This window comes from Amycolatopsis decaplanina DSM 44594, assembly GCF_000342005.1.
Classification (GTDB): Bacteria; Actinomycetota; Actinomycetes; order Mycobacteriales; family Pseudonocardiaceae; genus Amycolatopsis; species Amycolatopsis decaplanina.
The window spans coordinates 1-53,042 of sequence record NZ_AOHO01000082.1 but is presented as its reverse complement, the minus strand read 5'-3'; the positions used below and the strand labels follow the sequence as shown (position 1 = coordinate 53,042).

33 protein-coding genes and 1 pseudogene are annotated in these 53,042 nt (G+C 66.9%); 14 read left to right on the top strand and 20 right to left on the bottom strand.

All coding sequences use genetic code 11. The features are described from left to right. Window positions 1–353: 353 nt before the first annotated feature. The 3 genes from H074_RS37440 to H074_RS37430 form a co-directional block, all read right to left on the bottom strand. Entirely contained in the window at window positions 354–1,916 is a 1,563-nt protein-coding gene (locus tag H074_RS37440; protein ID WP_007035312.1) for an amidase, read from the bottom strand. Between the two features lie 14 nt (window positions 1,917–1,930). After that, window positions 1,931–3,274 (bottom strand): type I glutamate--ammonia ligase, encoded by a 1,344-nt coding sequence (gene glnA / locus H074_RS37435; RefSeq protein ID WP_007035311.1) that lies wholly within the window; start codon window positions 3,272–3,274, stop codon window positions 1,931–1,933. A gap of 68 nt (window positions 3,275–3,342) precedes the next feature. Further along, window positions 3,343–4,608: an MFS transporter gene (locus tag H074_RS37430; protein ID WP_039924487.1), complete on the bottom strand. Its 1,266-nt coding sequence runs from the start codon at window positions 4,606–4,608 to the stop codon at window positions 3,343–3,345. A gap of 89 nt (window positions 4,609–4,697) precedes the next feature. On the opposite strand from H074_RS37430, the gene H074_RS37425 reads away from it, so the two are divergent. Beyond that, the gene (locus H074_RS37425) at window positions 4,698–5,366 is read left to right on the top strand and encodes an LppX_LprAFG lipoprotein (RefSeq protein ID WP_007035309.1); all 669 of its coding nucleotides are present in this window, start codon (window positions 4,698–4,700) and stop codon (window positions 5,364–5,366) included. A 79-nt stretch (window positions 5,367–5,445) separates the two neighbouring features. On the opposite strand, the gene H074_RS37420 is transcribed toward H074_RS37425, so the two are convergent. Together H074_RS37420 and H074_RS37415 are read right to left on the bottom strand one after the other, a co-directional pair. Then, window positions 5,446–7,002, bottom strand: a complete 1,557-nt coding sequence (locus tag H074_RS37420) for an alpha/beta hydrolase (RefSeq protein ID WP_007035308.1) — start codon at window positions 7,000–7,002, stop codon at window positions 5,446–5,448. 52 nt (window positions 7,003–7,054) lie between these two features. Continuing rightward, window positions 7,055–8,626 (bottom strand): alpha/beta hydrolase, encoded by a 1,572-nt coding sequence (locus H074_RS37415; protein ID WP_200865858.1) that lies wholly within the window; start codon window positions 8,624–8,626, stop codon window positions 7,055–7,057. Between the two features lie 149 nt (window positions 8,627–8,775). On the opposite strand from H074_RS37415, the gene secA2 reads away from it, so the two are divergent. Then, window positions 8,776–11,103 (top strand): accessory Sec system translocase SecA2, encoded by a 2,328-nt coding sequence (gene secA2 / locus H074_RS37410; protein WP_007035306.1) that lies wholly within the window; start codon window positions 8,776–8,778, stop codon window positions 11,101–11,103. Between the two features lie 157 nt (window positions 11,104–11,260). Further along, window positions 11,261–13,018: an NAD+ synthase gene (locus tag H074_RS37405; protein WP_007035305.1), complete on the top strand. Its 1,758-nt coding sequence runs from the start codon at window positions 11,261–11,263 to the stop codon at window positions 13,016–13,018. Here the strand turns inward: H074_RS37405 and H074_RS37400 are convergent. Then, the gene (locus H074_RS37400) at window positions 12,989–13,615 is read right to left on the bottom strand and encodes a VOC family protein (RefSeq protein WP_007035304.1); all 627 of its coding nucleotides are present in this window, start codon (window positions 13,613–13,615) and stop codon (window positions 12,989–12,991) included. The genes H074_RS37405 and H074_RS37400 overlap by 30 nt on opposite strands. A gap of 90 nt (window positions 13,616–13,705) precedes the next feature. On the opposite strand from H074_RS37400, the gene H074_RS37395 reads away from it, so the two are divergent. Then, window positions 13,706–14,242, top strand: a complete 537-nt coding sequence (locus H074_RS37395) for a methylated-DNA--[protein]-cysteine S-methyltransferase (RefSeq protein ID WP_007035303.1) — start codon at window positions 13,706–13,708, stop codon at window positions 14,240–14,242. Here H074_RS37395 and H074_RS37390 read toward each other — a convergent pair. Then, complete coding sequence (locus H074_RS37390; protein ID WP_039924495.1) at window positions 14,239–14,826, bottom strand: DinB family protein; 588 nt, start codon at window positions 14,824–14,826, stop codon at window positions 14,239–14,241. The two genes, H074_RS37395 and H074_RS37390, sit on opposite strands and share 4 nt — an antisense overlap. A gap of 143 nt (window positions 14,827–14,969) precedes the next feature. Beyond that, complete coding sequence (gene lysX / locus H074_RS37385; RefSeq protein ID WP_039924485.1) at window positions 14,970–18,287, bottom strand: bifunctional lysylphosphatidylglycerol synthetase/lysine--tRNA ligase LysX; 3,318 nt, start codon at window positions 18,285–18,287, stop codon at window positions 14,970–14,972. Between the two features lie 245 nt (window positions 18,288–18,532). Between lysX and panB the strand changes: the two genes are divergently transcribed. From panB to pip, 3 genes are all read left to right on the top strand, one after another. Beyond that, window positions 18,533–19,408, top strand: a complete 876-nt coding sequence (gene panB, locus H074_RS37380) for a 3-methyl-2-oxobutanoate hydroxymethyltransferase (RefSeq protein ID WP_007035300.1) — start codon at window positions 18,533–18,535, stop codon at window positions 19,406–19,408. A gap of 372 nt (window positions 19,409–19,780) precedes the next feature. Then, entirely contained in the window at window positions 19,781–20,755 is a 975-nt protein-coding gene (locus tag H074_RS37375; RefSeq protein WP_007035299.1) for a right-handed parallel beta-helix repeat-containing protein, read from the top strand. An 89-nt stretch (window positions 20,756–20,844) separates the two neighbouring features. After that, the gene (pip, locus tag H074_RS37370) at window positions 20,845–21,825 is read left to right on the top strand and encodes a prolyl aminopeptidase (protein ID WP_007035298.1); all 981 of its coding nucleotides are present in this window, start codon (window positions 20,845–20,847) and stop codon (window positions 21,823–21,825) included. Window positions 21,826–22,345: 520 nt separating this feature from the next. Here the strand turns inward: pip and H074_RS37365 are convergent. Together H074_RS37365 and H074_RS42455 are read right to left on the bottom strand one after the other, a co-directional pair. Continuing rightward, window positions 22,346–22,813 (bottom strand): SUKH-3 domain-containing protein, encoded by a 468-nt coding sequence (locus tag H074_RS37365; RefSeq protein ID WP_039924484.1) that lies wholly within the window; start codon window positions 22,811–22,813, stop codon window positions 22,346–22,348. A gap of 5 nt (window positions 22,814–22,818) precedes the next feature. Then, window positions 22,819–23,529 (bottom strand): annotated as a pseudogene (locus H074_RS42455) (polymorphic toxin-type HINT domain-containing protein); the annotation flags it as partial. Between the two features lie 92 nt (window positions 23,530–23,621). Here H074_RS42455 and H074_RS39850 point away from each other — a divergent pair. Then, window positions 23,622–23,978: a helix-turn-helix domain-containing protein gene (locus H074_RS39850; protein ID WP_152521584.1), complete on the top strand. Its 357-nt coding sequence runs from the start codon at window positions 23,622–23,624 to the stop codon at window positions 23,976–23,978. Window positions 23,979–24,036: 58 nt separating this feature from the next. Here H074_RS39850 and H074_RS42450 read toward each other — a convergent pair whose 3' ends face one another. Both H074_RS42450 and H074_RS37360 read right to left on the bottom strand, forming a co-directional pair. After that, window positions 24,037–24,525: a hypothetical protein gene (locus tag H074_RS42450; RefSeq protein ID WP_161630731.1), complete on the bottom strand. Its 489-nt coding sequence runs from the start codon at window positions 24,523–24,525 to the stop codon at window positions 24,037–24,039. 530 nt (window positions 24,526–25,055) lie between these two features. Then, the gene (locus tag H074_RS37360; protein WP_083920570.1) at window positions 25,056–34,562 is read right to left on the bottom strand and encodes an RHS repeat-associated core domain-containing protein; all 9,507 of its coding nucleotides are present in this window, start codon (window positions 34,560–34,562) and stop codon (window positions 25,056–25,058) included. A gap of 440 nt (window positions 34,563–35,002) precedes the next feature. Between H074_RS37360 and H074_RS37355 the strand changes: the two genes are divergently transcribed. Beyond that, entirely contained in the window at window positions 35,003–37,990 is a 2,988-nt protein-coding gene (locus H074_RS37355; protein WP_007035294.1) for a PQQ-dependent sugar dehydrogenase, read from the top strand. A 54-nt stretch (window positions 37,991–38,044) separates the two neighbouring features. Here the strand turns inward: H074_RS37355 and H074_RS37350 are convergent, their stop codons facing one another. The 5 genes from H074_RS37350 to H074_RS37330 all read right to left on the bottom strand — a co-directional run bounded on the left by H074_RS37350 (window position 38,045) and on the right by H074_RS37330 (window position 43,647). Beyond that, entirely contained in the window at window positions 38,045–38,851 is an 807-nt protein-coding gene (locus H074_RS37350) for an ABC transporter permease (protein WP_007035293.1), read from the bottom strand. Window positions 38,852–38,860: 9 nt separating this feature from the next. Beyond that, on the bottom strand, window positions 38,861–39,745 hold the full coding sequence (locus H074_RS37345) for an ABC transporter permease (protein WP_007035292.1): 885 nt from the start codon (window positions 39,743–39,745) through the stop codon (window positions 38,861–38,863). Between the two features lie 130 nt (window positions 39,746–39,875). Beyond that, window positions 39,876–41,081: an ABC transporter substrate-binding protein gene (locus H074_RS37340; RefSeq protein WP_007035291.1), complete on the bottom strand. Its 1,206-nt coding sequence runs from the start codon at window positions 41,079–41,081 to the stop codon at window positions 39,876–39,878. Between the two features lie 26 nt (window positions 41,082–41,107). After that, a complete protein-coding gene (locus H074_RS37335; RefSeq protein ID WP_039924490.1) occupies window positions 41,108–42,205 on the bottom strand; it encodes an ABC transporter ATP-binding protein in 1,098 nt (365 codons plus the stop codon). 20 nt (window positions 42,206–42,225) lie between these two features. After that, complete coding sequence (locus H074_RS37330) at window positions 42,226–43,647, bottom strand: gamma-aminobutyraldehyde dehydrogenase (protein WP_007035289.1); 1,422 nt, start codon at window positions 43,645–43,647, stop codon at window positions 42,226–42,228. A gap of 157 nt (window positions 43,648–43,804) precedes the next feature. On the opposite strand from H074_RS37330, the gene H074_RS37325 reads away from it, so the two are divergent. Together H074_RS37325 and H074_RS37320 are read left to right on the top strand one after the other, a co-directional pair. Next, a complete protein-coding gene (locus H074_RS37325) occupies window positions 43,805–44,548 on the top strand; it encodes a FadR/GntR family transcriptional regulator (RefSeq protein WP_039924483.1) in 744 nt (247 codons plus the stop codon). Between the two features lie 32 nt (window positions 44,549–44,580). After that, a complete protein-coding gene (locus tag H074_RS37320; protein ID WP_007035287.1) occupies window positions 44,581–45,315 on the top strand; it encodes a cache domain-containing protein in 735 nt (244 codons plus the stop codon). Here H074_RS37320 and H074_RS37315 read toward each other — a convergent pair. Next, window positions 45,299–46,771 (bottom strand): PucR family transcriptional regulator, encoded by a 1,473-nt coding sequence (locus H074_RS37315; RefSeq protein ID WP_039924480.1) that lies wholly within the window; start codon window positions 46,769–46,771, stop codon window positions 45,299–45,301. The genes H074_RS37320 and H074_RS37315 overlap by 17 nt on opposite strands. 109 nt (window positions 46,772–46,880) lie before the next feature. Here H074_RS37315 and gabT point away from each other — a divergent pair, with 109 nt between their 5' ends. Together gabT and H074_RS37305 are read left to right on the top strand one after the other, a co-directional pair. Further along, entirely contained in the window at window positions 46,881–48,212 is a 1,332-nt protein-coding gene (gene gabT, locus H074_RS37310; protein WP_007035285.1) for a 4-aminobutyrate--2-oxoglutarate transaminase, read from the top strand. After that, complete coding sequence (locus H074_RS37305) at window positions 48,209–49,639, top strand: aldehyde dehydrogenase family protein (protein WP_007035284.1); 1,431 nt, start codon at window positions 48,209–48,211, stop codon at window positions 49,637–49,639. Before gabT ends, H074_RS37305 begins: the two co-directional genes overlap by 4 nt. Window positions 49,640–49,695: 56 nt before the next feature. On the opposite strand, the gene H074_RS37300 is transcribed toward H074_RS37305, so the two are convergent. Beyond that, a complete protein-coding gene (locus H074_RS37300; RefSeq protein ID WP_007035283.1) occupies window positions 49,696–50,457 on the bottom strand; it encodes a helical backbone metal receptor in 762 nt (253 codons plus the stop codon). Then, window positions 50,454–51,863, bottom strand: a complete 1,410-nt coding sequence (locus H074_RS37295; protein ID WP_039924478.1) for an RNB domain-containing ribonuclease — start codon at window positions 51,861–51,863, stop codon at window positions 50,454–50,456. The genes H074_RS37300 and H074_RS37295 overlap by 4 nt, the downstream gene beginning before the upstream one ends. Before the next feature lie 134 nt (window positions 51,864–51,997). On the opposite strand from H074_RS37295, the gene H074_RS37290 reads away from it, so the two are divergent. Next, window positions 51,998–52,969, top strand: coding sequence for an ATP-binding protein (locus H074_RS37290; protein WP_007035281.1), 972 nt, complete (start codon window positions 51,998–52,000; stop codon window positions 52,967–52,969). Window positions 52,970–53,042: the final 73 nt, after the last annotated feature.

The following is a 53,042-nucleotide window of genomic DNA, read 5'->3' as shown; positions in this document are numbered from 1 at the left end:
TCAATACGAGGTTTCAATACATAAGCTCTACTGGCTTAGTTCACTAGCACACTGTTGAGTTCTCAAGCAACACGCTTTGTTTCAAGCGATATTCACAAGCTTTTTGGTCGAGCATGCCGAATCCTACGTTGTTAGTCGTAGGGGGTCGGCGGCCGCTCGTGGGCCGACGCTGAACGTTACCTGGTCCGGTTCGCGGTGTCAACCCGCTCGGCCCTGGTTCCTGACCTCGGGGCTTTCGGCCCCGGCGGCCCGGTGTTCCTGGCGACGAAGAGAAGATTACATGCCCCGGAACCCCCCGAAAACAGGGGGGTCACTTAACGACATCGCCGCAGGTCAGCCGGTGTGAACCCCGGTCATCCGACGGTCTTCAGGTAGCGAGGCGGTTTACGGGCCGGGACGACGCGTTCGAAGTCGGCCGCGTAGGCGAGCACTCGGGCGTCCGTCCACTGCCCCGCCATGAACGAAACCCCAACCGGGAGCTCGCCGACGAAACCGGCCGGCACGGTCACCGCGGGGTAGCCCGAGACCGCGGCCGGGGTCGACGACGGGATCACGTCGTTGTCGCCGGACTTGCAGTCGGTCTTCCAGGCGGGCGGGTTCGTGGGCGCGGCGATCGCGTCGAGGCGGTACTCGGCGAGGGTCTCGTCGATCGAGCGTTTCGCCAGATCGGTCAGCTCACGGCGGTTGGCCAGGTAGCCGGGGTCGGTCGGGCCGGGCGCGGCGAGCGCCTGTTCGAAGAGTTCCTGCCCGGCGAAGCAGGTCTGCTCCAGTGGGTCGGACCGGTTGTAGGCGATCAGCGCGGCGAGGTCGCGCGGGCCTTCGGGACGCGTGGCCAGGTAGCGATCGATGTCCCGGTGGAACTCGGTGAGCAGGGCCGGGAACTCCAGTTCACCGAGCCTGGCCTGGTACGGCGGCGTCACCTCGACGACCTCGGCGCCCGCCTTGACCAGCGAGTTCTTGGTCCGCGTCATCACAGCGTCGACGTCCGGGCCGAGTACCGGCAGCCGCCAGAGCCCGATCCGGGATCCCTTCAGCACGCCGGGCCGCAGGTGCGCGGCGTAGTCGGTCGGCTGGTTCGGCGGGTACGTGCCGGTGGCCGGGTCGCTCGAGTCACGGCCCTGAAGCGCGGACAGGGTCAGCGCGACGTCGACGACGTGCCTGGCCATCGGGCCGGTGGTGTCCTGTTCGGCCGAGATCGGCACCACGCCGGTGCGGCTGACCAGGCCGAGACTCGGTTTGTGCCCCACTGTCGAGGTCATTCCGGCGGGGCAGACGATCGAGCCGTCGGTCTCGCTGCCGATCGCGACCTGGGCGAGCGACGCGGCGACCCCCGCGGCGGATCCGGCGGATGACCCACAGGGGTTGCGATCGAGCACGTACGGGTTGTTCGTCTGCCCACCGATGCCCGACCACCCGGAAGTGGGTTTGGCGGCGCGGAAGTTCGCCCACTCGGACAAGTTCGCCTTGCCGAGGACGACCGCGCCCGCGTCACGAAGACGGCGGATCAAGGTCGCGTCCTTCGCTGGCTTGCTGCGCAGTGCGCGCGAACCCGCCGTCGTCTGCATCGAGCGGGTGTCGACGTTGTCCTTCACCAGGACTGGGATGCCGTCCAGCGGTCCGCGCGTCTTGCCGGCGCGACGCCGGATGTCGCTCTCTGCGGCTTGCACGATCGCGGCCGGATTGACCGCGATGACCGCGTTCACCTGCCGGTCGACCTTGTGGATGCGATCGAGATAAGCCGAGGTCAGACCGACCGCGGTCAGTCGTCCGGAGGACATCCGAGCCTGGAGCGAAGGGATGTCGGCGGCGTCGAGATCGAGAGGTTTTCCGACGGCGGATGCCGCTGGAGCGGCACTCGCCGCGATGGTCGCGGCGACCAACGTCGTCAGAACTCCGAACACCGGCCGCCGCACCATCAGGTCTCCTTCGTCTAGAGAACCGGAAGCAGGGTCCGCAGCTCGTACGGGGTCACCGCGCTGCGGTAGTTATCCCATTCAACACGTTTGTTGCGCAGGAAGAAGTCGTAAACGTGCTCTCCGAGCGCTTCGGGCAGAAGCTCCGATTTTTCCATTTCGGCCAGGGCCTCGCCGAGGTTCTGCGGGAGCTGGGCATACCCGGCCGCGCGGCGCTCGGCATCCGAGAGCTGCCAGATGTTGTCCTCGGCGGGAGGCGGGAGTTCGTAGCCCTTCTCGATGCCCTTGAGTCCGGCGGCCAGGATGACCGAGTACGCCAGATAGGGGTTGCACGCGGAGTCGAGTGTTCGAATCTCCACGCGGCGTGACGACGCCTTGCCCGGCGAGTACATCGGCACCCTGACCAGTGCGGAACGGTTGGCGCGGCCCCACGAAACGGTCGTCGGGGCCTCGCTGCCACTGATCAGCCGTTTGTAGGAGTTCACCCACTGGTTGGTGACCGCCGAGATCTCCTTCGCGTGGTGCAGCAGCCCCGCCACGAAGGCCTTGCCCGTCGCGGACAACTCGTACGGGTCTTCCGCGTCGTAGAAGGCGTTGCGATCGCCCTCGAACAGGCTCACGTGGGTGTGCATCCCGGAGCCCGGCTGGTTGGTGAACGGCTTCGGCATGAAGGTCGCGCGGACACCCTGGGTGAGCGCGACCTCCTTGACGACGTAGCGGAAGGTCATCACGTTGTCGGCCATGGTCAGCGCGTCGGCGTACCGGAGATCGATCTCCTGCTGACCGGGCGCGCCCTCGTGGTGGCTGAACTCGACCGAGATCCCCATCGCCTCGAGCGTCTCGATGGCGTGGCGTCGGAAGTGCGTCGCTGTCGCGTGGCTGGCCTGGTCGAAGTAGCCGCCGTTGTCCGCGGGCTCGGGCTCGCTGCCGTCGTCCGGCAGGCTGGCGAGCAGGAAGAACTCGATCTCAGGGTGGACGTAGCAGGTGAAACCCGCTTCACCCGCTTTCGAGAGCTGCCTGCGCAGGACGTGCCGGGGATCCGCCCAGGACGGGGAGCCGTCGGGCATCGCGATGTCGCAGAACATGCGCGCCGAGTACGGGCCGCCGTCGGGGGTCTCCCAGGGCAGGACCTGGAACGTGGCCGGGTCGGGCTTCGCGACCATGTCGGATTCGTAGACGCGCGCGAACCCTTCGATGGCCGATCCGTCGAAGCCGATTCCCTCGCTGAAGGCGCCCTCGAGTTCGGCGGGCGCCACCGCGACGGACTTGAGGAACCCCAGCACATCCGTGAACCAGAGCCTGACGAAACGGATGTCGCGCTCTTCCAAGGTACGGAGCACGAACTCCTGCTGGCGATCCATGGCCGCACCCTAACGAGAACGTGTTAACGACATGTTTCGCGACGCGCCGATCGACCGGAAGTGGTGGGTCACCCCACGAGAACCGGATCGGGTTTGGCCGCCTTGATGATCGACAGCGAAGCGACCGAAGCGATCAGGGCGAGGCTCGCCGCGATGTACCAAGCGAGGGAGTAGCTACCCGACGAATCGCGGATCGCGCCGGCGCCGAAGGCCGCTAGACCGGCGCCGAGCTGGTGGCTGGCGAAGACCCAGCCGAAGACGATCGGCCCGGCGGCGCCGAATTGCCGGACACAGAGCGCGACGGTGGGTGGAACCGTCGCCACCCAGTCGAGGCCGTAGAAGATGATGAACGCCCACATGCTCGGTTCCACCGTTCCGCTCAACAGTTGCGGTAACAGAGCGAGCGAAACGCCGCGAAGGGCGTAGTAGACGCCGAGCAGGATCCGCGGATCGACGCGGTCGGTGAGCCAGCCGGAGGCGATGGTGCCGACGACGTCGAAGATGCCGACGAGGGCGAGCAGTCCGGCGGCGGTCGTCTGCGGCATGCCGTGGTCGTGCGCCGCGGGCACGAAATGAGTACTGACCAGGCCGTTCGTCGTGGCGCCGCAGATCGCGAAGCCGACAGCGAGCAGCCAGAACGTCCTCGTGCGCGCTGCCGAGCCGAGCACCGAGAGCGCGCGGCGGGCAGAACCACCCGTGCGAGCGACGGGAGCGACTTCGCCGGGCTCCGCGCCATAAGCGGTCGTTCCGACGTCGGACGGGTGATCGCGGACCACCAGGAGGACGACGGGGACGACGGCCAGCGCGGCGATGGCGATGACGAGCGACGCCGTCCGCCAGCCTTCGTCGACGGCGAGGTTCGCCACGATCGGGAGGAAGATCAGCTGGCCGGTGGCGCCCGCCGCGGTGAGGACCCCGGTGACGACGCCGCGGCTGCGGACGAACCAGCGGGCGGCGACCGTGGCGGCGAAACTCATCGCCATCGAGCCGGTGCCGACGCCGACCAGGACGCCCCAGCAGAGGATGAGCTGCCAGCTCGCGTTCATGAACACCGTGCCGCCCGCGCCGATCGCGACGACGAACAACGCCGTCGAGGCGACGCGTCGCATGCCGAAGCGCTCCATGAGAGCTGCCGCGAAGGGCGAGAAGAGGCCGTAGAGAACGAGGTTCACGGAGACGGCCGACGCGATCGTCGCGCGCGACCAGCCGAACTCGTTGTGGAGCGGGTCGATGAGCACGCCGGGAGCCGCGCGGAAACCGGCGGCGGCGAGCAGGGCGATGAATGCGGCGGCGGCGACGAACCACGCGCGGTGGAGCCGGGTCTCTGGTTGCACGAGTACAGCGTCATCGGCGGCGGCTCCCGGCGGAAGCGGCTGGAAGGACACTGTGCGAAAGATTCGGGCCAAGGCCATAGGCTCAGGCCATGCGCTGCCGTCACCTCGTGCCGGCGCTGCTGCTCACGATCGGGCTCATCGGCGGCTGCGCGGGCTCACCCCCGTTGCCGCCTGCCCAGGACTACGTGAGCGCGGCGGCCGACTCCCTCGTCTCGTTGCGCAGCGTGCGGTTCACGCTCGCGGTGAACGGCGTCGTCGCCGGGCTGCCGGTGCGCGGACTCGACGGCGAAGTCAGTCTTGAGGGTGGCGCGATCGGTAATGCCGACCTGCAGGACGACTTCGAACGGATGAAGGTCAAGTACCGGCTGTCCAGCTCGGAGATCACGCTCAGTGAGCCTGGCGGCGAGCGGGTGATCCCGGCTTCCGCGCCCTATACGCCGAAGGCGATGCTCGGGGCCGATGGCGGACTGCGGCGGTTGTTGACCGGGGCGACCGAGCTGCGGGGTGAGCGGTGGGAGCGGGTGCAGGACACCGACTCCTTCCGGATCGCCGCGAAGGTGCCGGCCGCGGTGATCGGCGGGATCGTGCCGGAGATCAAGTCGGACGTGTTCGTGAAACTGTGGATTTCGCGGGACGAGCCGCGGCGGCTGGTGCGGGTGTGGCTGCAGGTGCCGCCGACGAGGCCGGAGGAGTTCGCGGTGATGCTGGAACTGGCGCTGACCAGGCATAACGCGGTGGTCGTCGGGGCGGGGCGGTAGCAAAGGTCCCCCGCTCCCCTTCTGGCGGGAAATGCCTGGTCAGCGGGGTCGGCGGTAGCAAAGGTCCCTTGCTTCCCCGCTAGGAGCAGCGGGCGTCGGGGGCGGGCAGTTCGCCATTGAGCAGGTAAGCGAAGCCGGCGCTGTCGACGCATTCGTTGCCGTCGAGGAACACGGTGTGCTGCGCGCCTTCGAACGTGAGCAAAGCTCCCTTGAGGTCCCGCGCAAGGTTCACGCCGGACGCGTACGGAGTCGCCGGGTCATCGGTGGTCGAGATGATCAGGGGCCGCGGCAGGCCGTCGACGTCCGGCTTGTGGACCTCGGAAGTGGCGGGCACCGGCCACACCGAGCAGATGTCGAGTTCACTCATGTCGGGAGTGCCGCCGGTGAGGAACGGCGCGCCCTGGAGCATCCGCGCGTGGGCGCTGCCGATGACGCGCCTGTCGGTGATCCGCGCGCTGTCGACGCAACGGACCGCGAAGTACACGTCGAGGATGCCGGTGTACCGGCCGTCCGGCTCGCGGCCGTAGTAGTTGTCGGCGAGCGCGACCAGTGCCTTGCCGCTCCCCCGTTTGAGCTCGGTCAACCCGTCGTTGAGGAACTTCCAGGCATCCTGCGAGTACAGTGCGGCGCTGGTCCCGGTGATGGCGTCTTCGAACGAGAGTTCACGAGTCCCCGCGGGCACCGGTTCGGTGATCAGCGGCTGGACCAGGTCCTGGAACGCCTTCGTCACCGCGCCCGCGTCACGGCCGAGCGCGCAATCCGCGCGAGCGGCACACCACTTGCCGAATTCAGCGAACGTGTTCTGGAAGCCCGCCATCTGCGTGACCAGCGACTCGGCGGTGTCGAGTTCGGGATCGACCGCACCGTCGAGGAGCAGCGCCCGCACTTTGTCCGGGTAGGCCTCGGCATAAGCGGTCCCGATCTGCGTGCCGTACGAAAAGCCCAGGTAGGTGAGCTTCTCGTCACCGAGCGCCGAGCGCAGGACGTCGAGATCGCGGACGACATCCCTGGTCCCGATGTTGGCGAGCAGCTCTTTGCCGTGATTCGTACGCTCGGCGCATTTCGCGGCGTACGCCCTGGCGTCAGCGAGCTGCTTCGCGATGCCGCCGGGCGTCGAGTCGCTTTCCGAATCCTCCGCGCGGTCCGCATCGCGTTCGGCGTCGGTGAGGCAGACGAGCTTCGGCTCGCTGGTCCCGACCCCGCGGGGATCGAATCCGACGATGTCGAATCGCTCGGCCAGTGCCGCCGCGGGCCGTGACTTCGCGATCCGCGCCGCGGCCGAGACGCCTGAGCCACCGGGGCCGCCCGGATTGAGGACGAGAGAGCCGATCCGCCGGTCGTTGTTCTTCGCCTTGTGCCGGAGGACGCCGATCGAGATCGTCTCGCCGTCCGGCTTCAAGTAGTCGAGCGGCACGGTGAGCTTCGCGCAGTCGAACGACTTGTCCGTGAAGGATGCGCACGTGCCCCACGCCAGCCCCTGTCGAGTGAACTTCTCGAGTGCCTTCGGGTCCGGCGTCGGTGACGCCGTCGTGGTCGGTGACGCCGACGGCGCGGGCTGCGGTTGCGGTTGATGCGTCGTGCATGAGGCGACCAGCAGGGCGACAACGAGCACGGCCGGGACGCGGCGAAGGCTCATCTCGTGATCTTCGCAGCGTCCCGGCCGGTCATGGCCCTTCGCGCCGAACTCGTTACTTGGCGGTGCAGCGAGTGCCCTCGTCCGGCAGGGTGCCGTTCACCAGGTAGTCGATGCCGATCCGGTCGACGCACGAGACGCCCTGGAGGAACACCGTGTGCTGGTTGCCCTCGAACGTGAGCAAAGCTCCCTTGATCGCTTTCGCGAGGTTGACGCCCGCCTGATAGGGGGTCGCCGGGTCGTTCGTCGTCGAGATGACCAGTGTCTTCGGCAACCCTTCGACGTTCGGCTGGTGCGGCTCCGAGGTGTTCGGCACCGGCCAGAAGGCGCAGGCGTCACGCGCGGAACCGTCCGGCTTGCCGTCGTCGAGGAACGGAGCCGCCTCCGCGTACCGCTTCTGCGCGTCGAGTATCTTCACCGGATCGGTGACTCGCGGGTCGTCGACGCAGCGGATCGCGACGAACGCGTCCTGCGTCGTCCCGTAGCGGCCGTCGGCGCCGCGTTCGTTGTACAGGTCGGCCAGTTTTTCCAGGCCGTCGCCGCGCTGGCGCTTCAGGTCATTGAGCGCGGTGTTCAACGGTTCCCAGAGATCTTCCTGGTAGAGGGCCTGTATCACGCCCGTCGTCGCGTCCTCGTACGACAGTTTCCGGCCGTCATTCACCGGCACCGGGAAGTCGATCAGTGGCCGCACCAGATCCTGGAACGCCTTCGTCGCGCCGGCGGCGTCGCGCCCCACGGCGCAGTCCTCACGCGCGGCGCACCAGTTCGAGAACTCCCCGAACGCCTTGCCGAAGCCCTGCCCCTGCGCGACCAGCGACTCGACCGCGTCCTGCTCCGGGTCGACGGCACCGTCGAGCACCAGCGCACGGACGTTCGCCGGGAACGCCTCGGCATAGGCGGACCCGATCCGTGTTCCGTAGGAGTAGCCGAGGTAGTTCAGCTTCGGCTCGCCGAGGACCGAACGCAGGATGTCCATGTCCTTGACGACGTCACGCGTGCCCAAGTTCGCGAGCATCGCGGAGCCGTGTTCGGTCCGCTCGGCACACTTCGCCGCGAAGTCCTGGGACTCGGCCTCCTGCTTTTTCACCCCCTCGGGTGAACCGTCGGTCTCGCTGTCGTCCGCGCGGTCCGCGTCGCGTTCGGCGTCGGTCAGGCAGCGGACCTGCGGCTGGCTCGCGCCGATGCCGCGCGGGTCGAAACCGACCATGTCGAAGCGTTTACCCAGCTCGTTCGTCGCCGTCCGGGAGGCGAGACCGGCCGCGGCCTGCATCCCGGAGGCGCCGGGGCCGCCGGGGTTGACCACGAGTGCCCCAATCCTTTCGTCGGTTTCGAGCGCCTTCCGGCGCAACAGGCCGAGCGTGATCGAGTCGCCTTCGGGCTTCGCGTAGTCGAGCGGGACGGTCAGGCGGGCACACTGTGCGTCCTTCACTCGAAACGCCGCTTTCGCGTCATCGGATGTCGCGTAGGGTGCACAGTCGGCCCAGGTCAGGCTCTGTCCGTAGAACTTCTCGAGTCCGGCGGGCACCGGTCCGGTCGGAGCATGCGACTCGGTGGCCGGAGGCGGCGGCTGGGTTCTACCCTCTCCCGACGAGCACGCGGCGGCAGTGACGGCGAGCAGGCCGGACAGCGTGATCGCGGCGAATCGACGGGCACGGGACCTGGCGCTGACATGAGTGGACACGGTTGGATCGTGCCATCGGCCGTGGAACTCGGCCGCACCACCACTGCGTTGGTGATACGGGTGCGGACGGCAGAAGAACAGACGGGAGCACAGGGGTGGCAGCACTGATCAGCCGGGTGGGCAAGAAGCTGCGCCGGATCATGCAGCGGCCGGGCAGCGTCGAGCTGACCCGCTACGAAGCGCTGCTGCCGGCCATCGAGAAGCTCGAGCCCGAGTTGGAGAAGCTCTCCGACGAGGAGCTGACAGAGCGGGCAGGCAAGCTTCGGGACGCCGCTGCCTTCGGCAACGACCAGCTGATCGAGGTCTGCGCGCTCGGTCGCGAGGCCGCGCGGCGGGCGCTCGGCGAGCGTGCCTTCGACGTCCAGTTGCTCGGCACGATGGGCCTGCTCAGCGGGCACATCGTGCAGATGGAGACCGGTGAGGGCAAGACGCTGGCCGGTGCGCTGGCCGGCGCCGGGTACGCCTTGCGCGGGAAGCACGTCCACGTCGTCACAGTGAACGACTACCTCGCCCGACGCGACGCGGAGTGGATGGGCCCGATCTACGACCTGCTCGGCGTCTCCGTCGGCTGGGTCGAGCCCGCTCACTCCCGCGACGAGCGCCGCGAGGCGTACGCGAAGGAGGTCACGTACGGCGCCGTCAGCGAGATCGGCTTCGACGTGCTGCGCGACCGCCTGGTGACCCGCGAAGAGGACCTGGTCCAGCGCGAGCCCGAGGTGGCGATCGTCGACGAGGCGGACTCCGTGCTGGTCGACGAGGCCCGCGTGCCGCTGGTGATGGCGGGATCGATCGACCACACCGACGCCGACGAAGAGGTCGCGAACATCGTCCGGCGACTGCGGCTCGGGCTGCACTACGAGACCGACGCCGACGGCCGCAACGCCTGGCTGACCAAGGCGGGCGCTTCGGTGGTCGAGAAGGCCCTCGGCGACGACATCAACCTTTACGACGAGACCGGCTCGGACAGGCTGCCCGCGGTGAACGTGGCGCTGCACGCGCATGCGCTGCTCACCCGTGACGTCGACTACCTCGTGCGCGACGGCAAAGTGCAGCTGATCAACGCCGCGCGCGGCCGCGTCGCCGAACTGCAGCGCTGGCCGGACGGCCTCCAGGCCGCCGTCGAAGCGAAGGAGCAGGTCAAGGCGACCGACCGGGGCGAGATCCTCGACTCGATCACCGTGCAGGCGCTGCTCGCGCGGTACCCAGAGGTCGCGGGGATGACCGGTACCGCGGTCGCGGTCGCCGAGCAGCTGCGCGAGTTCTACAAGCTCGAGGTGGCGGTCATCCCGCCGAACACGCCGAACATCCGTGAGGACCAGGAGGACCGGATCTTCGGATCGCCGTCGCAGAAGCTGCGCGCGATCGAGGAGGAGATCCGGCGGGTGCACGAGACCGGGCGGCCGATCCTCGTCGGCACCCAGGACGTCGCCGAATCCGAAGAGCTGGCCGAGAAGCTGGCGAAGGTCGACCTCGAATGCGTCGTGCTCAACGCGCGCAACGATGCCGAGGAAGCCGCCATCATCGCCGACGCCGGCAAGAAGGGCGCGGTCACCGTCTCGACCCAGATGGCGGGCCGAGGCACCGACATCCGGCTGGGCGGCAAGGACGGCGACGGCCGCGATGAGGTCGTCGAGCTGGGCGGCCTGCACGTGATCGGCACCGCCCGCTATCCGTCGAGCAGGCTGGACGGCCAGCTGCGCGGCCGGTCCGGACGACAGGGCGACCCGGGCAGCGCGGTGTTCTTCGCCAGCCTGAACGACGAACTCGTGCTGTCGAACGCGCCGGACATCCCCGAAGGCATCAGCTCCGACGTGGGCAGCGGCGAGATCGTCGACCCGGCGGCGCTGCGGCAGATCAACCACGCGCAGCGCGTCGCCGAGGGTGTCGACCTGGAGATCCACCGGAACACCTGGCGCTACACGCGGCTGATCGAGCGGCAGCGCGGCGAACTGCTCGAGCACCGGGACAAGGTGCTGCGGACCGCGCACGCGGCGGAGGTGCTGGAGAAGGCGCACCCGGAGAAGTTCAAGGAGCTTTCGGATAAGGTCGACGACGAGGCTCGCGTCGAACAGCTGTGCCGGGAGATTCTGCTGTTCCACATCGATCAGCTGTGGTCGGACCACCTGGCGTTCCTGACCGACGTGCGGGAGAGCATCCACCTGCGGGCGCTGGCGCGGGAGACGCCGATCGACGAATTCCACCGCGCGGCGATCCCCGAGTTCCACAAGATCATCCCGGAGGCGGCCGAGCGGGCGGCGAAGACGCTCGAGGAGGCCGAGATCACCGATAACGGGATCGACCTCGGTGACGCGGGCGTGCGGCGGGCGAACACGACGTGGACCTACCTGGTGCACGACAACCCGTTCGACTCCGACTTCGAGCAGACCATCAAGAAGGTGCGGAGCATGATCAAGCGGAAGTAGCGCGGGTCCTGAGGGGGAGCGGGGGACCTTTGCTGTCACTCTCTTTTGGAGAGCGACAGCAAAGGTCCCCCGCTCTCTTTTCGCACCGGTCAAACCCAGGTGGGCGATTCGGCACATCCGGTCGTCCCCGCGGACGCCGGTGGGTGAGAATGACGGCATGCCGCAACTGCGCATCGCACTGGCCCAGGTCAACACCACCGTCGGGGACCTCGAAGGCAACGCCGAGCTCACCGTCGAGTGGACTCGCAAGGCCGCCGAAGCAGGCGCCCACATCGTCGTCTTCCCGGAGATGTCCCTCACCGGTTACCCCGTCGAGGACCTCTCCCTCCGCCCGACCTTCGCCTCCGCCTCGAAGCAGATGGTCGAAGCGCTCGCCCGGCGGCTCGAAGAAGCCGGTTGTGGCGAGGTGCTCACCTACATCGGGTACCTCGATCTGGACGAGACCGGCCCGCGCGACGCGGCGGCCGCGCTGTACCGCGGCGAAGTGGTCGCCCGCCAGTTCAAGCATCACCTGCCCAACTACGGCGTCTTCGACGAGCACCGCTGGTTCAAGCCGGGCCATGATCTCGAGGTCGTCCGCTTCCACGGCGTCGACGTCGGCATGGTGATCTGCGAGGACGTCTGGCAGGACGGCGGCCCGATCTCCGCGCTGGGCAAGGCCGGGGTGGACCTCGTGGTCGCACCCAACGCTTCGCCTTACGAGCGTGCGAAGGACGACATCCGCCTGCCGCTCATCGCCCGCCGCGCGGCCGAGGCCGGGGCGCCGCTGGTGTACACGAACCAGATCGGCGGTCAGGACGACCTCGTCTTCGACGGCGACTCGATCGTGGTCGGCGCGGACGGCCGGTTGCTGGCGCGCGCGCCGCAGTTCGTCGAGCACCTGCTCGTCGTCGACACGGACCTGGTCGCCGGCGGGCACACCGCCGAAGGCGAGTTCGAAGGCCTCCGGGTCAAGCGCCGCGTTCTCAGCGAAGATCCGGTTCCTGCGTACAGCCCGAGCACCGAGTCCGCGATCAGCGAGCCGCTGTCGGACGAAGCCGAGGTGTGGCACGCGCTCGTCGTCGGTCTGCGCGACTACGTGCACAAGAACGGCTTCTCGTCGGTGACGTTCGGGTTCTCCGGCGGTATCGACTCCGCGGTGGTGGCGGCGCTGGCAGCCGACGCGCTGGGCGGCGACAACGTCTACGGCGTTTCAATGCCTTCGGAGTACTCCTCGGAGCACTCGAAAGACGATGCCGAAGACCTCGCCCGCCGGATCGGCGCGCACTATCGCGTCGAGCCGATCGCGGACATGGTCAAGGTCTACGTCGAGCAGCTTCAGCTGACCGGCCTCGCCGAGGAGAACATCCAGGCCCGTGTCCGCGGCATGCTGCTGATGGCACTGTCCAACCAGGATGGTCACCTGGTGCTCGCCACCGGCAACAAGACCGAACTCGCCGTCGGCTACTCGACGATCTACGGCGACGCCGTCGGGGCCTTCGCGCCGATCAAGGACCTGTTCAAGACGCACGTCTGGCACCTGGCCAAGTGGCGCAACGCGGAAGCCGAGAAGAACGGCGAAACCCCGCCGATCCCGGAGAACTCGATCACCAAACCGCCGTCGGCGGAGCTGCGGCCGGGTCAGCTGGACAGCGACTCGCTGCCCGACTACCTGATGCTCGACGACATCCTCGACGACTACATCGAGGGCGACCGCGGTTACGTCGACCTGGTCGACGCGGGCTTCGAGCCGGAGACCATCGACCGCGTGGTGCGGATGGTCGACAAGGCCGAATACAAGCGCCGCCAGTACCCGCCGGGCACCAAGATCACGTTCAAGGCGTTCGGGCGGGACCGGCGGCTGCCGATGACCAACGGCTGGCGAGAGGGGACTGTCGTGACCCGCTCAGCTCAGCGCGACCTGCTTCCCCGCTGAGTTCGTCAGCACGGCCACCAGGCCGGGCTCCGTGTCACGCCGGACGAGCATGTCCATCCCGAGCGCGCGGACCGCGGATTCGACCGCGGCTGGCTCGGGATGGACACCGGTGACCATGAGCAGCGGGATCGACGGGAGCCCTCGTGTCGTCGGATGCGGGGTGCTCCCCCAGTCGATGAGGAAGGGCGCGAGCCCGCCTAGATCACCCGCACCGGTGAGACGCCAGGTCAGCAGTTCACCGTCGTCGGTGGTCCGCGACATCTCGGACGCTTCGCCCGGGTCGTAACCACGTTCGCGCGCTTCGGCGATCGCCTCGTCGATGCCTTCGACGCGCGCGGCCCAGGTGATCAGGGCGGGAGCGGTCAGCTCGTCGATGCCGAACGGGCGCGGTCCGACGTGCTCGGGTTGATCCGGGTCGGGGCCGACCACCTCGAGATAGGCGCCGGCTCCCAGATCGGCCAGGTAGTTGGCCGTACCGAAACCGACGTGCCTTCCGCCGCGTACAGGCGTGACGCCGGTCAGCTCGGCGACGCGCGCGACGGCCTCTTCGAGGTCCGGCCCGGCGTAGACGAGGTGATCCAGCACGAGGTCGCTCATGCCCATACTCCTACCGCAGCGACGGCTCCGGCGGCAGCGCGGCATGGTCTTGAACCCGAAACTGTCGGACCGCGCTCGTACCCTGGACCCATGACGGCACCGGGCTACTCCGTGTTCGGCACCGCGATCGGCGACTGCGGCATCGCGTGGAGCGAACGCGGGGTCATCGCGGTCCAGCTACCCGAGGGCAGTGAAGAGAGGACGAGGGCGCGACTGACCGCGCGCCTTCCCGAAGCAGCCGAATCCACACCGCCGGGCGAGATTCAGCGCGCGATCGACGGGATCGTCTCGTTGATGGACGGCAAGCGCACGGATCTCACCGATGTCGGCCTCGACTACGAAGGAGTACCGGACTTCCACCACCGGGTGTACGAGTTCATCCGCTCGATCCCAGCGGGCAAGACGCTGACCTACGGCGACATCGCGAACATCCTCGGCATGCCCGGCGGCGCGCAGGCCGTGGGGCAGGCGATGGGCCGGAACCCGTTCCCGATCATCGTGCCGTGCCACCGCGTACTCGCCGCGGGCGGCAAGGATGGTGGCTTCTCCGCGCGCGGAGGGGTCGCCACCAAGCGCCGGATGCTGGTCATCGAAGGCGCTTTGGCGGACGAACCGACGTTGTTCTAGTCGTTTTGGGCCGGTGACCAGGGCTTGAGCCACGGCGTCTCCGGCCAGCCTTCCGCGGCGGCCATCAGCGGGATCGCCGTCGCGCCGTCGATGTGCTCGCGGATGATGTCGGCGTGCCCGGCGTGCCGCGCGGTCTCCTCGATGAGATGGAGCAGCACCCAGCGGACCGACCACGCGTCGACGTCCTGCGGGTACCAGGGCACACCCTTCGGCACCGGGACCGGCTGGCCGAGGTCGGCGATACCGGCGATGACGTCCGAGGTGCGGCGGGCGACCTCGTCGTAGCGCGCGAGGACGCTTTCGACCGTCTCTTCCGGCGTCATCACGTAACCGGCTTCGTACTCCTTCATCGCCTCGTCCATCGGCTTCGAGGGCTTCTGGAGAAGGATGTCGATCCAGCCGTCTTCCGTGCTCGCGGTGTGCTTGATCAGGCCACCGACACTCAGTGAGCTTCTGGTGGGGACGGCTCTGGCCTGTTCTTCGGTGAGGCCGTGCGCAGCGATCCGCAGGACATGGCGCTGCTGCTCCAGGTAGGCGAGGAGACCTTCGCGCTCGTCGGCGACCGGGGACACGTTTCCAGCCATGGTGGCTCCTTCCGTCGGGAAGAGGATCATGGCATCCGGCACCGGCTTTCCGGGGCGATTCGGCCTGGAAGAGAGCAAGGGACCTTTGCTCTCGTTCGTCTCGACATTGAGAGAAGTGAGAGCAAAGGTCCCTTGCTCCCCCACTACCCCTGAGGCCGGACGAACGGGAACAGCACCGTCTGCCGGATCGACGCCCCGGTCAGCATCATCAGCAGCCGGTCGACGCCGATGCCGAGCCCACCGGTCGGCGGCATGCCGTGTTCGAGCGCGAGCAGGAAGTCCTCGTCCAGTTCCATCGCCTCGACGTCCCCGCTCGCCGCGCGCAGAGACTGGGCTTCCAGCCGCCGCCGCTGTTCGAGCGGGTCGGTCAGCTCGGTATAGGCCGTGCCGACCTCGGAGCCGAAAGCGATCAGGTCCCAGCGCTCGGCCAGCCGCGGGTCCACGCGATGTTGCCGGGTCAGCGGCGAGACGTCGGTCGGGTAGTCGGTGTAGAACGTCGGCATCACGGTCGCGCCTTCGACCAGGTGCTCGTGCGCCTTCAGCACGAGATCGCCGTGCCCGGCCTCCTCGTTCACCGGCACTCCCGCCGCGCGGCACAGCCGCTGGAGTTCGGCGACCGAGGTACTCGCGTCGACCTTCTCCCCGAGCGCCACCGAGACTGCTTCGTGGACCGGGATCACCGGCCAGTCACCGGAGATGTCGTACTCGACGACCTTCCCGTTCGGCCCTGGACGGCGAACGACCTGCGCGCCGTACGCGGCCTCCGCGGCGCATTGCACGAGCTCGCGCGTCAGCGTCCGCATCGTGTTGTAGTCGGCGTACGCCTGATACGCCTCCAGCATGGTGAATTCGGGGTTGTGCGTCGCGTCGACACCTTCGTTGCGGAAGTTCCGGTTCAGCTCGAAAACCCGCTCGACACCGGCCACGCACAGCCGCTTCAGGTACAGCTCCGGCGCGATCCGCAGGTACATGCGCATGTCGTAGGCGTTGATGTGGGTGATGAACGGGCGCGCGTTGGCGCCGCCGTGCACGGTCTGCAGCATCGGCGTCTCGACTTCGAGGTAGTCGCCCTGGTGCAACCTTTCCCGCACGGCGCGCACCACGGTCGAGCGCATCCGCAGCATCGCCGTCGAATCCGGGTTCACCGCGAGGTCGAGGTAACGCTGCCGCACCCGCGTCTCCGGGTCGGTGAGGCCCTTTCGCTTGTCCGGCAATGGATGCAGACTCTTCGCCGTGACGGTCCATTCATCGACGAGCACGGAGAGCTCACCGCGCCGCGACGTCACGACCTGCCCGCTCACGCCGACGTGGTCGCCGAGGTCGACGCCCCGCCGCCAGCCGCCGAGGTCGAGCACGGAGGCGTCGAGCATCAGCTGGATCTCACCGCTGAAATCCTTGACCCGTGCGAAGCAGAGTCCGCCGAGATTGCGCATCGCGAGCACCCGGCCGGCGACGCTGACCCGATGGCCGGTGTGGGTGTCCGGGCTCAGATCGCCGAACTTCGAGACGACGTCCCCAAGCAGATCCTTCCGCGCGAAACCGACCGGATAGGGGTCGATCCCGGCTTCCCGCAAGCGATCCAGCTTCGCCATCCGCACGCGGACCTGGTCGGGGCGCCGCACCTGTTTCGGCGCGGGAGTGGCCGCGTTCGCTTCGATGCGGTGGACCTCGGCGACGAATTCTTCGGTGACCGTCTCCAGTTTCAGTGCCCGTGCCGACCGTCCTGTCGGTACGAATCCTTCGAGCGCGCCGGCGACGATGCCGACCCGCGGCAGCCGTCGAGCCGAGGAATAGCACAGGAAACGCGGTTCCCAGTCGGGGCCGTACTTGGCGTTGGACCGATAGAGCGATTCCAGCTGGAAGAAACGCGACGCCATGCTGAGCACGCCGCGCCAGGCGCGCAGCACCGGGCCCGCCCCGATCCGCTCCCCCTCGGAGAACACCGCGCGGAACATCGCGAAATTCAGTGAAATCCGTTGCGCGCCAAGGTGCGAACTCGCGGCCACGACCTCGGCGACCATGTATTCGTTGAGCCCGTTTTCGGCGTCGCGGTCACGCCGCATCAGGTCGAGGGACAGGCCGCGACGGCCCCACGGCACGAACGACAGCATGCCGCGAAGCTCACCCTTGGCGTCGTACGCCTCCACCATCACGCTGCGGCCGTCGCTCGGATCACCGAGCCTGCCGAGCGCCATCGAGAACCCGCGTTCGGTCTCCGCGCCGCGCCACTGCTGCGCGTGCAGCAACAGCCCTGCCATTTCGTCGGCTGGGATTTCGCTGTGCCGCCGGACTTTCGTGGTGTATCCGGCGCGTTCGATCCGTTTGACCGCTTGCCGGACCGAGCGGCGTTCCGGACCGGCGAGGCTGAAGTCACGGACGTCGAGGACCGCTTCGTCCCCGATTTCCAGCGCGCGCAGGCCCGCGTCGGCATAGACCTTCGCACCGCGTTCGCTCGCGCCGAGCACGCCGGGGGTCCAGCCGTAGGTGCGCGCTTCGTTCAGCCAGGCGCGGACCGCGTCGGCCCAAGCGTCGGGATCACCGATGGGGTCCGCGCTCGCGACACTCGTGCCCGCGAGCACGCGGTAAGCCACGGCGGCGCGGCCGTTGGGCGAGAAGACGACACTCTTCTCGCGCCTGGTGGCGAAATAACCCAGTGAGTCGTCTTCGCCGTATTCGGCCAGAAGGCGACGTACGCGCAGTTCTTCCTCGTCCGTCCTCAAGCGACGGCTGCGCACACCGCGGAAGAGCGTGTACAACGCGGCCGTCGCGACGGCTGTCGCGCTGAGGTCGAGCACGAGGTCGAGCCAGGCAGGTCCTTCGCCGATGCCGACCCGGCGCAGCTGGATGTTCTCCCCGGTCGTGTGGTTGACGACCCAGGCGAACCGCGCCCAGGTGTCGGCGAGACGACCAGGGAAGGCTTCGCTCAAACCCCAGCCGACGAGAATGACCGCGGCCAGGCCGCCCAACAGCACCGTGAAGCCGTCGCGCCAGGCGCCGGGCGCGAGCCGGGCGGGGAACGCGGGACGCAGGATCCAGAGGAACGCGATCATGCCGATCGAGATCAGGTCGGCGATGGCCAGCACCCACACCTGATGCGGAATGTGCCGGACCTGCCACGGCCCCAGTTTCAGCAGTTCGGGCCACCACAACAGAGCGGACTGATAGGCCAGCGTCACCGCCAGGCCGCCGACCTGGAACAGCAGCAGCGTGTAAAGGGCGGCGCGTTTGCGGCGGCGGAGCGCGGCGCCGAGGACGACGAGCAGCAGAACGATCACGAGGCTCGCGTTCGTCGGGATGCTCAGTGCCGAGAAGGCGATGTCACCCGTCCTGAGCACCGGCCCCTTCACGCCGCCGGCGAGCAGGAGGATCACCGAGAACACGGCCGCGAGCTGCACGAGGGTGGCGACGATTCCGCCCGCCCTCGCCTTCCACGGCGAGACTCGGCTCACTGGGTTTCCCATTCTGGTCCTTCGCGGTACACACAGGCGATCGACAGCTGCACTTACTTGACGTCACACAACGCCGTGTGGTTGTCAACGATCATCATCCTCTGGTCTGATTTTCCTCATCCACAGGTGTGACGCCGCGGTGTGAAGCTGGTCGCAGGGCCTTGGGAGCGGTATCTCCACATGTCACGCTTTGTCCTGTTCAGCTCCACGACCCGGGGACCTCTTCGAAGGCCTCGAGGGAAGGACGGTCGACAAGGATGTCTGCCACCGAAAAGGATTCCGACGAGCTCACCGCTCCGTACGGGACCGGCGCGGCGCCCCAGGCCACATCTGGGAAGAAGGTCCGCGTACATCACCTTCGCGACATGAAGGAGCGCGGCGAAGCCTGGCCGATGCTCACCGCCTACGACATGTACACCGCCGCACTGTTCGACGAAGTGGGCATCCCCGTGTTGCTCGTCGGCGATTCCGCCGCGAACAATGTCTTCGGCTACGACACATCGCTTCCGGTGACCGTGGACGAGTTGCTTCCGTTGGTCCGGGCGGTGACCCGATCGGTGAAGCGGGCGCTGGTCGTGGCCGATCTGCCGTTCGGCTCGTATCAGCTCTCACCGCAGCAGGCGCTGGAGACGTCGGTGCGGTTCATGAAGGAAGGCCGCGCGCACGCGGTGAAACTCGAAGGCGGCCGGAAATTCGCTCCGCACGTCGAGGCACTGACGTCGGCCGGTGTTCCCGTGATGGGACATATCGGATTCACGCCGCAGAGTGAACACAATCTGGGCGGCTACCGCGTCCAGGGACGCGGCGAAGCGGCCGAAGCGCTGCTCGCCGACGCGCTCGCCCTGGAGGAAGCCGGCGCCTTCGCGGTCGTCATGGAGATGGTGCCCGCCGAAGCGGCGAAGCGGATCACGCACGAACTGAAGATTCCGACCGTCGGCATCGGCGCCGGGCCGGACTGCGACGCGCAGGTGCTCGTCTGGCAGGACATGGCCGGGCTTCGACGCGGCAAGACGCCTCGCTTCGTGAAGAAGTACGCCGACCTCGCCGGGGTGCTGGCCGGGGCCGCGTCAGCGTTCGCGGAGGACGTCCGGCGAGGCGAATTCCCGGCTTCGGAGCACTCGTTCCACGACTGACCCGCCTCTGAACTGCAAAAGGATAGCAAGGGACCTTTGCTACCACTCCCGTCGAGGAGCGCGGTAGCAAAGGTCCCTTGCTCCCCTCGCTGCGACTGCGTGGGATACCGACACGGTCGGTCAGCACCACTACGCGGAGTGCGGGGTGTGTGGAATCAGGGACACTCAACGTCCCTGATTCCACACACCCCACCCGCGGTAGCAAAGGTCCCTTGCTCGCTTTACAGGTGGTCCTTGCGGGGCGACCATCCTTTAGTTGTTCACATATATGAACTTCAATCATGTCCTTGACTCACGTTCGTAAAGAGGCTTAACGTCTAGCCCGTCGCCGCCACGACCGAGCTTTCGATCCCTCGACGAGGAGGACCACGGATGCGTGTTCGTGAGCGGTTTCTGGCCATCACGACCGGTGCAGCCCTGCTGTCGACGCTGGCGGCGTACCCGGCTCAGGCCGCGACGGTCCGCGTAGAGACTTCGGAGCAGCTGACGGCGGCGCTCGCTTCGGTCACTCCGGGCACCGTCATCGAACTCGCCGCCGACACGACCTTTGCGGGCAACTTCAAGGCGGCGAAGAGCGGCACCTCCAGCAGCCGTATCACGCTGAAAGGTCCGCGAAGCGCGGTCATCAAGGCCTCGGCCGGCCGAACACTCGAACTGACCGGCAGCTACTGGAACCTGACCGGCTTCACCCTCACCGGTGGCCAGAAGGGCCTGATGGCGACGGGCGTCAAGAACACCGTCGTCGACGGCATCAAGGTCACCGGTGTCGGTCACGAAGGTATCCATTTCCAGTACACGAGCACCGACAACATCGTGAAGAACTCAGAGGTGACCGACACCGGCCGCGAGTACGCGGGCTACGGCGAAGGCATCTACTTCGGTTCCGCGAACGGCAACTGGCCCGGCGGCACGCCCGACCGGAGCGACCGCAACAAGGCGCTGAACAACAAGATCGGCCCGAACGTGCGAGCCGAGTCGATCGACATCAAGGAAGGCACCACCGGAGGCGAACTGCGCGGCAACGTCTTCGACGGGACCGGGCAGAGCGGCGAGCACTTCGCCGACAGCTGGGTGGACATGAAGGGCAACGACTACGTGGTCGCGGACAACCGGGGCAGCAAGGTCTTCGTGCACGACGCGACCTACGGCGGCTTCGAGGTCCATGTCCAGCTCGACGGTTGGGGCCGCGGCAACACCTTCTCCAGCAACACCGCGGACGTGCAGTCCAGCTACGCGTACGGCTTCTATCTCGTGAAGGCCGCGACGGGCAACAAGGTCTGCGCGAGCAACAAAGTGACCGGTGCCGGGAAGGGATTCGCGAACGTGGCCGCCACGGCGGGCTGCTGACGCGACCGAAGACCGGGGGCCCGCTCAGCCCGGCGGCGGGGGCGGGCCCCCACCCTTCGGACACTCGCCGATTCGGGCAGAGTGTTCTTATGGACGACCTGTACCCGCCGATCCATGTGCGCGCCGAGGGCATGCTCGACGTCGGCGACGGGCACTGGATCTACTGCCAGGAAGCCGGGAACCCGGACGGCAAACCCGTGGTCGTCCTGCACGGAGGCCCTGGTAGCGGCATCTCCCCCATGGCCCGTCGGCATTTCGACCCCGAGGCTTACCGGATCATCCTGTTCGACCAACGCGGCGCCGGCCGCAGCACTCCGCACATCGGCACGCCGGACGTCGACCTGCCGGCCAACACCCTCTGGCACCTCGTCTCGGACATGGAAAAGCTGCGCGAACGGCTGAATCTCGAACAGTGGCAGCTCTTCGGCGGCTCATGGGGCGCGACCCTCGCGCTCGCCTACGCCGAAACCCACCCGAGCCGCGTCAGCGAGATCATCCTGCGCGGCGTCTTCACCGTCCGCCGCGGTGAACTCGACTGGATCTACAACGGCGGCGCCGCGAACCTCTTTCCCCACGAGTGGGAAGCCTTCCTCGCACCGATCCCCGAAGACCGCCGCGACGACCCCCTGTCGGCCTACCGCGAGCTCGTCTATCACCCCGATCGGGCGATCCGGGAACGTGCGGCCATCGCTTGGAGCACCTGGGAAGGCGCGATCGTCTGCCTGCGTCCGGATCCCGCCTTCCACAACCAGTACGCGTCTCCGGAATTCGCGGTCACGTTCGCCCGGCTGGCGCTGCACTACTTCTGTCATGGGGCGTGGCTGGAGGAAGGGCAGTTGATCCGGGAGGCCGGGAAGCTTGCCGGGATCCCTGGCGTGATCGTGCAGGGGCGGTACGACGCAGTGTGCCCGCCGACGACGGCTTATGAACTGCACAGGGCTTGGCCGGACTCGAAGCTGGAGCTGGTGGAGGCAGCCGGGCACGCGGTGACGGATCCGGGGATGCTGGCGGCGCTGCGGGACGCGACGGACTCTTTCCGACGTATGCCATACAGAGGCATAATAACCTGATTTTCATCGTCCGTAACACCTGAATAGATCACGATCATCCAAATTTTCCCCGAAGGCATCAATAGCGTTTCTCAACAGCGCTCGCTTAGTTATGCTTGATTCACTTTCGAGTCTTGTCCTGGCGAAATCTAAAACCGAACTCCAAAGCAGTTCATGCATGGTGTATTAAATGATCTCAACCGCGCCGCCCTGGAACAGGGTGTCGATCTCGTTGTGATCAAGGAACTGTTGAGCCACGCCCACATCGGCGTCACCGCCGACGTCTACGCCCACGTCCGACTCCGCCTGCAACGCCAAGCCATCGGCGCCATGAGGACACCCTCGGCGACCAGGGCGACGATCCTGACGACCTACCCGCCACAGCCGTCGTCCGCTGACGTTGCCGTCAAACACCGCAGAGCCCTCATCGACATCGCTGTCGATGAGGGCTCGTGTGCGGTTTTCAGGGTTCTGAAGCCTCAGCCGAGAGGGTGTCGTTTTCTGAAGAACCCAAGTTCATCAAGGCTGCCGCGCATCCTTCTCACTGAAGCGTCCACTCACCCAATGAAATTGGTCGAATCCCAGCCCTCATCATCGAGAACATTGCATTGCGATCTTCCCCATATCGATAGACCGATGAATCGAACCCTGCGTAGAACCTTCCGTCGCTTCCCGAGTACACGGTCAGATGGAAGCTGTCCACGCCAATCGGGAATAGGGGGGTGTCAGCCACCTCTGTGCATCGGCGAGCCACGTCTGCATCACGGGTGGTGCAGACCGCGGACGGATCAAAATTCGTCCAACTTGAGATCCTCTCCCCCGCGATAACGAGGGCTGGGAGATGGTCGATCCTTAGGCCAAGATATTCACCCAAGAACTTCCTTGCCTCCTCATGACAGGCGAAACCGACACGCTCCAGACCCGCCACGATGGCATCCGTCTCACGGCGAAACCCAGCCCCCTCCCAGCCACACGACCTGAGGAATTTCTCCAGCTCCGACTCGCGCATCCTTTTCACCTCGATAGGTCTGTCGCTCCACGCCGAACAAGAACACTCTGACAGGATAAGCACGCTGCTTCTGGGGCACCCGTGGCACTGCGAACGGTCAAGAACTCGATGTCACTCAACCGCAGCGAGCGCCCGACTTGATCCTCAAAATCGGCTCCATGTTCGGCGATTAGAGCATTGCAGGCCCGGATCTCGGCACAGTTATCGGCTCCGCGGCCAGCGATCTGCCCACCATCCGCAAGAACGGAATCAATCTCGGGCTCGAAATAGGCGGGGCGGGACGAATGACCAGAGTGACCTGTGGAAACCATATCCGTAGCCCGGAACCGAGCTGCTGCGCTCATTGTGGCGTCCGCGGGCGCCGATTGCGCTGCTGCTCTAGCCTCACTTCCGCAGTTGTGAACCAGGACCGGATTGGCCCCTGCCAGCACATAGTACGTGTGGTCGCCATCGACGGTCAGGTTGTAGACCCGCCGCACCTCCGACCACGACCGCGTCCCCGCAACCGTCGCATCCCGACGATCACCAGTCTCCAACCGATGACCGGCCCTCAGATCAACAGCGTTCGACCACCGCTTCTCCGACTCCACCCGGAACGGATGCTCATCCGTCGCCACCACAGACCCACGACCAGCCCCACTCGCGACACCGACCTCCACCAACGTCCGCTTGCTCGCATGCGACCGCGCATCCGTCACCACCCGAACCGCAGAACGCCCCGTCGTCGGATCCCAAGAGGGCTCCGACCTTCCTCACCCTCGAAGCCACAAACACACCACGCAAGTGACATTCTCAGTAAGATACAAGGATGACTCAACGGTTTGCCGATATCCTGCAGGGCCTGATGGACAATCGTGAATTGTCACCCCGGGCTGTCAGTCGAGCCTCAGCGCGAGCCGAATCAACCATTCTTCAATTACTTAATGGAGCCGTTCCGCCATCACCGGAAACAGTGAAAGATATCGCACCAGTACTGAACATTCCCGAAGCTGACTTGCTTATAATTGCCGGTCTTACAACAAGGCAATCCTCAAGCGCCACCAAGTCCTACCGAAATTCAACTGAAATCGGCGAGCTAGTTTCTATTGCAAGCTCGCTTTCAGCCGAACAACTTCGGCGATTGATTGACGTTGCTCGAAACCTGAAGTCGGAAGAGCGCAACTAAGTCACTCGTCCAGTCCCGCTCGCCCTCTCGGATCGAGTAGGACTGGACGAACGGGAACTCATCCAAAATTGAAGGGCTCCCACCTTGCCCTACTCACGTTGAAGCCATTTTTGCCCAGGGCGTCTCGCGCCACTAATTCCATACCGGATCCATTCGGCTTATAGTGGCCAGAGAAGTTACCAAATTCGGTAATGGATCCATTTGATACGTCAAATGTGCCAGCCATGGCCACAGGCTTACCGCCAGAGAGGCTCGTATGCCCCGCCCATACGCCACTATCGAAGACGCTCTCGTGAAACGCTCTCACCGAACCACCCGGCGCCACTACGTAATGGTAATTACCGCCCTGGAGATCTCCTCCCCTGGTCACCACTGCGCTCACGGGGAGGGGGTCCTGCGGGGTGGTGTCCGTACCAGGACGCCCCGCGACATACATCTCGGTGTGACCGGCGCTTGGGCCGCAATTATGGGTGAGGACCGGCGTCTGGCCTGCGACAACGAAGTACGTGTGGTCGCCATCGACGGTCAGGTTGTAGACCCGCCGCACCTCCGACCACGACCGCGTCCCCGTAACCGTCGCATCCCGATGATCACCGGTCTCCAACCGGTGCCAGCCCTCAAATCAACAGCGTTCGACCACCGCTTCTCCGACTCCACCCAGAACGGATGCTCATCCGTCGCCATTGAACTCTAGGCGAAGCACTGACAAACAGTTTTGATAGTACCTCGATGAGTCGAACACATTTGACCGATAGAGCGGGTTGCCTCCAATTCCGCACAGTAGCACCATCCGGCATCAGGCGGATTGATTGCGGCGCACCTTCGCGAGATCCAAGTCAGACTCTCTCGAACTAAGCCTCAATTGCCCTCCCGAAGAGGTGTAGCCGCCTGATACAACCTGCAGCTCTGCACCTGCAACAGGCCACTCAGACTGCTTCACAGGCAAGTCGCTGATCAGAATTCGATCCACGACTCCAATCTCTCCTGAGGGAACCCGGACCCTCAATCCATATGGCCTCTGTTCGACAACCACACCCGTAACGATCTGCCATCGCTCCAGGCGAGGAAATAGTTCGCTCATCTTCTACCATTCCACGGAAACCTCGGGTGCGCGTTCAGCTCTTCAAAGAGCTCCTTGTAGACCACATATTCTACATGCTCCTCGGTGAAGCCGCCCCACTCATCAATCATGCCCTTGTTAATATTTTCCTGAAGCCACGCGGTTGGAACTTTGATCTTGAACCCAACGCCGTGAGTATCCTCAGAGCCACGAGCCCAGTCGGTCGCGGCTTTCTCGTTACCAAAGTGTGCAGCGCCGTCATCTCCACGGTCTGCGTTACGAGGGAAGTGCGCCTCATCCAAGCCATGGTCCAGCTCAGATCGCCCTCTTTCGATCGGCGACGTCCGGTAAAGATAGGTAGAGTCACCACAGTTATGCGTGAGGACAGGTGTCTGGCCTGCCACAACGAAGTACGTGTGGTCCGTGTCGACGGTCAGGTTGTAGACCCGCCGTACCTCCGACCACGACCGCGTCCCCGTGACCGTCGCATCCCGATGATCCCCGGTCTCCAACCGATGACCAGCCTTCAGATCAACAGCGTGAGACCACCGCTTCTCCGACTCCACCCAAAACGGATGCTCATCCGTCGCCACCACAGACCCACGACCGGCCTCACTCGCGACACCGACCTCCACCAACGTCCGCTTGCTCGCATGCGACCGGGTATCGGTCACCACCCGAACCGTGGAACGCCCCGTCGTCGGATCCTTCGCCAGAACCTTGTCCCCGACCCTCACATCCTTGATCGGCTTACGAGACCCGTCACCCATCACCACCAGCGTGTTCGGATCAAAACTGTTCACACAGCTCGTAGCCGGACCGATCGACGACTCGTCGTGATGCTTACCCCGACTCTTGTTCCGCCCGGCCAAACCACCCAGAGCAGACAGAAGATCATCAGGAGAAGCACCCGACTGAGCAACCTCCGACACCGCCGTCACGGTCTCTGCGACGTTCTGGACGACGTTCCCGTCCCCCACCACCTGCTTCTTGAAGAAATCGAAAACCCGACCCGAATCCTGCACATCCGCCTTGAACGCCTGCACCACCCGAGCCGGCATCAACGGCGACGACGACACCAGATCCGTCCCCTTGAACACCGGCTTCAACGCCGCCTTCAACGTCGGAATCGGATTACGCTTCGCCGTCCGCTCCGCGGCACCCCGCGCAGCAGCCGCAGCAGCCTTCTTCTTCGCCAGAATCGCCGCAGCACGCCGAGCCGCGGCCGCGGCAGCCGCAGCAGCCGCCTTACGGGCAGCCGCTACCGCGGAGGCCTTCCGAGCGGCAGCCGACGCGGCATCGTCGACACCCCGCCGTGCAGCGCCGGCGACATCATCGCCATAGCGACGGCCGAGACCGATCGCGTCGTCGGCGTGGCGGCCCGCCCGTCGGCCATTGCCGATGAAGTCGCCCGCCTTTCGAGCCCACTTCGCCGCGGTCGCGGCGTTGCCGCCGAACGGGATCGCGCCCGCCGCCGACCAGGCGGCGTTTTCCCAGTCACCCTCGGCCGCGTAGATCGCGGCGTTCGCGAGATCGGCGATCTCGCCGATGCCGGGGATCATGCCCGCCACGTCCAGGGCGGTGTGCACGATGGTGCCCGCCTTGTCCCACAGGTCACTGAACCAACCGTGACCATCCGGGTCGAAGTAGTTCAGCGGCGAACCCAAGACGTAGGAGTAGCGGTTCGCGCTGATCGACGGCGAGAACGGGAGCTCGATGCTGTCGCGCGAGGCGAAGGTGCCGGACCCCGGCTGATACCACCGCGCCCCCATGTTGACGTTCCCGTTGTCGGGATCCGTCCAGTCACCCTGGAAGCCGACGGTCCGCGACGCACCGGTCGACGCGATCCGCTTGCCGTACGGGTCGTACGCCGTCGAGTCGACGACGCCACCCGACGCGGGCGCCAGCGCGCCGACGACGTCGCCGTGCCGGTCGGAAAGCGTGAGCCGGGAATCGGCTCCCTGCGAGAGCGACACCAAAGAGCCATCCGGACCGCGGCCGAAGCGCGAGACACCGTCGCTGACTGTGTCTCGTTCCATCCCCGCGTAGGAGAACTTCTGTCCGCCTCGGGTCGCGAGCCGGTCGAAGTCGTCATACGTGTATTCGGTCGTACCGAACTTGACCAGCCTGTCGAAGGCGTCGAAGGAGTACTTCTCCTCCATGCCGGACGACGTGCGTGAACTCAGTGAACCACGCGGCGAGTACGCGTACGTGTAGTCGCCATCGGCGAGAACACGGTTCCGCTCGTCGTAGGTCGCGTTCTTGTCACCCGCCTTGACCCGGTTGCCCGAGTCGTCCCAGCCGTACTCGGTCGACTTACCCGACGGGTCCGTCCAGGAGAGCATGCGCCCTTGGAAGTCGTACGAGTAGCTGTTCTGACCGGAGCCGGCCAATCCCGCGGTCGTCTTCGTCTTGACCCGGTCGTTTGGGTCGTAGGTGTAGGCGATCGACGAGAGGACCGTGCCGTTCGCTTCCTTCAGGACGTCGGACTTCGGCCGTGCGAGGTTGTCGTAGTCGTAAGTCCGGACACGACCGGCTCCGTAGTCGACCGTCTTGACCTTGCCCGCTTCGTTGTAGCCGTAGGTCAGCTTGCCACCGGTCGCGCCGTCGGTCACGGAGTCCAGACGGCCCTTGAGGTAGCCGTAACCGGTGGTGCCGGCGGCGTCCTTGCGGGTGATGACACGCCCGGCGTTGTCATACTCGAAGGACGACGCGCCGGAAGTACCGGTCGCGGTCAGCAGACCACCACGGTCGTTGTAGGTGTATGCGTTGCTTCCCGCCACCCGCACACGACCGTCGGCGTCGTAGGTCCGTGTCTTGCCGGTGGTCTGCGTCTCGGCGCCCGAGCCGGTCTCCGTGAGCATCCGGTTCAGCGCGTCGAACGTCCGGTCGCGGTTCACGTTTCCGGGCGCGGTCAGCCGGGTCGCGTTGCCCGTGGCGTCGTAGGACTGCGTCCAGGTCCGATCCGCCGCCGCGGGGTGTGCGGCGGTGGACGGCTCGACCACCGACTCCGGCAGGTTCAGGCTGTTGTAGGTGAAGACGGTCTTGTTCGATCGGCCGTCGGTGAACCTGGTGCGGTTTCCGGCCGCGTCGTAGCCGAACGACGTCGTGATCGTCTTCCCGTCCGCGACGGGCTCGACCTGGCTGGACAGCCGGTTCGCCGCGTCGTAGCTGAACGTGGTGACCCGCTTCTCCCAGTCCTCCGACGTCCGCATGTTGCCGGCGGGGTCGTAGGTGAACTTGCGCTCCCGCAACACCGGCTGCGAGCCGGTCCACTGGCCGTCGACGTCGAACTCGGAGATCACGCGTCCGGCCAGGTCGTAGTTGAGCCGTTTCGTGGCGCCCGCGCCGTCGCTCGCCCGGACCAGCCTGCCCTGCCGGTCATAGCCCCGCTTGGTGGTGACTCCGGCCGGGTCGACCGCGGTGATCAGCTGGTTCAGCTTGTCGTAGGTGTTCAGGCTCTTCTCGCCGGCCGGATTCTCGACCGCCACCACGTTGCCCGCGTCGTCGTGCCGGTACTTCGTGGTGTACGCGGCAGGCGTCGGGAACCGCTCCACCGCGGTCGACGTGGCCTTTCGGCCCAGTTCGTCATAGGTCGCTTCGACCCGGGCACCTGTCGGCGAAGTCACGGACAGGGGCAGGCCGGTCATCGTGTACGAGTACTTCCAGACACCGGCTGCCGTGCCACCGTCCTGCGGGTCGTGCCGCTCCAGCAGCCTTCCCAGCTGGTCGTACCGCAGTTCGGTCGCGTGCTGCCGGGCGTCGATCTGCTTGATCACGCGCCCCACGGCGTCGTACCGGATCTCCTTGGTCGGCGTGATCGGCGCCGTGGCGCCGGGCGGCGTGTACGACGGCAGGCTCGCCTTCACCAGCTGCCCGAGTTTGTCGTACTCGGCCGTGGTGACGCGACCGAGCGGGTCCTTCGTGTGCGTGACCGAACCGAAGGTGTCGTAACCGGTGACCATGGTCGCTTGCGCGTCCACCGGCGCGCCGCCGTTCGACTCCGTGCGGACTCGCGGACCGGTGGCCCGGATGGGCCTGGCCAGCTGGTCGTACGCCATCGTCGTCGCGTACTGGGACGACGACTGGTTCCCACGAGGATCGGTGACGGACACCGGCATCCCGCGTTCGTCGTAGTCCCAGGTGGTGATCAGCCGTTCCTGACCATTGTGGACGGTCTGCTTGATTCGCTGGCCGGAGGCGTTGTACTCGAATTCGGTGATCTCAGCGGTGTTCACCTGTCCGCCACCGGTGTTCGAGGGATTACCGGACTTCTCGGTGCGGATCACATTGCCGCTGCGGTCGTAGGTGAACCTCGTGCTGCGATCGAGTCCGCCGGGGTCTTCGATCGACTGTGTGAGCCTGTTGACCGTGTCGTAGTCGTAGGTCGTGGTCCGGTTTCCGGCCGTGGTCTGCTTGGTCAGGTTCCCGGCGCCGTCGTAGCTGTTGTTCTCCAGCACGAGGTCGCGAACGTATCCGGTGACCGGATCCTTATAGCCCTCCGCAACGACCTGAGCGACCAGATCGTTGGCATAGTAGTTGTTCCTCGTCGTACGGCCCATCGCGTCGACGTGCAGGATCTGCCGTCCGGACTCGTCGTACCGGAAGGACTCGAGCACTGTCGGCTTCGAGTTCGCCGGATCGGTGTCCCCTTCCCCGTCGCCGGGGCGGCCGTCCCCGTCGGCCGGATCGACCACGCCGCCGTGCCAGCCGTGCAGGCGTACCTCGGCGACTTCGTTGCGAGCCGTATAGGCGTAGGACTTCTTCACACCGCTCGCGTCGATTTCGAACATTCGGTTGCCGAAGACGTCGAAGCCGTACCTCGTTCCCTTGCCCTCCGGGTTGACGAGGTGCACGAGACGGCCATGATCGTCGTATTCACGAGTGGTGACGCGGGGCGGGTCGCCACCGACGAGGTCCGAAACCTCCTCGCGCTCGATGTTCCCGTCCTTGTCGTAGGACGTGACCGTCCGGGCACGATGTTTGACGCCGGTCACGGCGTTCGTGGTCTCGGGCCCTGTCTCGGCCTTCACTCGCGAAAGCGCGTCGTATTCATAGGTGGTCGTGATGCCATCGGGGTACGCGTCCACGTAGATCGTGGACGAGGTCCGCCGTCCGGCGGCGTCGTAGACGAATCGTGTCCGCATTCCGGACGCTTGCTGGATCTCGCCGAGATCGCCGGTGCTGTAGTACCGGAAGTTCGTGCTCTCACCCGTCGCGCTCACCGTCGACAGCAACAGGTCGGCCGGCACCGGGACACCCACGTTGTCGAGCGGCTGCTCGGTGCCCGTGGTGTAGCTGTGCACGACCTCGCCGCCATCGGGCATCTTCTGGCTGATGAGGTCGCCCTTGGCGTTGTAGAGATACGTGGTCAGGTACCGGTTGTCCTCGGCGTTCGTGGACCTTCCGTCCCGGCTCCAGACGACCTTGTCGTTACGCGGATCGAGCGGGTTGTCCGGGCTGAAGTGGTAGCCGAAATATTCGGTCTGGCAGCGGCCGGGCATCTGGCAGGTCCGCTTGCTGATGATGTTGCCCCGCTGGTCGAATCCGAGCGTGACCTCATTGAGGTTCTCGGAGACGATGGTGTTCTGGTTGCCTTCGTCGTCGTAGTCGTAGGTTCGGATCCCGTAGCCGACTTCCCCGGAGGGCTGCCCGGCCTGGTCTTCCGGGCGGACGCCGAGCCCCAGCGGGGTGACCGTCCGCAGAATCCGGCCCCGAACCGGGTCGTAGTCGAAGGTGTGGTTGCGGTTCCCCGGATCGGTGAACTGAACGGTGCGGATCAGATTGTTCTCTTCACCGGTGATCACCGGCACGCCGAGCCGCCAGTTGCCGCCGTTGCGATCGGTGTAGCTCTTCACCCGCTCGCTGACCGTGTCGTATTCCAACTCGGCGGCGATCTTGCCGCTGGGCAGGGTGATCTTGCTGAGCCCTTCGGACGGCTGAGCAGCCTGGAACTGCTCGCGGACCGCGTTGTCCCCCAGAGGTTTGGTGTAGACGGCCACCTCGTCGATCGCTCCGGCGAAGTACCCGTGGTCGTTGCCGGGCTTGGCAGGCCAGTTACCGGAGACGAAGCCGGCGCCCACGTACGTCTTGGTCTGGTTGCCGTGATCGATCACGCCCTGCTTGGTCGCGATCTGGACACCGTCGAGATAGAGCCATTGTGTCGCCAGCGATCCGGAAAGCACCACGTGATGCCACTTGTTGTCGTTGACCACACCGGAAGTGCTCATCGGCGCGGTCGTACCGTCCGCGAACTGCCCGTAGAGCTTTCCGTTCGTCCCGACGTACAACGCCGGGGTGTAGGCGTTCTGCAGGGAACCCGAGATCTCGTTCTGCTGGTAGCCCAGCAGAACACCGGCACCACTGGTCTTGAACCACAGCCCGACCGAGAGATCCCTGCTCTTCTTGACCGCCCCGTCCGGGAGTTGCAGCACCGAGGTCGACCCGTTGAAGGTCGCCGCGGTGTCGGCCGAACCCGGCACCGCTCCCGCCGTCCCGAGCACGACGTTCTTGTACTTTCCGTTGTCCTTGCCCCGGTTGAGCGCCACCTGGCTGACGGCGGTCTCGCCGCTCTGATCGCCCAATCGCCAGTACCCGTCCGGCGCCGTGTCATTGACGACCGTGCGGAACCTGGACTGATCGGCGTAGTCGTACCGGGTGATGTTCGCCAGGGGGTCTTCGACCTGTCGCAACCGGTTGCCCTCGTAGGAGTACTTCCAGTTCCGGATCTGGCCGTTGACCTCGGTCGCGAACACCTCGGCGACCTTGCGATCCTGGATCCGGAAGACCAGTTGCCGCCCGCTGGCCAGATCGAGGGCACGAGTAAGGGCGTCGCCCTCCCAATAGATCCTGACGCCACGCCCGACGCCGTCGGTGTAACCGGTCAGCTTGCCCGCGGAGTCGAAGCGATACGTGGTCGCCGACATGTCGGTCAGCGACCAGCCGCCGTCCGGCTCGGATTTGAAGCCGGCGTACCGGCCCTGCGGCGGCGCGTAGGTGCCGTCCGGGTTCAGCCCGAACCGCAACTGCTGGCCGTCGGGATAGGTGACCAGGGCGTTCCCCACGTAGTCCCGGACCACGCGCATGTCGTACTTCGTCGCCCATCCCGTGCCGAACCAGTGGTCGCGGCGGGGATCCAAGGTGTTGTAGGTCCGGACGACACTCAGGCCGGGGCCGGCCGTCGGCATCTGGACATCGATCGCACTGGAGTGGTAGTTGCCGACCATCGGGTCGAAGTCACGGTCGGTTCCGCTGTGCGGGGTCATGGCCATATGCGAGGTGATCGCCGGCTGCGGGACGGCGCTCAAGATGGCACTGAACGGCAGCGCTTCGCTCTCGCTGTTGCCGTCGAACGCGAACGAGCGCCAGAGGTAGATCTTGTTCCAGAACAACTTCTTGTCCGGGACCGTCCAGGTCGGACTCGTCTGATGCGCCGAGCTGAAGCAGTTGACCGGGTTGTCGTCCGCGCCCTTTTCGCAAACCTCGAACCGGTACTTCAGGGTGCTGCCCGCTGGCGGGTCGACGTCGATACCGCTCGCCCACAACTGCGGGGTCAGCGTCTGGACGGAGGCGCCATTGAGCGGGTACTGCTGCTTGATGAACGGCGGCACGTCGTACACGTCGAGGCCGATACGAGCGGGCGCGACCTGGTGATCGGTGAAGTAGTCGCCGGGCTTGCGGAACATGCTGAAGTCGAGGAGATAGCTGCCCACCCCGATCGGCTTGATCTCCGCGTCGAGTGTGACGGAAGCGCCGCGCGCCACGTCACCGGGAAGCTCAGCCGCGAGCTGAGAGCCGAGCGGGTTACCACTCCGGTCGTAGACGCGGTAACCCAGCGCGAAGTCGTTGCGCGACCAGGCCTGCGCCCCACGGTTCGTCACGGTGATCTTGACCTTGCCCGAGGCCGCGCGGGTGACCGGCGGTTCCGGTGTGGCGCGGTCGATGCGGTAGTCGGCGTTGTAGGGCGAGTGCGTCACGTAGAGACGCGGGGGGTTGGCCGTGCCGAAGCCGGTGAAGCGCTTCCACGCCGCCGGGTCCGTCGGCGCCTGAAGGGCGAGACCATGGTTCGGAGCACCGCCCGCCCACTGCTGGACGAGCTCCCGGCCGCCGACGCCCAGGTCGATCAGTTCGTGGGCGGTCGGGCAGTTCGACCTGGTCGCCAAGGGGGCCATGTACCCGTGTGAGAAGACCCCGCCACCCAGCGCACCGCCGATCGGGGGTGTTCCGGATGAACCCCAGTCCGCGGTGACCGGGTGCACGCTCATCGGACGGGGAGTACAGGAGCCGGACCAGAAGTTGGTCAGCTGCAGCTGGGCACCGAAGATCCGGTTGTCCTTCAGATCTCCGCCGATGCCGCCGAAGCGCAGGTAGCTCGAAGCGGTCTTGCCGCCGCTGCGGCCGATGCGCAACTCGTTGGCGTTGGTGTACCGAGTGCCGTTCTCCACCACGAGGTTGCCGGTGCTGACCGACTCCTTGACCACGGTGGGATCGACCCGCACGGGGTAGACCCTGGCCGGGTCCCGCAGCCACGCGGAGTCGAGTTCCACCCGGAGGATCTGCTTGCCATCACGGCTTCCGAGCCGGTAGGTGACGCCATAGGAGGTCGCGGGCTCACCGCTTTCCTGACGACTGGAGTCGAGCATGTAACCCGCCGGGACGCGCAGGACGACCGCACCCGCCCGGTCGACGAAGACCACTTGGCCATCGGCGATCCTCGCCTCGAGTCCCTTCAGATCCAGCGCGAACTCCCAGGCATGGGGAGCGTCGGGGTTCTTGAGGACGAACCACTCCTTGGCCGCGCCCGCGGTGAACTCGACCCGCATGTCGGCGTTCGGCAGAACATCGGGGTACCCGACCGCGTTGCCTTCCGCGCGTCCGGCCGTCGCCCGCGCACCCAGCAGGTTGAAGGCGGCCTCGTGCCCGGCGCCGTCGCTCACCCGCATCGTGCCGTTCGTCTGTCCCATGTGGACCTGGAGCTCGTCGCCCGCCTTGCGCCAGCCGCCTGCCTGGTCAGGGACGGCGCGGGTGTCGACGGGGCCGAACCCGCCCTCAGGCAGCGGGAAGTTCAGCGGATCCTGGCCGTAGACGGTGGTCTGCGTACCGTCGGGGTTGTCGTAGACGCTGCTGTGCGTGGTGCGCTGCCGCGGCAGTTCCTTGCTGGCCTGCGCGTCGAAACCACGCACCGGGGCGGCAGGCGGCGGTACGACTTTGGCGCTACTGCGCTTGTCGGAGGCGGGTTCGGGAAAGGTGATCGGCGGGTACTTCGACTGAAGCGAAGTGGCTGTCGCCCGATTGATCGAGGGCGTAGCGGCGTTGTCGGGGGTCGGCCGGTCCGCGACGCCTTCGGCGGATCCCGACTCCTGCTTCGGGGCGTCCGCCACAGCCGACGCACCCGCCTCGTCCGACGACGGAAACCGCTGTGAAGCCGCCGGCCCCAGCGTCGCCACGAGTGCGACGATCAGCAGCAACGCGAGCGTCACCCGGAGTCTTGCGCGCAGGACAGGTCCACGACGGATCCGCTTCATGATTTCCCCCCTTGGGATGCCCACCCAGGACAGCCCTCGGCTCCTTCAGAGCAGGTCGGCGAGTTGATATTGCTGGGTGACGAGAGGTCCGGCAAGGCCTTTTACCGATTTTGGGCCAAATGGCCGTGGCCGAATGAACACGCGTGGATGACCGAACAACCATCGACCATGCGTTCGATGAGCCGAATAGCTTGTTAGCCGAAGATGAGCTAAATCACAAATCTTCGCCAGCGCCGCTCGAATCACACTTTCGGCCGAATGACGGCGCTCTGACCAGCCGCTAGCGTCCGGCGTGCTCATAGCCAGAAACGAGGGCGCTGGGGGCGGAAGGTCGCGTCGCGTTACAGAATGGGCAACTCTGTCGCGCCGACGCGATTTTTTGTGCGTTCGTGAGCACTTTCCGCACATGGCACTCTCCGTATTCGGAGAAGGAAGGTCCAATGCGGACTCGAAGATCCCTGGTCGTCTCCGCGGCCGCCACGGTGCTGCTCGGCACCGTGGTCACCACGGCACCCCCGGCACAGGCCGCACCGGCGCTCCCCACGGGGTTCGCCCTGATCGACACACCCACCGGCCAGCAGGCCGGAGATCTCACCGACGCCGCCTATCTCCCGGACGGAAGCGTGCTGACCACCGGCCGCCTGGGGTCGGTACAGCTGGTACCGCGAGGCGGCCAGCCGGTACAGATCGCCTCACTTCCGGTGCATACCACAGGTTCGCTCGGCCTCACGGGCATCGCGGTGGCACCGGACTTCATCACCAGCCGAACGGTCTATACCACTCGGGCACTCGCGACCAGTACGTCCACCCAGGTGTTCCGCCTCAGCAAATGGCGGGCGGACGGCGTGGGCGCACCGACGGGACTCACGGACGAGACCCCCGTCCTGGAGTTCCCGGTCAACGCCGACAGCAAGGGGATCCAGGACGTTGTCGTGGATCCCGGCGGCGATGTCCTCTGGGTCGCTGTCGGGGACAACGCGACCGTTCAAGCTCCGGCCGGTGCGACCAAGGACAACGTGGACAAGTTCGCCCTGCGAGCACTGGACCCGGCTCAACCAACGGGCAAGGTACTTCGCGTCGGCACGGACGGCAAAGGGCGGGTGGACAACCCGTTCTACGACCCGGGGGCTCCGACGTCCTGGCGTAGCCGCAACTACACGAGCGGACTGCGCGACCCTCGGATCGCGGTGGATCCGCGAGGCGGTGTCGTCGTCACCGACATCGGCTGGGCGGCCCGCAGCGAAGCGAATCTCGCCTTCCCCGGCCAGAACTTGAAATGGCCGTGCTGGGAAGGGACCACGCGTGCGCCTGGCTATCGCGACCTCCCGGAATGCGCGAACGTCGCGAACTCCGCACCGCTCAGTGAGGCGACCCAGGGAGCGACGGATACCCTCGTCGGCGGAGTTCCCTACACCGGGACTTCGTATCCTGAGGTTTATCGGGGACTTCATTTCGTAGCCAACAAGAGCGGTCACACGCTTTCGACTTTCGCGTTCGACGCCGGGGGCAAGGCCACCCAGGCGATCAACGCGATCGCCTCCGACATCGGCGATCCGGTCTCCGTCCTGACGGCACCGAACGGCGACATCGTGCTGGCCGACTCCGCATCTTCCAAACTGCGAAGGTTGAGCTACAAGCAGGCGAACAAGGCTCCCGTCGCGGCGTTCACCGGAACCGTGACGCCGGCCATGAAGAAGATCTCACTCGACGCGGGCGGGTCGAGTGACCCGGACCTGGACTCCCTCGACTACCAATGGACCTTCGGGGACGGCACCACCGGTAACGGGCAGGCCGTGGAACACACGTACTCGACCGGCGACGTGGTGACGGTCAGTCTCACGGTGAGCGACGCGCACGGTGCGGTGACGAACACCAGCCAGACCTTCGTTCCCGGTGAAGCCACCCCTACGCTCTCGCTCGCGGCTCCTGACCCGAACACCGTCTTTTCCGGCGGCGAAACAGTCTCCGTGGGTGCTTCGGCCGAGGACCCCACCGATGGACCGCTGACCGTGAAGTGGCGGGCCGAGCGGATGCGTTGTCCCCAGAGCAACGCCTGCGAATACACCACGCTGCGTACTGGCACGGGCCCCACCTTCCCGTTCGCCTTCCCGAACGAAACCGACACCCGTGTCGTGGTCACCGCGACGGCGGAGAACAGCCGCGGCGTCATCACGAGTCAGCGGTACACCGTCAACCCCCGGACGGCTCGGTTGTCCGTGGTCGGCAGCCGTCCGGCGCGGGTCAAGATCGGGGTGAACGAAAGCGCCGACCGGCTGGTGACCGTGAACTCCTCCGTCCAGATCTCCGCTCCTCCCAAATCCCTGGACGCGGCTAACTTCGTCAAGTGGCCGGACAACCAGAGCACCGAGCCGGTCCGTCAGGTCCAGATGCCCGTCGCGGGGCTCACCCTCCGTGCGGAGTACCAGACCCCTATCCAGAAGCGCTACGCGGACGAGGCTCCTATCCGGACGCTCGTAGGCACCCCGGTGGGGTTGGAGCTCATCGAAGGCGACGGGCACTGGCAGCTGTACACCTCGGGCCGTCTGTATTGGACGGAGCAGTACGGCACCAGAGCGGTCGCCGGAGAGATCCTGACCAAGTACGTCACGCTCGGCGCCCATGCCTTCCTGGGGTCTCCGAAGACCGACGAGCTCGTGGCCAGAGCGAACAATGGCCGCTACAACGACTTCGTGGGTGGTCCGCTTACCGGTGACGCCTCGATCTACTGGACCTCGAGTATCGGGGCCATGGCGATCTACGGCGACATCCGGGCGAAGTGGATCGCGACCAACGGTGAGGCAGGGCCGCTCGGTTTCCCGACCACCGACCAGTTGACGACGCCGGACGGGATCGGCCGCGTCAACCACTTCAACAACAACAACGCCTCGATCTACTGGACCGCGGCGACCGGCGCGCACTACGTCATGGGCCGGATCTGGCAGAAGTGGCGTTCGCTGGGTTGGGAAGTGTACTTCGGTTATCCGACCACCGATGAGGTGGCTACGCCGGACGGAGTCGGCCGGTATACCCACTTCAGTGGGAACGGCTCGATCTATTGGTCGCCGTCGACGGACGCCTTCGAGATCCACGGATCGATCCGTGATCGCTACAAGGCGATCGGCTGGGAGAACGGAGTCGGCTATCCCATTACCGACGAGACGTGGACGCCCGGGAGCACCGGGAAGTACAACCACTTCCGCCAGGGCGGCTTCGATCACTCGATCTACTGGCGTGCGGGGACGAACGTCGCCTGGGAGGTCAAGGGGATGATCCGGCTGCGCTGGCGGGATCTCGGCTGGGAAACGTCGTATCTCGGCTTCCCAACCAGCGGTGAGTACAACATCCCGACCGGTAAGCGCAGTGACTTCCAGTACGGCTACATCACCTACAACGGATCGACGGGAGCGATCGAAGACCGTCGGTACTGAGTGAACTCGAGAACGCCGGTGCGGCCCGCAAAGGTCGCACCGGCGTTTCGCTGTCTACAGCCGTCCGCCCGAAGTCGTGTCGCCCGAAAGTCGTTGCGCCAGGTAGACCGGCACCGTCGAAGCCAGGATCAGCACCGCCGCCACGACGTTGACGATCGGTGCCTGGTTCGGCCGGAAGAGGTTGTTCAGGATCCAGATCGGCAGGGTCTCCAGTCCGGTCCCGAGGGTGAACGTCGTGACGATGATTTCGTCGAACGACAGCGCGAAGGCGAGCAGGCCGCCGGCCAGCAGGGCCGAACGCAGCATCGGGAAGGTCACCAGCCGGAACGTCGTGAGCCCGTCCGCGCCGAGGTCCATCGACGCCTCTTCCAGGTTTCCGCCCATGCGCCGCAGGCGCGCGACGACGTTGTTGAACACCACCACGATGCAGAACGTCGCGTGCGCGACGATCGCGGTGAACAGGCCTAGGTCGATGCCGAGGATCGTGCGGAAGGCGTTGTTCAGCGCGATACCGGTGACGATGCCGGGCAGCGCGATCGGCAGGATGATCAGCAGCGACACCTGGTTGCGGCCGAAGAAGCGGTACTTCTGCAGCGCGAAGGCCGCCATCGTGCCGAGTACCAAGGCGACCGCGGTCGCCGCGAGTCCTGCTTGGACACTCGTGCCCAGCGCGTTCAGCGCGCCTTCGTTCTCGGCGGCCCGGCTCCACCATTCGAGGGTGAAGCTGGACGGCGGCCAGCCGAAGGTGGTGTCCGCGTTGAAGGAATTGAGCAGTACCACCAGCAGCGGGAAGTAGATGACCGCGAGGCCGAGCACGAGCGCCGCGAGCAGAAGGTATTTGGTCGTACGGGAAAGCCGCATCGCGCGCTCCTACAGGTTGTCCAGCGCGCCCGTGCGGCGCACGGCGGCGAGGTAGGCGAGCATGATCACCACGGGCACGGTCGCGACGGTCGCCGCGAACGGCAGGTTGTTGGCCGCGCCGATGTTGTCGTAGACGACGTTGCCGAGCATCTGCGACGTGCCGCCGACGATCTTCACCGCGATGTAGTCGCCCAGCGACAACGAGAACGTGAAGATCGAGCCGGCGACGACGGCCGGGAAGGTCACCGGCAGCACCACCGAGCGAAATGTCCTGAACGGCCGGGCGCCGAGGTCGCCCGAGGCGTCCACCAGGGAGTTCGGCAGCCGTTCCAAGCCCGCGTAGATCGGCAGGATCATGTACGGCAGCCACAGATACGACAGGGTGATCACGGTCGCGAGCACGCCGTAGCCGGGGGCGTCGAGGCCGAACGGGTCGAGCAGCCAGTGCAGGACACCGTTGCCGGACAACATGGTCCGCCACGCGTAGGCCTTCACCAGGTAGCTCGCCCACAGCGGCGTCATCACGGCGATCACCAGGAGCCGCCGTGCCCTAGGCGAGGCGAATTTGGCCATGTAGAACGCCATCGGGAAGGTGATGATCGCGGTGACCACCGTGACCAGCACGGCGATCCCGACCGTCCGGAGGGTGATCGTGCGGTACACCGCATCACTGAACAGGGTGACGAAGTTGTTCAGCGACCACTCGGTCACGACCTGGCCGGTGAAGACGTCGGTGCTCCAAAACGCGGTCACGAACAACGCGGCCAGCGCGCCGAGGTAGGCGAGGCCGAGCCACAGCATCGGCGCGGACAGCAGGATGCCCAGGCGCAGCTTGGGTTTGCGGAACAGGAAGGCGGAGGCTTTCCGCCTCGGTGAATCGAGGGTGGTCGTCATCGTTTTTCCACTCAGTCAGGCGAAGCCTGTCCGTTGAGGGTGGTGGTGGGGCGGGGTCCGGGCTTGCGGGGGATGGGACCGGGAGCGGCTGGCGTGGGGGGCCCACCGGCCGCTCCCGGAGTTCGGGAGGTCAGCCCTTGATCTCGGTCCAGGCGCGGGTCCACTCGCCGTAGTCCTTGCACTTGACGTCGGTGCGGCCGTCGAGGCATTGCGTGATCGGCGTCGTCCAGTACTGGATCTTCGAGGCGTACGCGGCGTCACCGGCGTGGTAGGTCTCGCAGTGCGCCTTGTTCTTGGTTTCGGCGCACGCCTTGGGGCTCGAGGGCGATTCACCGAAGTACTCGGCGACCTGAGCGTTCGCCTTCGGGCTGACGATGTGGTTCAGCCACTTGTAGGAGCACGTCTTGTGCGGCGACTTCGCCGACACCATCCAGGTGTCCGACCAGCCGGTCGCGCCTTCGGACGGCAGTACGGATTCGACCGGCGCGCCTTCGCTCTTGGTCAAGTTCACCGTCACCTGCCAGGCGGTGCCGACGACGGCGTCGCCGCTCTTGAGCGCCTGGCTTTCCTTCAGGTAGTCCGACCAGTACTCCCCGACCATCGGCCGCTGCTGCTTGAGCAGGTCGACGGCGGCCTGGAACTGCTTGTCGTCCAAGGCGTACGGGTTCTTGATACCGAGTTCGGGCTTGTGCGTCTGCAGGTACAGCGCCGCGTCGGCGATGTAGATCGGCGAGTCGTACGCGGAGATCTTGCCCTTGTACGGGCTGTTCGCGTCGAACATGACCGACCACGACGTCGGAGCCGGGGTCACCTTGTCGGTGCGCCAGGTGAGCAGGTTCGCGCCCCAGCCGTGCGGCACACCGTAGGACACGTTGCCAACGCTGTTCCACGGGCGGTTCTTGAGGAAGTCGAAGACGTCCGCGTAGTTCGGCACGAGCGCGGTGTTCACCGGTTCGACGTCTCCGGACGCGATGAGCCGCAGCGAAGCGTCACCGGAGGCGGAGACGACGTCGTACTGTCCGGTCCTCATCAGGCTCACGGCCTCGTCGGAGGTGCCGAACGCCTTGACGTTGACCTTGCAGCCGGTCTCCTTCTCGAACCCGGTGACCCAGTCGATGGCCGGGTCGTTGGAGCCGTTCTCCGCGTATCCGGGCCAGGCCAGCACGTTGACCTGGCCTTCCGGCTGGCCGAGCTGCGCGAGCGCGTCGAGCTTCGGCGGGGTGAAGCCCTGTCCGCCGGGCGCGGCGGTGTTCGAGCTGGATCCGGAGGTTCCGCAGGCGGCCACGAGCAGACCGGCGCCGAGCAGGCAGGCGAGCGCGAGTTTCCTGTTCTTCATTGAACAACCTTTCGGTGCTGGGGAGGCTAACCGGCGTCGGGGACGCGGAAGCTGTGTTCGTGCCGCCAGCTCAGGCGGACGCGGCCGCCCTCGAAGTCCGCGGGCTCGGCGGTGTTCTGCCGGACCACGGAGAGCTGGCCGCCGGCGTCGAGGGTGACCTCGTAGCGCACGGTCGCGCCGGCGTAGACGGTGTTGGTGACGGTGCCGGTGGCGCTGGTCTCGCCGACCTCGGCGGATTTCGAGAGATCGGCGTCGATGCGGATCTTTTCGGGGCGGATGCTGAACACACCGGGTTTGCCGATGATGTTCTCGGCGCCGCCGCCCCTGAGCAGGTTCGAGGTGCCGACGAATCCGGCGACGAACGCCGACGCGGGCCGTTCGTAGACCTCGACCGGTGAGCCGACCTGTTCGATGCGGCCGGCGTTGAACACCGCGATGCGGTCGCTCATCGTCAAGGCCTCGTCCTGGTCGTGGGTGACGAAGATGAAGGTGATGCCGACCTCGCGCTGGATCTGCTTCAGCTCGGTCTGCATGGTGTGGCGCAGTTTTAGGTCGAGCGCGCCGAGCGGTTCGTCGAGCAGGAGCACCTTCGGCCGGTTGACCAGCGCCCTGGCGAGGGCGACCCGCTGCCGCTGGCCGCCGGAGAGCTGGTGTGGTTTGCGCTCACCGAACTCGCCGAGCCGGACAGTGTCGAGAGCCTCCTTCGCGCGTTGACGCCGCTCCGCGCGGGGAACGCGTTTCACCCGGAGGCCGTACTCGACGTTCTGCCGCACGGTCATGTGCGGGAAGAGCGCGTAGTCCTGGAAGACGGTGTTGACGTCGCGGTCGAAGGGTGCCAGGCGGCTGACGTCGCGGCCGTGGAGTTCGATCGTGCCCGCCGTCGGCAGTTCGAAGCCGGCGATCATGCGGAGCACGGTCGTCTTGCAGGAGCCGGACGGGCCGAGCATCGAGAAGAACTCGCCGGGCGGGATGTCGAGGTCGACGCCGTCGACCGCGTGGACCTGGCCGAACTCCTTGCGCAACCCGCGTATCCGGATGGCCGGAATGCCGCCTCCACCTGCGGAAGTGATAGCAAAGGTCCCTTGCTCCCCCTCGGCGGAGGCGGTGGGCACTTGATGAGGCATGGTGTGCCTTTCGGTGGTCGTCACAGCGCGCTCATCACGTGCTTGACGCGGGTGTAGTCCTCGAGGCCGTAGAGCGAGAGGTCCTTGCCGTAGCCGGACTTCTTGAAGCCGCCGTGCGGCATTTCGGCGACCAGCGGGATGTGCGTGTTGATCCACACGCAGCCGAAGTCGAGCTTTGCGGCCAGCCGCATCGCCCGCTGGTGGTCGGTGGTCCACACCGACGACGCGAGCGCGTACTCGACGCCGTTGGCCGCGGCGAGCGCTTCGGCTTCGCTCTCGAAACGCTGCACGGTGATGACTGGGCCGAAGATCTCCGTCTGGCTGATCTCGTCGTCCTGGCGGACGCCGGAGATCACCGTCGGTTCGTAGAAGTAACCCTCGTCCCCATGCCGCTTTCCTCCACAGTGGACCATCGCGTGCGCGGGCAGGCGGTCGACGAAACCGGCGACCCGGTCGAGCTGGGCGGCGTTGTTGAGCGGTCCGTAGCTGACCGACGTGTCGTCGGGTTTGCCGGTGGTGGTCGCCCGCGCCTGCCTGGTGAGGGCCGCGACGAACGCGTCGTGGACTTCGCCGGCGACCAGGACACGCGTCGCCGCCGTACAGTCCTGGCCCGCATTGAAGTACCCGGCGGCGGCGATGCCTTCCGCGGCCGCTTCGATGTCGGCGTCGGCGAAGACGACTACGGGCGCTTTACCACCGAGCTCGAGGTGTACGCGCTTCACGTCCTTCGCGGCCGAAGCGGCGACTTCGATCCCGGCGCGCACGGAGCCGGTGATGGACACCATCGCGGGGATCTCGTGCTCGACGAGCGCCCGGCCGGTGTCGCGGTCGCCGCAGATCACGTTGAGCACGCCGGGTGGCAGGAATTCGGCGCAGATCTCGGCGAGGAGCAGGGTCGACGCGGGCGTCGTGTCGGCCGGTTTGAGCACCACGGTGTTCCCCGCGGCGAGCGCCGGAGCGATCTTCCAGACCGCCATGAGGAGCGGATAGTTCCACGGCGTAACCTGCGCGCACACGCCGATCGGTTCTCGGCGGACGAAAGAGGTATGTCCTTCCATGTACTCGCCCGCCGACCGTCCTTCGAGGACACGCGCGGCCCCCGCGAAGAACCGCAACTGGTCGACGATCATCGGCAGTTCTTCGGCCGCGGTGAGCGCGACCGGCTTGCCGGTGTCCGCCGATTCGACGAGCACGATGCCGTCCGCGCGCGCTTCGACGGCGTCCGCGATCTTCAGCAGCGCGAGCTGGCGCTGCGCGGGCGTGGTCTCACGCCAGTGTTCGAAGGCGGCGGCCGCGACCTTGAGCGCGCGGTCGACATCCTCAGGGCCGGCGACGGCGGCGGTGCAGTACGGGCGGCCGGTGACGGGATCGACGATGTCGGCGACCGCGTCCGACGCGGATCCGGTGTACTCACCGCCGATGAAGTGCTTCAACTGCTGCACGAGACCTCCAGGGCCTGGGGGCGTGAGGCGATAGCAAAGGTCCCTTGCTCCCTTTTGGGGCGGCGAGAGAGCTGAAACATATAAGTCCAGATGTTAAATGACAAGACGATGGGGCAAGATTGGTTCCATCAGGTAGTAGTTCGGGCGAAGGGCCACCATGCGTAAGGGGATGTCGCACAGCGCGCGATCAGCGATGTTCGCGCCGCTCGACCAGATCGGCCGGGCGGAAGCGGTCACCGCGCGGCTGGTCGACGCCATCACGCTCGGGCTGCTGGCCGACTCGGAACAACTGCCGAGCGAAGCCGAGCTGGCTGCCCAGTTCGGCGTCTCCACCGTGACGGTCCGCGAAGCGCTTGTGGCCTTGCGACAGCAGGGGCTTGTCGAGACGCGACGCGGCCGAGGCGGCGGAAGCTTCGTGAAGACGCCTGCCAACCCTTCGACCGCTTCGTGGCGAGAGCGTCTTCGCACGGTTTCGCTGTCCGAGCTTCGCGACGTCGGCGATCACTACCTCGCCATCGCGGGCGCCGCGGCCAAACTCGCCGCCGAACGGAGTTCGCCCGAAGACATCGAGCGGCTCGAACTGGCGACCGAGGACATCCGCACCGCCACCGGCGCGGAGGCGTCGCGCGCCGAGCGCCAGTTCCATCTCGAAGTCGCCGCGGCCGCCCAGTCGCCCCGGCTGACCAGGGAAGAAGTGCAGTTGCAGAGCGAGCGCGGCGGGCTGCTCTGGCTGCCGCTCGAACCGCACGGCACCCGCGAGAACGCCTACGCCGAACACCGCGCGATCGCCGCCGCGATCGCCCAGGGTGACGGCGAGCTTGCCAGGAAGCTCACCGAGGAGCACATCCTTGATGCGATAGACCGGCTGGCGGACGTGCATTTAGACCTTCTGGCCCCTTAAGCTGCGGCATCCGCGCATCCGAGGTGAGCATCTTGAACGACACACCGTCCGCCGGTTCCGAAGTCGTCGAACAGGTATCCGCACTGGTCGAGGACGTCTTCGGCCGGCTGAAGCCGGTTCTGGCCGGCGCCGAGGGGCTCCTGGCCACATCCGCCGATGCCACCGCCGAAGACCTGACCCGGCTCCGGCCGCAGGTCTTCGACGTTCTCGGCGGGCTGGTCGTCGGCGCCGGGTTCATCAGCGCCCCGAACACGCTGGCCGATCAGGAATTCGGCTTCGAATGGTGGACCGAGACCGGCGACGCCGAGCCGGTGCGGCTCGTCATCAGCCTCGATCCGGGCAGCGACAACTTCCTCGACTACACCAGGCAGTCGTGGTTCACCGTCCCGCGTGACACCGGCCGCCGCCACATCAACGGCCCGTACGTCGACTACCTCTGCACCGACGAGTACACGCTGACCTTCACCGTTCCCGTCCAGCGCGGCGGGGCATTCGCGGGGGTCGTCGGCGCGGACATCTACGTGCGCGAGGTCGAGCGCCTGCTGCAGCCGAAGCTGCGCGCACTCGGCGGACGAGCGGCACTGGTCAACGCGCAGGGCCGGGTGATCGTGTCGAACAACGCGCGGCAGGCGACCGGGTCGCTGGTCCGCGAGGTCGACGTCCCGGCATGGTGGTCCTCCGGCGCGGCGCCGGTCACGACGGAGACCGGCACGCACCTGCGGCGCTGCGGGGACTCACCGATCGCCTTGGTCAGGTCCGAGCGCTGACCTGCAGCGCGACCCAGAATTCGGCGCGCACCCCGGGTGAATCGAGATCCCGGCCGGTCAGTTCGGCGACCTTGCGCATGCGGTTGCGCAAGGTGTGCCGGTGGACGCCGAGCCGCGCGGACGCCAGATCCCAGTGACCGTGGTGTTCGAGCCAGCAGGTCAGCGAGGCGACCAGTTCGCCCCGGCCCGTTTCGTCGTGTTGCCGCAGCGGCGCCAGCAGGCTGTCCGCGAACGCTTGCGCCGCTTGGGAATCGACCATCTCCAGGAATCCGCGCCCGGCGTGCTCCGCGAACCGGACCAGCGGGGATCGCTCGGCCTTGGCCACTTCCGCCGCTTGCTTCGCCTGCCGGAGCCCAGCCGGGAAGTCCACTGTGGACACCGGTTCGGACAGCCCGGCGTGCAGGCCGCCGATCCGGGAAGCCTGCCGGGCGACCGCCTCCACGTCGCCGAGCGCGACCACGAACGCCCCGGACTCGCCGAAGAACAACTTCTCCCGGGTCACTTCGGCGTCGAGCGCGTCAGCGAGCGATCGGCGCGCGCCCGCGGTACCGGCGACGACCAGAACGGACCACGGCGCTTCCGGAACGCCGCCCCAGAGCGACTTCATCGTCCGCGTCGCGAGTTCGCTGTGCCCCGCGGCAAGCAGGTCGCACAGTCCCGACCTCAGCAGGCGCAAGGCACCGATGTGCTCACGATTCTGTTCCAGGGCAAGGGAAAGCAAGGACACCGCGGTGTTGACGATGTGCTGGCCCGCGGCGTCGAGCGGCTCAGGGGTGCCGACGGCGAGCACGCCCCGCGCACGGGTGTCGAGCGTCTGCAGGACGATCTCGTAGTCCCCCGCCACCGTCACCAGCGTGCCCGCGCGCAGCCGCGCGAGGTCTTCCCGGATTTCGTCGGCGAAAGGGCGCGCGGATGCCGACGAAGCCTCGGTGATCGCACCCGAAGAGTCGAGCAGGAGCACCCAGCCGTCGACCAGCTTCGCCAGTTTTCGCACCACCCCACCGGGACCGCCCTTGCCGACGGCCGTCCTGGTCAGTTCCTGCTGTCCCTTGCCGGTGCGTACGAGCGAGGCGTACTCGTCGGCGGCGACCGCGCTGGAAACCGCGCGCGTGATCGCGATGAACGGCGTCTTCCTCGGCACTTCGAGCACCGGGAGCCCGACCTCTTCCGCGGTGTCCACAAGGGACCGCGGGATGCTTTCGTGGCTGAGGCCGACTCCGAAACCGAGACCCGCCACGCCCGCGTCGACGAGTCTCCGGATGTACCCGGGTGACGTGGTCTCATCGAGGGCGAGGCCGGTGGTCAGCAGCAGTTCGCCGCCTTCGAGGAAGGCCTGCGGATCGGTCAGTTCGGTGGGGTGGACCCAGCCGATCGCCCGGCCGAGCCCCGCCTCCGCCGCGCGCACGCGCAGGCCGAGCGGGCGTTCGGCCACGAGGGCGGCGAGAGTCAGTGCCATGTTGTCCAACTCTACGCCTCGATATCGACAAGATGTCGAGCTGACGCCGCCCGATGCGGCTCTCATCCTGGAGGGCGACCCCGTCCCTCGCGCCCGCAGGAGTTTGGCCGTGACCGTCACCACCGAGACCCAGCGCAGGCTGCGCACCGAGATCCCCGGCCCCGCCTCGCGCGCCCTGCAGGAGCGACGCGCGGCCGTCGTCGCCGCGGGTGTGAGCTCGGTGCTGCCCGTCTACGTCACCTCGGCCGAGGGTGGCCTGCTCACCGACGCGGACGGCAACGTCCTGATCGACTTCGGTTCCGGCATCGCGGTGACCAACGTCGGCCACGCCGCCCCCGCCGTCGTCGACCGGGTCCGCGAGCAGGTGGGCCGGTTCACGCACACGTGTTTCATGGTCACGCCGTACGAGGGGTACGTCGAGGTGTGTGAAGCACTCGACAAGCTGACTCCGGGAACACACGAGAAGCGTTCGGTGCTGTTCAACTCCGGCGCCGAGGCCGTCGAGAACGCGGTGAAGATCGCGCGCGCCGCGACCGGGCGCCAGGCGGTCGTCGTGTTCGACCACGCCTACCACGGCCGGACCAACCTGACGATGGCGCTGACCGCGAAGTCCGTCCCCTACAAGCACGGTTTCGGTCCGTTCGCGCCCGAGGTCTACCGCGTGCCGGGGTCGTACCCGTACCGCGACGGTCTGTCCGGTCCCGAAGCGGCGCGGATCGCCATCGACCGCATCGAGAAGCAGATCGGCGGCGATCAGGTCGCGGCCGTCGTATTGGAGCCGGTGCAGGGGGAGGGCGGCTTCATCGAGCCCGCTCCCGGCTTCCTTCCCTCGCTTTCCCGCTGGTGCACCGAGAACGGCGTCGTGTTCGTCGCCGACGAAGTGCAGACCGGGTTCTGCCGCACCGGCGAGTGGTTCGCGTCCACGCACGAAGACGTCGTTCCGGACCTGATCGCCACCGCGAAGGGCATCGCGGGTGGGCTGCCGCTCGCCGCCGTCACCGGCCGCGCGGAACTGCTCGACGCCGTCCCGCCGGGCGGGCTCGGCGGCACCTACGGCGGTAACCCGATCGCGTGCGCCGCGGCGCTCGGCTCGATCGAGACCATGCGCCAGGAGAACCTCGCGGCGTCGGCGAAACGCATCGGGAACACGGTGCTGCCGCGACTGCGGGCGCTGGCCGAGGAGACCGGCGTGATCGGCGACGTCCGCGGCCGCGGCGCGATGCTCGCCGCCGAGTTCGTGAAGCCGGGCACCACCGAACCCGACGCCGACCTGACCAAGCGGGTCGCGCAGGCCTGCCACCAGGCAGGCGTCGTCGTCCTCACCTGCGGCACCTACGGCAACGTCGTCCGCCTGCTGCCGCCGCTGTCCCTGACCACCGAACTGCTCGACGAGGGACTGTCCGTCCTCGAGCACGCTGTCCGCACGGAGGCATCCAAGTGACCCCATTCCCTTACTGGGTAGCCGGAAAGCCGGTCACCAGCGACGAGACCGTTGTCGTCCGTCACTCCTTCGACGGAAGCGAGGCGGGGTCGCACCATGTTCCGTCCGCTTCGGACATCGAGACCGCTGTCCAGGCCGCGCACGACGTCCAGGACGAGTTCGCGACGCTGCCCGCACACGTCCGGGCGGGCGCGTTGGACCACGTGTCCCGAGTTCTGGGTGAGCGGTCCGAAGAGATCGCGCAGCTGATCACCGCCGAGTCCGGCAAGCCGCTGAAGTGGGCGCGCGGCGAGATCGGACGCGCGGCGTCGACGTTCCGCTGGGCCGCCGAGGAGGCGCGCCGGTTCTCCGGTGATCTGCAGCGGCTCGACACCGACCCGGGCGGCATCGGACGGCTCGCGCTGGTGCGCCGGGTGCCGAAGGGCCCGGTGCTGGGCATCACGCCGTTCAACTTCCCGCTGAACCTGGTGGCGCACAAGGTCGCGCCGGCGATCGCGGTCGGCGCGCCGATCGTGCTCAAGCCCGCGCCCGCGACGCCGCTGACCGCGCTGCTGCTCGGCGAGATTCTCGCCGAGACCGGCCTGCCCGCCGGAAGCTGGTCGATCCTCCCGGTGAGCAACGAGGAATCGGCTCGGCTGGTGGCCGACCCGCGGCTGCCGGTCGTCTCGTTCACCGGCTCCGTGCCGGTGGGCTGGGGCATCCGGGACAGCGTGCCGCGCAAGCACGTCGCGCTGGAGCTCGGCGGAAACGCGGCGGTGCTCGTCTGTCCGGATTGGACGGACCTGGACTTCGCGGCGCAGCGGATCGCGACGTTCGCGATGTACCAGGCGGGCCAGTCGTGCATCTCGGTGCAGCGCGTGTACGCGCACGCCGACGTCTACGACGAGCTTCGGGCGAAGGTGCTGGAGCAGGTGCGCGCGCTCGGGACCGGCGACCCGCGGACGGACGGCGTGGACGTCGGACCGCTGATCAACACCGCGGCCGCCGAGCGCGTCGAGTCCTGGGTCGCCGCGGCCGTCGACGCCGGTGGCGAACTGCTGACCGGCGGGAAGCGCGACGGCGCGACCGTCGAGCCGACGGTGCTCGCGAACGTGCCGGAGGACGCGTCGGTGATGGCCGACGAGGTCTTCGGGCCGGTCGTGTCGATCACGCGGGTGGAGTCGGTGGACGACGGTGTGCGCCGGATCAACGACTCGCGCTTCGGCCTGCAGGCGGGCGTGTTCACGCGCGACCTGCCGACTGCGTTCGACGTGTCCGCGAAGCTGCGTGTCGGCGGCGTGCTCGTCGGTGATGTTCCGAGCTTCCGGGCCGACCAGATGCCCTACGGCGGCGTGAAGGACTCCGGTGTCGGCCGCGAGGGCCCGGCGTCGGCGATGGCGGACTTCACCGAGGAACGCGTCACCGTCCTGACCGGCCTGACCCTCTGACGCTTCCTCGCAATTCGGCACCTGGTTGCGATGGTTCGGCGCACGGACTATCGCAATCAGGTGCCTAATTGCATGAGGTGGGCGTGGGCTTCGACGAGCGAAGGGCCGTACCAGGTCAGATAGCGCCCGGAGACCAGCACGTGCTTCGCGCCAGGGAACGCTTCGGGGCCGTCGTCCGCAGTGAACTCGTAGGGCTCGTCGGGCAATACGAGCAGGTTCGCCTCTCCGGTCGCGAAGCGCGCTTGGAGCTCGTCGAGCTTCGGGCGCGGGTAGCGCTCTTCGTCGTCCGCATAGGCGTTGCCGATTCCGACGCGATGCAGGACGTCGCCGCCGAAGGTATCCCTGCCGAGCACGATCCACGGTTTCCGCCAGACCGGCACGACCGCCCGGAAACGCCCGGGCAGGGTTTCCCGCCAGATTTCTTCGGCCTCGACCAGCCATTCCGGCTCGGCGAGGTCGTAGGCCTGCGTCAGGATCCGCCGGATCGAGGCGAGCGCGCCGGGCACGGTCGCCGACGCTTTCATCACCCAGACCGAGATCCCGTTGGCGCGCAGTCGTTCCACGTCCTCCGGCCGGTTCTCCTCGGAGTTGGCCAGCACCAGATCCGGTTCGAGTTCGAGCACCTTGTCCACGTTCGGGTACTTCGAGCCGCCCACCCTCGGGACGTCCAGATCGACCGGATGGGTGCAGTAATCCGTGGCGCCCGCGAGCCTTCCCGGCGCGCTCACCTCGACGGCCTCGGTCAGCGACGGCACGAGCGAGACCACCCGCGACGCCGGTTCGCGCAGCGGGACCACTTCACCGAGGTCGTCGATCATGCCCGCTCGAACGACAGTTTCCGCTTGTCGACGTCCACCGCCGTGAGCCGGACGCGGATCCGCTCGCCTTCAGGCAGCTTTTCGCCCGTGCACTTGGACATCACCGGCGGATCCTCCACCAGGATCTCGGCCTTCGTCTCGTCCGCGCGCAGCACGATCGCGCTGAACTCGCCGCCGATGTGCTCGGCCATCACCCAGACCTCGACCTGATCGATGGAAGCCCGTTCGACCTTGGCCGCCAGCGTGTCGGACGCGGACATCTGCTCCGGCACCTCCGAAAGCGCCGCGCGAACCCACTCGGGTACTTCGCGTCCGGCGCTCACGGCGAGACAGATCTCGGTGGCGAACCGGTCGACCAGCCGCCGGATCGGCGCGGTGACGTGGGCGTACGCACCGCCGATCCCGGCGTGCGTGGTCAAGGCGGGCAGTTCGCCGTCGAACGCGGTGTACCCGGCGCCGCGCAAAAGCCTTGTGGTGTCGGCGAAGAGGGCCATGGAAGCCGGCTGGCCGGGATCGAGCGCGGCCAGGAACTCCGACACGCTCTTGCCCTCGGGCCAGCCGATGTTCAGCGCCTGCGCGGACCGGCTCAGCCACTCGACCGCCTCGGCATCGGGCTGGGGCAAGGTGCGCAGGACGCCGATCCCGGCGTCGATCATGATCTTGGCCGCGGCCATGCCGGTGAGCAGCGAAATCTCGGCGTTCCACGCGTCGACGTCGTTGCGCGGCCGCTGGATCAGCGCCCAGCCGCCGTCGGGGTCGCCGCTGATCTCCTGCTCCGGCAACTGCAGTTCGACCGCGCCGCGCCGGATCGCGAGTTCGCGGCGCACGCGGCCCAGTTCCGGCAGCGCGGCGACCGAGGGATGCGGGTCGCCCGCGTCGATCGCGGCCTGGACGGTCTCGTAGTCGAACTGCCCGGTGGACCGGACGAGTGCCCGGCGGACGTTGGTCGCCGTCGGCTCGCCGCTCGCGTCGACGTCGATGGTCCACAGCACGGCGGGCCGGGTCTCCCCCGGCAGCAGGCTCGCCGCGCCCTCGGACAGCACCGGCGGGTGCAGCGGGACGTTCCCGTCGGGCAGGTAGAGCGTCTGCCCGCGGCGCCGCGCCTCCCTGTCGAGCGCGCCACCCGGCGGGATGAACGCGGCCAGATCGGCGATCGCGTAGTGGACCCGGAACCCACCGCCTTCGGCGCGTTCGATCAGCACCGCCTGGTCGAGGTCCTTGGCGCCGGGCGGATCGATGGTGACGAAAGGCAGACCGGTGGCGTCCTCGCGCTCCCCCGCCGACTCGAGCGGGTCGACGACCGCCGCCTCCGCCTCGGCGAGCACGTCGGGCCCGAACGACTCCGGCAGCGAGAACTCGGCCCGCAGGTGACCGAAGTCCCCTCCGGCCGCGTGTGTCCTGATCACGAGTGGAGGCACCACCCAACCCTATCCCGATCCGGCGCCGTTGATCGCTCGTTCGGGTGCGGGCCGGTCGGGTGTACGTTACGGACCGAAATGAAAACCGATACCCTTTTCAAAACGACAGGAAGGGCCGTGGCGTGAAGATCGCATTCGTCGGAAAGGGCGGCAGCGGCAAGACCACGCTGGCGTCGCTGTTCACCGCGTACCTGGCCGGCGCCGGGAAACCGGTACTGGCGATCGACGCGGACATCAACCAGCACCTCGCCGTCGCGCTCGGCGCGAGCGAGGAAGAGGCCATCGCGTGGCCGACACTGGGCGACAACATGGGCCTGATCAAGGAATACCTGCGCGGCGACAACCCGCGGATCGCCGACGCGGCTTCGATGATCAAGACGACGCCGCCGGGGCGTGGGTCGCGGCTGGTCCGGCCGTTCGAGGACAACCCGATCTTCCAGGCGTGTTTCCGCGAGTTCGGGGGCGTGCGGCTCGGCGTCACCGGGCAATTCGACGAGGACGACCTCGGTGTCGCCTGCTACCACTCCAAGGTCGGCGCGGCGGAACTGCTGCTGAACCACATGATCGACGACGCGGGTGAATACGTGGTCATGGACATGACCGCCGGCGCCGACGCGTTCGCGTCCGGCCTGTTCACACGCTTCGACGTGACGTTCCTGGTGTGCGAGCCGACCGTGCGCAGCGTCGGCGTGTACCGGCAGTACGCCGACTACGCGCGGGATTTCGGGGTGCGACTGGTCGTCGTGGGCAACAAGGTCACCGAGGACGAGGACATCGAGTTCCTGCGCGAAGAGGTCGGCGACGCCCTGCTGGGCTGGATGGAGAACTCGCGCCACGTCCGCGCCGCCGAACGCGGCCGCGCGCGCCCGATCGGCGAACTCGAGGCGCACAACCTTCAGACGCTGGGCGCGATGCTCGCGACCGTCGACGGCGAGCGGCGCGACTGGGCCCGCTATCAGCGCCAGGGCGTCGAGTTCCACCTCCGCAACGCGCGGGCATGGGGCAGCGGGCGGGCCGGCGAGGACCTCACGGCACAGGTGGACCCGGAGTTCGTGCTGGGTCCGGCAGGGCGCCTGAGCTGCGAATCGGTTTGAGGCTCGTGAGTGGTAAGAGCCTGTCTTTGATGCCGGTTGCGGGTATGGGTCGGGCCTCTGCTAGTGATCTTGA

Excerpts from the sequence above, each read along its gene's own strand:
- H074_RS37440 (WP_007035312.1), bottom strand. The coding sequence starts at position 1,916 with ATGGTGCGGCGGCCGGTGTTCGGAGTTCTGACGACGTTGGTCGCCGCG.
- glnA (WP_007035311.1), bottom strand. The coding sequence starts at position 3,274 with ATGGATCGCCAGCAGGAGTTCGTGCTCCGTACCTTGGAAGAGCGCGAC.
- H074_RS37425 (WP_007035309.1), top strand. The coding sequence starts at position 4,698 with ATGCGCTGCCGTCACCTCGTGCCGGCGCTGCTGCTCACGATCGGGCTC.
- H074_RS37420 (WP_007035308.1), bottom strand. The coding sequence starts at position 7,002 with ATGAGCCTTCGCCGCGTCCCGGCCGTGCTCGTTGTCGCCCTGCTGGTC.
- H074_RS37405 (WP_007035305.1), top strand. The coding sequence starts at position 11,261 with ATGCCGCAACTGCGCATCGCACTGGCCCAGGTCAACACCACCGTCGGG.
- H074_RS37400 (WP_007035304.1), bottom strand. The coding sequence starts at position 13,615 with ATGAGCGACCTCGTGCTGGATCACCTCGTCTACGCCGGGCCGGACCTC.
- H074_RS37395 (WP_007035303.1), top strand. The coding sequence starts at position 13,706 with ATGACGGCACCGGGCTACTCCGTGTTCGGCACCGCGATCGGCGACTGC.
- H074_RS37390 (WP_039924495.1), bottom strand. The coding sequence starts at position 14,826 with ATGGCTGGAAACGTGTCCCCGGTCGCCGACGAGCGCGAAGGTCTCCTC.
- lysX (WP_039924485.1), bottom strand. The coding sequence starts at position 18,287 with ATGGGAAACCCAGTGAGCCGAGTCTCGCCGTGGAAGGCGAGGGCGGGC.
- panB (WP_007035300.1), top strand. The coding sequence starts at position 18,533 with ATGTCTGCCACCGAAAAGGATTCCGACGAGCTCACCGCTCCGTACGGG.
- H074_RS37375 (WP_007035299.1), top strand. The coding sequence starts at position 19,781 with ATGCGTGTTCGTGAGCGGTTTCTGGCCATCACGACCGGTGCAGCCCTG.
- pip (WP_007035298.1), top strand. The coding sequence starts at position 20,845 with ATGGACGACCTGTACCCGCCGATCCATGTGCGCGCCGAGGGCATGCTC.
- H074_RS37365 (WP_039924484.1), bottom strand. The coding sequence starts at position 22,813 with ATGCGCGAGTCGGAGCTGGAGAAATTCCTCAGGTCGTGTGGCTGGGAG.
- H074_RS39850 (WP_152521584.1), top strand. The coding sequence starts at position 23,622 with ATGACTCAACGGTTTGCCGATATCCTGCAGGGCCTGATGGACAATCGT.
- H074_RS37360 (WP_083920570.1), bottom strand. The coding sequence starts at position 34,562 with ATGAAGCGGATCCGTCGTGGACCTGTCCTGCGCGCAAGACTCCGGGTG.
- H074_RS37355 (WP_007035294.1), top strand. The coding sequence starts at position 35,003 with ATGCGGACTCGAAGATCCCTGGTCGTCTCCGCGGCCGCCACGGTGCTG.
- H074_RS37350 (WP_007035293.1), bottom strand. The coding sequence starts at position 38,851 with ATGCGGCTTTCCCGTACGACCAAATACCTTCTGCTCGCGGCGCTCGTG.
- H074_RS37345 (WP_007035292.1), bottom strand. The coding sequence starts at position 39,745 with ATGACGACCACCCTCGATTCACCGAGGCGGAAAGCCTCCGCCTTCCTG.
- H074_RS37340 (WP_007035291.1), bottom strand. The coding sequence starts at position 41,081 with ATGAAGAACAGGAAACTCGCGCTCGCCTGCCTGCTCGGCGCCGGTCTG.
- H074_RS37335 (WP_039924490.1), bottom strand. The coding sequence starts at position 42,205 with ATGCCTCATCAAGTGCCCACCGCCTCCGCCGAGGGGGAGCAAGGGACC.
- H074_RS37325 (WP_039924483.1), top strand. The coding sequence starts at position 43,805 with ATGCGTAAGGGGATGTCGCACAGCGCGCGATCAGCGATGTTCGCGCCG.
- H074_RS37315 (WP_039924480.1), bottom strand. The coding sequence starts at position 46,771 with ATGGCACTGACTCTCGCCGCCCTCGTGGCCGAACGCCCGCTCGGCCTG.
- H074_RS37300 (WP_007035283.1), bottom strand. The coding sequence starts at position 50,457 with ATGATCGACGACCTCGGTGAAGTGGTCCCGCTGCGCGAACCGGCGTCG.